This window comes from Kitasatospora sp. NPDC058063 (assembly GCF_042885395.1).
GTDB classification, from domain to species: Bacteria; Actinomycetota; Actinomycetes; order Streptomycetales; family Streptomycetaceae; genus Kitasatospora; species Kitasatospora lactacystinica.
This window is the reverse complement of record NZ_JBHVSD010000001.1, coordinates 1-55250: the sequence shown is the minus strand read 5'-3', so window position 1 is coordinate 55250 and position 55250 is coordinate 1. Positions and strand designations below refer to the sequence as shown.

Here is a 55250-nt window from a genome sequence, read left to right as displayed (position 1 = left end):
ACCTTGAGGTCCGGGCGGCGGGGGAGCAGCTGCTTGACGTAGCCGAGGATGAAGTCGATGTTGAGGCTGCGTTCGTGCGCCTCGTCGATGATCAGGGTGTCGTACTGGTGCAGGTCGCGGTCGGTCTGGATCTCCGCGAGCAGGATGCCGTCCGTCATCAGCTTGACCAGGGTGTCCTGGCCGACCTGGTCGGTGAACCGGACCTTCCAGCCGACCGCCTCGCCGAGCGGGCTGTCCAGCTCCTCCGCGACCCGCTCGGCCACCGTGCGGGCGGCGATCCGGCGCGGCTGGGTGTGGCCGACCAGGCCGCGCACGCCACGGCCGAGCTCCAGGCAGATCTTCGGGATCTGGGTGGTCTTGCCGGAGCCGGTCTCGCCCGCGACGATCACCACCTGGTGGTCCCGGATCGCCGCCAGGATCTCGTCCTTCTTCTGGCTGACCGGGAGCTCGGCGGGATAGCCGATCCTCGGGACGGCGCGCCGGCGCCGCTCGACGACCGCCTCGGCGCGGTCGATCTCGGCGGCGATCTCGGCGGCGACCTTCTGCCGGGCCTCGGGCTTGCGGACCCGACGGGCCCCCTCCAGCCGGCGCCCGATCCGCACCTGGTCGCGCAGGGTCAGCTCGGGCAGACGGGCGGCCAGCCCGCCGATTCCGGGGCCCTCGGCGGGTACGGTGGCGGACTGGACTGCGGGAGAACTCACTGCGGGCATCCCTCTAGGTTCGCAAGGAGGCACGGCGGAGCGCACCTCGGTTTTCGAGCCCCTCCAGTGTCACAGCCGTCGGCGGCGAATCGCGAACGGCGGGCAACGGTCCGAGGCCGTCCCGGGCTCCGGGAGGTTGAGGAGGTGCTCATGGGAGCCCACAAGACCGCCCGGGACGAGGAGTTCCGGACGTTCGTCGGCAGCGCGTGGTCACGGCTGCTCAGGACGGCGTTCCTGCTCGCGGGGGACCGGCACGGCGCCGAGGACCTGGTCCAGCAGGCGCTGGAGCGGGCGTACGCGGCATGGAACCGGGTGCGTGCCGCGGACGACCCGTACGCCTATGTGCGCCGGATCGTGATCAACGAGCACGCCAGACGGTTCCGGCGGCGGCTGGTCGAGTACCCGGTCACCGAATTCCCGGACCGGCCCGCACCGGCCGGCGCCGACCCGGACGACCGGGCCGTGCTGCTCGCCGCACTCGGCACTTTGCCGCCGCGCCAGCGCCAGGCCGTGGTGCTGCGGTACTGGGAGGACCTCAGCGAGACCCAGACCGCGGTGGCCATGGGCTGCTCGGTCGGCACGGTCAAGAGCCAGGCGGCCAGAGGCCTGGCCAAGCTCCGCGGGGCCTCCTCACTCATCGGACTGACCAGCATCGGAGGGGCAAGATGAGCAACGAGTTCCTGCCCGGGAACACGGCGACCGGAGACGAGACGGCGGCCGTGCGGGCCCTGGGCGAACTGGCCGGGAGCGTCGAGACCGGGACGGTCCCGTACGACCGGCTGGTCGCCGGCGGCCGGCGGCGACTGCGGCACCGGCGGCTGCTGACCGCCGGGGTGGCGGCGGTACTGGTCGCCGGCATCGCCGGGGGCACGGCGGTGCTCGGCGAGCGCGGCCGGCAGGCCGTCTCGACCGTGGTGGCGGCCTCGGCCGGGGCCTCGGCCACCGCGGTGAGCACCACGGGCGCGCCCACCGCCCGGGACCCGTTCAACCCCGTCCGGGTCAAGGTCGCCGAAGGCAGCGCGAACGGCCACACCTGGCAGGCCTGGACGGCGCTGTGGCCGGCCGTCCCCGGCAAGGAGGACTTCGCCAAGCAGGCCCGGATGATCCAGGCGGAGCGGCACGCAGCCAACCCGGCGGCGAAGCCGGTCACCCAGAAGGACATCGACGACAACTGGGACACGCGCATCGACAGGGTGAACTACTACTACACCGTGGACGGCAAGCGGCAGGCGGACGACACCCTGCACGCGGTCTCCGCCCCGGGCGGGTTCCCGGGCGTCATCGGCAGCTCGTCGCTCGGCCTCGACGACGGCGCGGGCATCCCGCCGGTGGTGATCGAGGGGGTCCAGGCCGACATCACGAAGGTCGTGGTCGCCTGGAAGAGCGGCGGCACCACCGAGGCGGTGCCGGTCGTGGTCGGGGACTCCCCGTTCCGCTACTACGGCATCCTGGCGAAGCCGGGCACCGACGCGGCGACCGTCACCTACTACACGGCGGACGGCTCGGTGGATCGCGTCAAGGACACCTGGCTCCGGACCTCCTGAGCCGGTGGCCGCGGGTGGCCGCCGGGGTCGGTGGCCGGGGCTGCCGGGGTGATCGGGGCGGTCGGGGCGGTCGGGGCGCCCGTCACGGGTGGAGCGCGGCCTGGTCGGCGTCCGGGAGCCAGTCGCGGGCCGGGTCGTAATCCAGCCACCGGTTGCGGGCCGCCCCGGTGGTGAACGCCCGCAGCAGGTCGTCCAGTCGGGGGTGCGGGTCGGTGTCCGGACCGGTGCGCCAGAGCAGCGACCAGGCGTAGAGCGGGGTCGGCTCCGCCAGCGGGACGGTGCGGACACCCGGGCGCCCGGGCGGCGGGCCGTCGGCGGGGACGAGGGAGAAGCACGCCGGGTCGGCGCGGACCTGGTCCACGAAGTGCTCCAGGCCCAGGTTGGTCGAGCCGACCCGGCGGGCGATCCCGAAGCGCTCGGCGAAGCGGGTCAGGAAGTCCAGCCGGTCCACCGCCGCCGGGTAGCGCAGCACACTGTCCCGCAAGTCGTCCGGGCGCAGGACGTCCCGGCCGGCCAGCGGATGGCCGGTGCTCAGCAGGACGTCCACCGGCTCCAGCCGGACCAGCCGGTGCGTCAACTCGCCCCCGCCGCCCGGCAGCCGGTGCACCCGGCCGAACCCGGCGTCCGACTCCCCGCGCAGCACGGCCGCCGCGACGGACGGCAGGTCCCGGCCGGGCACCGGCTCCACCAGCAGCCCCGGCGCCGCGTCCACCGCCTGCGCGAGCGTACGCATCGGGGCGTACAGGTGCCCCCACACGTCGATCCGCAGCGGCCGCGCCGCGCACCCCGCGGCCGCCACCGCCCGCTCCCCCTGCGTCAGCGCCCGCCGGGCCGGCTCCAGGAACCGCAGCCCCGCCCCGGTCAGCCCCACCCCGCGCGCGTCCCGGTCCAGCAGCCGCACCCCCAGCACCGCCTCCAGCCGCGCCACCCGCTTCGACAGCCCCTGCTGGCTGATCCCCAACCGCCCGGCCGCCCGCCCGAAGTGCAACTCCTCGGCCGCCACGACGAACGCCCGCACCTGCGCCAGATCCAGATCCACCCGGGCACCTTAGGGCCTGCCCGCGAACTCCCGCGGGGCACCCGCCCTGGCCGGGGTCGCGGCGCGGCCGCGGCGCGGCCGGGTGGATCGTCGCCGCCCCGCGGCCCGTCGCTCCTGGCCGGACAACCGGTGGTTGTCGCCGTCGTCCCGCGGTTGTTGGACCGGCCGGGGCGGCGCGCGGTGGGGTGAGGGGGTGACCGACGGAGGAGTGGGGATGAAGGCGCTGGTGGCGACGGGTCGGGCGGCGGAGCCGGTGCGGTTCGCGGAGGTGGAACAGCCGCGGCCGGGGCCGGGGGAGGCGCTGGTGAAGGTGGAGGCGTTCTCGGTGAACCGGGGCGAGACCTTCCAGCTGGAAGCGCCCCGGGCCGGGTGGCGGCCGGGGAAGGACGTGGCCGGGCTGGTGGTGCAGGCCGCCGCCGACGGGTCGGGCCCGGCCGTCTGCCGCCGGGTGGTCGGGCATCCGCCCGCCGCCGGGTGGGCCGAGTACGTGTGCGTCCCGACCTCCTCCCTCGCCGAACTGCCCGACGGCCTGGACACCGTACGGGCCGCCGCGCTGCCGCTGGCCGGCCTCACCGCGCTGAGGCTGCTCCGGGCGGCGGGGCCGCTGGCCGGACGGCGGGTGCTGCTCACCGGGGCCTCCGGGGGCGTCGGGCACTACGTCACCGAGCTGGCCGCCGCGGCCGGGGCCGAGCTGACCGCCGTCACCGCCTCCCCGGAGCGCGGCCGGCGGCTGGTCGAGCTGGGAGCGGCCGAGGTGGTCCACGAGCCGGGCGAGGCGCGCGGTCCGTACGACCTGGTGCTGGAGTCCACCGGCGGCGCCGCGCTGCCGCTCGCGCTGGCCCGGCTGGCCCGGCGCGGCACCCTGATCTGGTTCGGCCAGGCCTCCCGGACGCCCGTCACCCTCGACTTCTTCGACTTCTTCGCGGGCCCGGAGTCGGCGGTCGTCCGGCACTTCCACTACGCGGACTCGGACGTCCCGGACGGCGCCGACCTGGCCACCCTGGTGCGCCTCACCCGGGAGGGGCGGCTGACCCCGGAGCTCGGCCGGGTCGCGCCCTGGGCGGAGACCGCCGCCGTGCTCACCGACCTGCGCGAGCGCCGGATCCGCGGCAAGGCCGTCCTGACCCTCGCCTGACGTCCGCCCGGCACCCGCCCGACGCCTGCTCCGAATACGAACGACGCGAACGACACGAACGACTTCGAAGGGAACCTCCGCCGTGCCCGACCTCTCCTTCCTCGACACCCCCGGCCTGCTGCCCGCCTTCGTCGAGGAGAACCGGCCGCGCGCCCACGGCGCCGGCCTGGACCCGTACGAGTACGCCCGGGTCACCGCCCCGCTGACCTCCCCGCACGACTGGCCGGCCGCCTGCCGGGCGGCCGGCCACCGGCACGCCGGGGCGGCGGAGCGGGCCGCCGCCGAGGGCCGCACGGTCACCGCCGGCGAGCGGTACCGGAGCGCCGCCCGCTGGTACCACTTCGCCGGGCTGCTCCCGCACCCCGACCGGGCGGCCGCGGCCCAGGCCGCCGCGGAGGCCGACGAGGCGATGCGGCGGGCGCTGGCCCTGCTCGACCCGGGGGCGGAGCGGGTCGAGGGCGAGGGCTTCGCGGGCTGGCTGCGCCGCCCGGCGGCCGGCCGGGAGGCCGACGGGAGCGGCGGCCGGGCCCCGGTGGTCCTGGTGGTGCCGGGGATGGACTCGGGCAAGGAGGAATTCCACGCGGTCGCCGACGCCCTGCTCGCCCGGGGTGTCGCGGTGCTCGCCGTCGACGGGCCCGGACAGGGCGTGCTGGCCGCCGGCAGCGCGCCGGAGCCGGAGTACCACCGGGTGGTCGGCCGCGCCCTCGACGCGCTGGCCGGCCGTGCGGGGCTGGACCCGGACCGGACCGCCGTGATCGGCCTCAGCCTGGGCGGCCACTACGCGGCGGTGGCCGCCGCCCGCGAGCCGCGGCTGCGCGCCGCCGCCGTGGTCAGCGGCCCGTACCGGCTGGACTGGGAGGGCCTGGTCCCGTTCGTCACCGCGACCCTGGCGCAGCGCTGCGGCGGGTACCGGGCGGCCCGCGCCTTCGCCGAGCGGATCGACCTGACCGCCCTCGCGCCGGCGATCACCGTCCCGCTGCTGGTGGTCGAGGGCGGCGAGGACCGCATCCCGGGCGTCACCGCCGCCACCGCCCTCGCCGAGCACGCCCCGGACGCCGAACTGCTGCTCGTGCCGCACGGCAACCACCTGCTCGGCACCGCCCTGCCGGACTGGCTCCCCGCCACCGCCGACTGGCTCACCGACCGGCTGACCGGCTGACCGGCTGACCGGCTCACCGCCCGGCTGACCGAGCCGCCGCCCGGCTCACCGCCCGGCTCACCACGGCCGACCGGCCGGGCACCCGGTGACCGAGCGAGGCGGCGGCGAACAGCAGGCCGCCGGCCAGGAAGAACGGCTCGTAGCCGAAGGTCACGAACCGGGCCGGCGCGTCCATCTCGGCAGCCGAGCGGCTGCCGACGGCCAGCGCGATCCAGTCCGGCACGGAGGGCGCGGCGTGCAGTACCAGCAGCGCGGTGGTGCCCCACAGCGCCGTGCCCAGCAGCCGGGCCGGCACCCGTGCGCCCCACCGCCGCAGCGGCGCCAGCGCCACCGCGGCGGCCACCGCGCACAACGGGATCGCGATCACGTCGATCACCAGCAGCGGCGTGCTGCTCCACACCGACCGCCCGTCCGGCAGCCCCAGCCGTCCGTCCGCCAGCCAGTACAGATGCACCAGCGCGAAGGCCACGGCCCACCCCGCCGCCGCGTACCCGGCTCCCCGCACCACCCGGTTCCAGCCCATGTCCCGTGTCGTCTCCATGCCGTCCACGGTCCCGCGCCGCCCCGGCCCGCCGGATCGTCCCCCGGGCGGGTCCCCCTCCCCCTCCGGGGGGAACCGGGTGATTGCCCCGAGGGACCGCCAGCATTGTGCAGCTGGTGCAGCTAAAATGCAGGCATGACAGCCATCACCATTCGCGAGGTCCCGGACCCGATCCTGGACACCCTCAAGCTGAAGGCCGCGCGGGCCGGAAAGAGCCTCCAGGCCTACCTGCTCGACCTCGTCACCCGGGAGGCGGCCACCCCGTCGCTCGCCGAGATGATGACCAGGCTCGACCGGGAGACCCGAACCGAGGTCAGCACGGCCGACATCCTCTCGGCCATCGACGAGGGCCGGGAGCGCCGGTGACATCCACCGTCGTCGTGGACTGCTCGGCCCTGGTCCGAGTGCTCACCGACCACAGCCCGGTCGGCCACGCCGTACGCGCCCGGCTCCGCGAACTGGACGCGCTCGCGGCCCCGGGTCTGCTCGACTACGAGCTCGTCTCGGCCCTGTTCGGAATGGTTCGGGGAGGGAAGCTCACCGGGAAGGAGGCGGAGAAGGCGATCGCCGACTACCGCTCGCTCGCCGTCACCAAGCACGAGACGCTGATCCTCTGGCAGCGGGTTCGGGAGCTCGACCACAACATCAGCGCCTATGACGCCCAGTACGTGGCACTCGCCGAGACCCTCGGTGTGCCGCTGGTCACCAGTGACGCCCGCATCCGGCGCAGCGGCGCGGCCAGGTGCGAGATCGAGGTCTTCGTGTAGTCGACCGGCCCGGCGGCGGAACGACGAAGCCCCCGTAGCGAATTCGCTACGGGGGCTTCCCGGTTGTGGCCAGGGCCGGGGTCGAACCGGCGACCTTCCGCTTTTCAGGCGGACGCTCGTACCAACTGAGCTACCTGGCCGTACTGCACCGTCTCTTGCGAGACGAGCGATCCCGACGGGACTTGAACCCGCGACCTCCACCTTGACAGGGTGGCGAGCTAACCAACTGCTCCACGGGACCTAGAAGTGGCGAACCACTCAGGGTCTTGCGGTCTTGCGCACTGCACTTTACTACGGTACTGCGTGCCCCCAACGGGATTCGAACCCGTGCTACCGCCTTGAAAGGGCGGCGTCCTGGGCCACTAGACGATGAGGGCTTGCGGCCTGTCCCGCTGTTTCCAGCGTTCGGGGACGTCGAGAAGCATATGGGATGCAGGGCGGATCGCCAAAACGGGTTTCGCCCGGGTGGGGGTGCGGGGTGGGTGGGGCCGGTGGCCGGGGGTCAGGACCAGCCGAGTTCGTCGAGTTCGTGGTCGTCGAAACCGAAGTGGTGGGCGACCTCGTGGATGACGGTGGTGCGGACCTCCTCGACCACCTGCTCGCGGGTCTCGCAGTGGCGCAGGGTGGGGCCGCGGTAGATCAGGATGCGGTCGGGCAGGACGCCCGCGTACCACTCGCCGCGCTCGGTGAGCGGGGTGCCCTCGTAGAGCCCGAGGAGCTCCGGGTCGCTCGGGTCGGGCTCGTCCTCGACGAAGACCGCGACGTTGTCCATCATGGCCGCGAGGTGCGGGGGGATCTGGTCGAGGGCGTCGCCGACCAGCGTCTCGAACTCTTCCCGGGTCATCTCCACCGGATCATTGTCCGGTGTCGGATGACGGTGTGCCAGGTGGCGGAGCCCGGTGTTTGATGGGGCTATGACGACCTCGGAGGGCGCCGTGGACGACGCCGCGGGCGGCACCGTGGACGGCGCCCCGGCGCGGGTCCGCCGGCCCGGCCGGCCGCCGGTGCTGCGCGGGCAGGGGCGGGCGGTGGCGGTGGTCGCGGCGGGCGGGGCGATCGGCGCGTGCGCGCGGTACGCGGCCGGGCTCGGCTGGCAGACCGGCCCGACGGCCTTCCCCTGGACGACCTTGCTGGTCAACGTGGTCGGCTGCGCGGTGATCGGGGTGTTCCTGGTGGTGATCACCGAGGGGCGCCAGGCGCATCCGCTGGTGCGGCCGTTCTTCGGCACCGGCGTGCTGGGCGGGTTCACCACCTTCTCGACGTACGCGGTGGACATCCGCCGCCTGCTGGAGGACGGCCGGACCGGGCCCGCCCTCGCGTACCTGGGGCTGACCCTGGTGGGCGCGCTGCTCGCGGTGTGGGCGGCGGCCGGGCTGACCCGGCGTCTGATCCACCGGGTCGTCCGCCGCGGGGCCGGGCGGGGTGCCGCGGAGCGGGCCGGGGGTGTGCGATGAGCCGGCTGAGCGGGCCGGCGCTGCGGCTGACCGTGCTGATCGGGGAGAGCGACCGCTGGCACCACCGACCGCTGTACAGCGAGATCGTGCACCGGGCCCGGGAGGCCGGGCTGGCCGGGGCGAGCGTGTTCCGGGGCATCGAGGGGTTCGGGGCCTCGTCGCTGGTGCACACCACGCGGCTGCTGTCGCTGAGCGAGGACCTGCCGGTGGCGGTGGTGATCGTGGACGAGGAGGAGCGGGTGCGGGCGTTCCTGCCGCAGCTGGACGGGATGGTGGCGGAGGGGCTGGTGCTGCTGGACCGCTGCGAGGTGGTCACCTACGCGGGGCGCGGGGCGGAGCAGGGTTCGGGCCGGGGGCCGGGCCGGGAAGCGGGCCCGGGGGAGGCGACGGAGTGAACTGGCTGCTGGTGGTGGCGGGCGCGGTGGTCGGCGCGCCGCTGCGGTACCTGACCGACCGGGCGGTGCAGTCCCGGCACGACTCGGTGTTCCCGTGGGGGACGTTCACGGTGAACGTGGCCGGCTGCCTGATCCTCGGGCTGGTGACCGGCGCGGTGGCGGCGGGCGCGGCCTCCTCGAAGGTCCAGCTGCTGCTGGGGACGGGGCTCTGCGGGGCGCTGACCACCTATTCGACCTTCTCGTACGAGACCCTGCGGCTGACCGAGACCGGCGCCGGGCGGTACGCGCTGGCCAACGTGGCCGGCAGTGTGCTGGCCGGGCTGGCCGCGGTCTACGGGGGCGCGGAGCTGGCCTCGGCGCTCTGGGGCTGAGCCGCGGACACCGGAGAGGCGCCGAGGGGTGCCGGACGGGCCTTGAGCGGCCCTGGGCGGCCCCGGGGCGGCCCTGGACGGCCCCGGGGCGGGCGGCCGGAGCGCCGGCCCCGCCGGGCGAGCTTGCGCCCTGCCCGTGTCCCGCCGGGCCGGGCGCGCGTTGGGCACCGAAAGCGGCCGCGCGAGTGGGCGGCCCGGGTGGGGCGGTAGAGAGGGACCTCAGTGGCTTCGGTGCGGGCGGCGCGGACGGTGCGGGCGGTACGGGCGGTGCGGGTGCGGCTGGCCGCGGCGCGTCCGGCTCCGGGGCGGGTGGCGGCGGTCCCGCGCTCGCGCGCGGTGCGGGCGGCGGCGCTGCTGACGGTGGCCGGGCTCGGGCTGACCGGGTGCATGTCGGTGGGTCCGGCGGCGGAGGAGAAGCACGGCGTGGCGCCGGTCGGGCAGGCCGGGCCGGCGGTCCGGCCGGGGGCGACGGGCGGGCCCTCGGCCTCGCCGGGCTCGGGGCACCCGGGCGGGGCCTCGGGGCACCCCGAGCGGTCGGGGGGCCTCCAGGGCGACGGCGGGTCGAACGGGGCCTCGTCGACGGCGCCCGGCGAGGCGGCCCCGGGGGCGAACGGCGCGGTGGCCGGGGTGGTCCCGGTGCCGGGGGCGGGCGCTCCCGACGGTGGTCCGGGCGGCGGTTCGGCGGGCGGTACGAACACAAGTCCCGTTCCGCACCCGGGCGGTGGAGCGGGCGGAACCGGCGGTGCGGCGGGCTCCGGCGGTACCGGCGGCACCGGGGAGGGCCGGTCCGGCGGCGGCGCGGCCGGGGGACCCACGACCACCCCGAGCAGCCACCCGTCCGGCACGCCCGCGCCGGAGCACAGCTCGCCCGCCGCGACCGTCCCGCCGGCCCCGGATCCGTCCTCCGGCAGCTCCGGTTCCTCGGCACCGAGCCCGCGCGCGGCCGGGCATTAGCGGATTGAGCAGGGCATTTGCCTCCGATCCCCAGGCTCGTCTATGGTGGTAGATCGTTCGTTTGATCCATTTGACTGGCGCCCTATTCCCATCTGGCGCCCTTGGCGCGTTCCGGCGATCCGTGGCTGACCGCATAGAGGCGGTTGTGAAACAGAACCCCGGACTTTGGCGCGTGCCACTTCCGGAAGGTTTTGCATGTCTCTCGTTGACGACGCCCGCTTCGCCATGCCCGCGAACGAGGCCGCCGCCGATGTCACCGACTCCGACGACACCATCGACACCACCGCGGACGAGGTGATCGCCGAGGCCGAGGAGGCCACCGAGGAGGCGGCCGCCGAGCCCACCATCACCTTCGGCGACCTGGGCCTGCACGACGACGTCGTGCGTGCCCTCGCCAAGCGCGGTGTCACCACCCCGTTCCCGATCCAGGCCGCGACCATCCCGGACGCCCTGGCCGGCAAGGACGTGCTGGGCCGTGGCCGCACCGGCTCCGGCAAGACCCTGAGCTTCGGCCTGCCGCTGCTGACCCGCCTCGCCGACGGCGAGCGCACCAAGCCCAAGCACCCGCGCGGCCTGATCCTCGTCCCGACCCGCGAGCTGGCCATGCAGGTCGCCGACGCCCTGGAGCCGTTCGGCTCGGTGCTCGGCCTCAAGCTCAAGGTCGTCTGCGGCGGCACCTCGATGTCGAACCAGATCTACGCGCTGGAGCGCGGCGTCGACGTCCTGGTCGCCACCCCCGGCCGTCTGCGCGACCTGCTGAACCGTGGCAGCGCCAAGCTGGCCGACGTCCGGACCGTCGTGCTCGACGAGGCCGACCAGATGGCCGACATGGGCTTCCTGCCCGAGGTCACCGAGATCCTCGACCAGGTGCCGAGCGGCGGCCAGCGCCTGCTGTTCTCCGCCACCCTGGAGAACGAGATCGACACCCTGGTCAAGCGCTACCTGAAGAACCCGGTCACCCACGAGGTCGACCCGTCGGCCGGCGCGGTCACCACCATGACCCACCACATCCTCGTGGTGAAGCCCAAGGACAAGGCGCCGATCACCAACGCGATCGCCGCCCGCAAGGGCCGCACGATCATCTTCGTCCGCACCCAGATGGGCGCCGACCGCGTCGCCGAGCAGCTCATCGAGGCCGGCGTGAAGGCCGACGCGCTGCACGGCGGCATGACCCAGGGCGCCCGCACCCGCGTCCTCGGCGACTTCAAGGACGGCTACACCAACGTCGTCGTCGCCACCGACGTCGCCGCCCGCGGCATCCACGTCGACGGCATCGACCTGGTCCTCAACGTGGACCCGGCCGGCGACCACAAGGACTACCTGCACCGCTCCGGCCGTACCGCCCGGGCCGGCCGCTCCGGCGCCGTCGTCACCCTGGTGCTGCCGCACCAGCGCCGCGGCGTCTTCCGTCTGATGGAGGACGCGGGCGTGGACGCCTCGCGCCACATCCTCGACCACGCCTTCGACGCGGAGGTCGCCAAGATCACCGGCGCCCGCTCGCTGACCGAGGTCCAGGCCGAGAGCGCCGCCAACATCGCCGGTGCCGCCGAGCGCGAGCTCGCCGACATGACCCGCCAGCTGGAGCGCGCGCAGCGCCGCACCACCGAGCTGCGCGAGGAGGCCGACCGCCTCGCCGCCCGTGCGGCGCGCGAGCGGGCCGACCTGGGCATCGAGGACGAGGAGCCGGCCGCCGAGGCCGAGGCCGAGGCCGGCGAGGCTTCGGAGACCGTCGTCGAGACCGCCGCCCCGGTGGCCGAGGAGCGCACCCCGGCGTACCGCGAGGCGCGCAACGAGCGTCCGGCGTTCGGTCGTGACCGTGACGACCGCGGCGACCGTGGCGGCCGTTCCGGCGGCTTCAACCGCGACCGTGACGACCGCGGTGGCCGTTCCGGTGGCTTCGGTGACCGTGACAACCGTGGCGGCGGCTTCAACCGCGACCGTGACGACCGTGGCGGCCGCTCCGGTGGCTTCAACCGTGACGACCGCGGTGGCCGTTCCGGTGGCTTCGGTGACCGTGACAACCGTGGCGGCGGCTTCAACCGCGACGACCGTGGCGGCCGTTCCGGTGGCTTCGGTGACCGTGACAACCGTGGTGGCGGCTTCAACCGCGACCGCGACGACCGCGGCGGCCGCTCCGGCGGCTTCGGTGACCGTCCGGCCCGTTCCTTCGGTGACCGTCCGGCCTTCGGCCGTGACCGCGACGAGCGCGGCGGCAGCAGCCGTCCGTTCGCGCGCCGCGACGACCACCGCTCCGGCGGCCGTCCGCAGTCCGACCGCGGTGGCTTCAACCGTGACCGCGGCGGCTTCGGCGCCGGCCGTGACCGCGAGGACCGTCGCCCGGGCGGTTTCGACCGCGACGACCGCAAGCCGCGCTGGAAGAACTGACGCCGCACCGGCGGTAGTCGACCGCCGGCCCGGCTGAACGTACGAAGGGCCCGCTCCGTCCCCCGGAGCGGGCCCTTCGCGTTTCCCCGGCGGCCTCGCGTTCCCCCGTGCCGGACCCCCGGAGTGTTGTTCTGGGAGTGAGAATAACCTGTGGCGTGCGGGCGCCGCGGTCCCGTAGCGTCGCGGCCATGAGCAGCAGACTGCACGATGTGGCGCGAGTGAACGAGGAGATCGCCGAGCGGGGGAGCTACCGGACGGCCGGGGGCGAACTCGTGCAGGTGGGGGAGGAGTTGGGGGCGGCGCGGGCCGGCACGGTGTCCTACGCGCCGGAGGGGCTGGACGCGCTGCTGGCGGCGGGCGACCGCGGGCCGGGGCCGGCGGCCGGACGGATCGAGGTGACGGCCGAGGGCAGCATCCAGGCCGCCCGCCGACTGGTCGGGGCCGGGGCGGGGCCGGTCGGGGTGCTGAACTTCGCCTCCGCGCGCAACCCAGGCGGCGGCTACCTGCGCGGCGCCCGCGCCCAGGAGGAGGACCTGTGCCGCAGCGCGCTGCTGTACAGCTGCCTGCTGGAGGCGCCGGACTACTACGGGGCGCACCGGGCCTCCACCGACCTCCGGTACAGCCACCGGGTGATCGTCTCGCCGGCGGTGCCGGTGATCCGGGACGGGCGCGGAGAGCTGCTGGCGCAGCCGTACCCCGTCACCTTCCTGACCTCACCCGCGCCCAACGCCGGGCAGCTGGAACGGCGTTCGGCCGGTGCGGACGTCCGGGGCGTGCTCGCCGAGCGGGCCGTGCGGGTGCTCGCGGCGGCGGCCCGGCACGAGGTGCGCACGCTGGTGCTCGGGGCCTGGGGCTGCGGGGTGTTCCGCAACGACCCGGCGCAGGTCGCCGAGGCCTTCGAGGGGGCACTGGCCCGGTACGGGGCGGCCTTCGATCAGGTGGTGTTCGCGGTCTGGGACCGCTCGCCGGTCTCGGCGAACCGGGCCGCCTTCGAGGCCCGGTTCACCGCGGGGTGACCGTCCGGGGGCCGGCTACTTCCGGCGGGCGGCGAGCACCGTGGCGGCCGTGGACGCCGCCGCGACCACACCGGTGACGGCGAGGACGGACGGCCAGGCGCCGATCCGCTTCGCCAGCGGGTGCGAGCCGCCGAAGGCCGCCACGTACAGGCCGGTCAGCGCCGCCGCGGTGCCCGCACCCGCGCTGCGGCGCCACTGCGCGGCGGCCCCGGCACCGGCCACCGCCAGCACCGCGCCGCCCAGTTCGCGCCGGCCGCTCCACCGGGCGACGCCGTAACCGCCGACCAGACCGCTCGCCGCGGTCAGCGCGGCGGGCGCGGCGGCCGTGAACACGTTCGGGACCTTCGCCATCGTCGACTCCACTCGTGGGGGCTGTGTCGTTCTCCGACCATAACCCGGTGAACGAACGGGGCCGCCGGGGCCTCCCGCCGGAGCGCCGGCAGCGTCGTCCGCCGGAGTGCCGGCAGCGCCTCATGCCGGAGCGCCGTCGGGCCTCCTACCGGAACGCCTCCGCGGGCGTCTGCCCCGGCACCGTGGCGGCCAGCCGGCGGGCGGCCTCCGCCGGGTCGAGCACCCGCTCCAGCCGCAGGTCGCCCGGGACCTCCTGGATGAACCGCCCGGCCGACCAGCTCCGCTCGTACGGCAGCGGCTCCAGGACCAGGGTGCGCACGCCGTCCACCACCGGGATGTCGCTCGGCGTCCCCTCGTTCCACACCCAGGAGCCGTCCGGCGCGACCAGGTTGAAGGCGCCGGTGGCGACCACCCGGCGGCCGTCCAGGAACGCCGTCCGGGCCAGTGCCACCACCTCCCGGTCCTGCGGGGTGCCGGGCAGGTGGCCGCCGCCGATCAGCACGTCGGCGAGCAGGGTGTGCAGCTGGAAGGTGTCGCTCAGGCCGCTCATCCGCAGCAGGTAGCCGGTGCCGGTGGGGCGGTCGAGCACCAGCAGCGGCTCGTCGTCCAGCATCAGCGCCAGGTGGACCAGGCCCTTGAAGTCGTGCTGCTCGCCCTGGTAGCGGTCGAACAGCTCCAGGATCACCTCGGTCACGCCCGAGGCGCGGGCCTCGGCCCGGACCTCCGGGTGCGTGTACACCGCCCAGGCCGCCTGCTGCCACAGGTGCAGCGTCCACCAGGCGACCACGGCCAGGTGGGCGTGCCACTCGTCCAGGTGCGCCGGGTCGGCGATCCGCTCGTGCGCCTCGGCCGGATCGTCCTCCTCCGCGTCGGGCAGCGGGCCGCCGCCGGTGGAGACCCAGCGCCGCACCAGCAGCTGCGCGCCGGTCAGCGCCCCGCGCAGTCCGGCCAGCACCGGGCCGGAGCAGGCGACCGGGTCGGCGCCGTGCTCCACGCAGGCGCCCACCACCATGGCCAGGTGCGCCCGGGGGAACGGCGGGGCGTCCGGCAGCAGGGCGGCCAGCCGGGGACCGGCCGCCGCTTGCTCCGCCGGGTCGGCCGTGCCGAACAGCCCGCCGACCAGCCCGAGGGCGGGCCCGAACTGCTCGTCGTCCCCGGCCGCGACCACGGCCTCCAGGGCGGCCACGGCTTCGGAGAAGGTGGGCTGTTGACGGTGCGACGGTATCTGCTCGGTGGACATTCGCCGCAGCATAGGGGGCGGAGCCGGTCCGGCGGAAACTCCTCCGCGCCCCGGCCCGCCCGGGCCTTACGCGGGCCCCTGTCGGTGCCCGGTGGCAGACTTCGACCGTGACGGACTCCGAGATCACCGACGGCAGCTACCTGGTCCGCAACGTCGGGAGCGGCCTGCTGCTGCAGGTCGCCGACGCCTCCCGGCGCAGCGGTGCCCGGATCGTCCTCGGCGCGGACGACGGCAGTGACGCCCAGCTCTGGCACCTCGCCGCCGTCCACCCGGGCGGCGCGCTGTTCCACATCGAGAACGCCGGCAGCGGCAAGCGCCTGGACGTCACCGGCGCCTCGACGGACGACGGCGTCCGGATCCAGCAGTGGTCGGCCAACGCCTTCGGTGCCCAGGAGTGGCTGCTGGAGGCCCACGTGGATGCCCCGGGCACCTACACGGTCACCAGCTTCATCAGCGGCAAGCCCCTGACGGCGGGCGACACCCCGGAGGCCGACGTCCACCAGAGCGAGGACGTCGACGCCCCGGCCCAGTGGTGGCGCTTCGAGCGCCGGGAGGGCTGAGGGCCCGTCAGTCCGCGAGGTTGGCGAGGGCGGCGTCGAGTTCGGCGTCCGTCGTGCCGTGGTGGCGGAGGTAGCCGGGGATCGTGCCGTGGTGGTCGTGGATCCAGGCCAGGGAGGAGACCAGGAGCTCGGCGTCGACCGGGCGGGAGAGGCGCTCGGTGCCGGTCTCGTCGAGGTACGGGGTGGGGCCCTTGTCGAGGCCGAGGCCGATGTTGGAGAGCAGGAAGTCGGCGGTGATCTCGGCCTCGGAGGCGCCCAGCAGGGACTGGAGGACGGCGATGGTGAGCCCGGTGCGGTCCTTGCCGACGGCGCAGTGGACGACGGCGGCCAGCGCGTCCGGAGCGGCGAGGCGGCGGACGACGGCGGCGAGCGAAGGGCCGGCCGTCGAGGCCATGAAGGGGTAGAGGGCGGCCTGGTCCTCGGGCCAGGGCCGGTCGGCGTCCTCGGGGTGCGGGGGAAGGGTCGGCAGACCGAGGGTCTCGTGGTCGAGGCCGTGCCGCTGGTCCGGCCAGGTCTCCAGCTCGTACGCGCTGCGCAGGTCGAAGACCGTCCGCAGGCCGAGGGCCTTGAGCCGCCGGGCGCCCTCCTCGGTGAGGGTGTGGAAGGACCCGGAGCGGTACAGCACGCCCCGGCGGAGGGCGCCGATCCCGCCCGCGTCACGGAAGTTGCGCACACCGGGGATGTCGATGAAGGCGTCGGTCATGGCCACCACGGTACGGGCGGGCGCGGGCGGGAGGAAGGAGGAGTGCGAGGTCGGCGGCCCGGCGGGAGGACACCGTCCGAAACCGGCCCCCGCCGGTGGGCGACCGGCCGCTCAGCGCCCGCCCGAGACCTCCAGGAACGCCCCGGTGGTGTACGAGGCCGCCGGGGAGAGCAGGAAGAGGATTGCCTCGGCGACCTCCTCCGGCTGCCCGCCGCGCCCCATCGGCAGGCCGGGCGCGACCCGGTCGACCCGGCCGGGCTCGCCGCCGAGCGCGTGGATGCCGGTGTGGATCAGCCCCGGCCGCACCGTGTTGACCCGGATGCCCTCGGCGGCGACCTCCAGGGCGAGGCCGCGGGTCATCGAGTCCACCGCGCCCTTGGCGGCCGCGTAGTCGACGTACTCGTTCGGCGAGCCGATCCGGGAGGCGGCCGAGCCGACGTTGACGATGGCGCCGCCCCGCCCGCCGTGCCGGGTGGACATCCGGCGGACGGCCTGGGCCGCGCACAGGAACGGGCCGGTGATGTTGGCGGCCCAGATCCGGGTCAGCCGGTCCTCGTCGATCTCCTCCAGCCGGCACTGCTTCTCCAGCGTGCCGGCGTTGTTCACCAGCCCGGTGAGCGGGCCGAGCTCGTCGTCCACGGTGGTGAACAGCCGCTCCACCTCGGCGGTGCGGGTGACGTCGGCGCGGACCGCAAGGGCGGTGCCGCCGCCGGCCCGGATGGCGTCCACCACGGCGGTCGCCGAGGCCTCGTCCGTACGGTAGTTGACGCAGACCCGGTAGCCGCGGCGGGCGGCCAGCAGGGCGGTGGCGGCTCCGATGCCGCGGCCGGCGCCGGTGACGATCAGGACCTCGTCGGTGGGGGTGGTCGACATGGACCGTACGCTACCCGGCGGCCGGGCGGCCCGGACCGGAATTCGCTCGCCCGGCGCGGCCCGCTCGGCGAGGATGCCCGGACGAGGATGCGGTGCCCGCCCGTCCGTCCGAGAGGAGTCCGCCGATGTCCACCACGACCGCCGTTCCCGGCGTCGCCTCCGTTCCCGGTGTCGCCTCCGTTCCCGGCACGGTGCTGCTCTCGGGCATCGTCGGCTCCACCGCGTACGGCTTCGCCCACGCCGGCTCCGACCTCGACCGGCTGGGCCTGTTCGCCACCCCCACCGAGGAGTTGCACGGCCTGCACCGCCCGGCCGAGTCCCACGTCACCACCGCGCCCGACGTCACCCTGCACGAGGCCGCCAAATGGTGCCGGCTGGCGCTGGGTTGCAACCCGACCGCCTCCGAACTGGTCTGGCTGCCGGACGAGCTGTACGAGGTCCGCACCCCGCTCGGCGACGAACTGGTCGGCCTGCGTGCGGCCTTCCTCAGCGCGCCGGCCGTGCGGAAGGCCTACCTCGGCTACGCCGACCAGCAGTTCCGCAAGCTGCTGACCCGCGACACCGCCGACCCGGCCGCCCGCCGCCGGGCCGCCAAGCACGCCCGGCACCTGGTCCGGCTGGTCGAGCAGGCCGTCCGCCTGCACGAGACCGGCCGCAACCTGATCCGGCTGCCCGACCCCGAACGCATCCGCGAACTCGGCGAACGCATCGCCGACCGCCCCGCCCTCGCGGAGGGCCTGCTCGCCGACGCCGCCGACCGGCTGGCCGGCCGCGGTGTCCTGCCGACCGCCCCCGACCAGCGCCCCGTCGAGGCCTGGCTCCGCCGGGTCCGCGCCGTCCACTACACCCCGCCTCAAGTCCCGCTCCACGAGCCCGGCACGCCCGCGCAATCCACTGGCGGAGCCCTGGGCCCCACCGGGTAGGATCGCCGTGGTCCTTCCACCCGGGCATCCGGGCGGGCCGGGACCGCGGGCCACTAGCTCAATTGGCAGAGCTGCGGACTTTTAATCCGTAGGTTCAGGGTTCGAGCCCCTGGTGGCCCACGTGGTCGAGGCGAGTCCGGGCGTCCTCCCTTCGGGGAGGGCGCCCTTCGTCGTGATCGGCGCGGGGCGGGGTGCGGGGCGCGGCGGGTGAGGTGTCATCCGGCCGAGCCGCGGCGGGAGTTCCGCCGTTCGGCGACCCGGCGGAGGTGGCGCTCGGCGGTTCCGGCGGCCGGGGCCCGAAGGGCCGGGCCGGACCATCGGCGAGGTCGTCGCGGGAAAGAGTCCACAAGACAGTTCGTGTCCAGGTGGACCATGAATTCTCGGACATCCGGGCGAACAGCCCCCGAGGGGCGGCAATGTCACCCGGGCTGTCCGGTTCTCCTGAATCCCGCACGCCAGGTGGGTTCGGATCCGAGGAAATTGCTCCACAGATGGGCGTTTGTCCCGCAAGAGGGGGGAACGGGGGTCAATGTCATAGCGAAATGGACGCGGTGTAACCCGTGTCACACCGAAGGGTTGTTGACCGGGGACGGTCAATGAATCAATACTCTCGACAAGCAGCTGCCGTATCACCCGTCCGCACAAAATTTCACCGAATCACCCGGGGTTGAGAGGTTTCGCGAACGCGGAGGCCCCAACGGGTGCGGTCGAGCCAGCGGAAGAGTCCGACCCGCTTTCGGCCCTGGAATTCGCCGGGTTCCGCGCGGCGCCCCGGGGGGCCGCGATCGGCATGGCGTGTCGATGTTGTGTGCACTGGGTTTTTCTTTCGTAATGACCAGGGTCGCGGCCCACTTTCTCGGTTTCCCTGACGGCCGTCACCAGCCTGCGCGAGCATGACCGTGCGGGCTCGTGGGCGGAATCGATCTCCGGTGGAAAGAGGCAGGAAAAGTGATTCTCGACAATGCTCTCGTCCGGTACTACGAAGAGATCCGTTCAGTCCTGCGGGACCTCCTGGGCGGCCCGGAGAAGGCCGACGCCGAAGGTTTCACGCCGGGCGTCGAACTGCCCGAACTCACCGAGGCCATGCGCGAGTACCTCGCGGTCTCCGGCCTCGGCCACGCGGCCATGCCGTCGTACCGGGGCCGGAACCTCGCGCTGCTCGACCTCACGCGCAACCCGGCCACCATGACGACCAAGACCTTCGCCTCGCTGGTCATCGTGGCCAGGGCGGTCCGCTTCGTCCAGGACACCGGCCGGCGGGTCACCATCGTCACGCCGTCCTCCGCCAACAAGGCCATCGCCATGCGCGACGCGGTGCTCCGGGCCGTCCGGACCGGTCTGGTGGACGCCGACCGGCTCAATGTCGTCACGGTGGTCCCCGAGGGGGCGGTGGCCAAGCTGCGCAGCTCCGAGCTGTTCACCGACCCCGGGCTGCGGGCGCGCAACCCGATCGCGGTGTACGGGGGCGAGGAGCCCGGCACCGTGAAGGCCATCGCCCTCGGGCTGGTCGACGAACACCGGAGCGCTCTGGAGAAGGAGTGCGAGACCAACCTCTGGTACACCCTCCAGCTGGAGAACTACCTGGCGGCGGACGTGGTCAGGGCGCTGGCCGAGGCCGACCTGTTCCCCTCGGCGCCCGGCGAGACCCGGCTGCACGTGCACGCGGTCTCCAGCGCCTACGGGCTGCTCGGCCACGCCCACGGCCGCAGCCGGCTCCCCGCGGACGTCCGCTCCCGGACCCTGCCGCCGCACTACTTCCTGGTGCAGCACCTGGGCGCTCCCGACATGGTGCTCAGCCTGTACAACGAGGGCTCCACCGACACCGGGAACCTCCCGGCGTACTCCTACGACACGGGCACGGGACTGTTCACGCAGAGCGCCGACCCGCGGTACCCCGCGCAGACCTTCGATCCGGGCGAGACCCTCGACCCGACCTTCTACACCCGCAACCCGCCCACCTCGCCCCGGATGAACGAACTCATCCGCACCCAGGGCGGCGGCGGCATCGTCGTCTCGCTCGCGGAGTGCCTCGGCCGCTACGGGCAGGTGCGCTCGCTGCTCGGGGAGGCCGGCGTGCGGCTGCCCGCGAACCCCACCGCGCTGCGCGAGTGGTCCCTGGTGATGGCGATGACGGGCCTGCTCAACGCCGTCGACCGGGGGCTGGTGCCCGAGACCGACATCCTCGTGCACGGCTCCGGCAGCTACTCGGCGACGGACTACGGCCACCTCACCGTCCGGGACCTGCACCCGGTGACCACCGCCGAGGACCTGCGGCGCGTGGTGCTGGACGCCACGCCCTCCGCCTGACCGCTCTGGCGGGGCCCCGCCCGTGCCGGGGCCCCGCTCCGCCGCCGCCCCGCTCGCCACCGACGACCCGCCGAGGTGATAGCCCCGTGGCCCCTGCCGTCCCGCCCCCGCGCGCCACGCCGCACCAGCGGCTGCGCATGCACACCGGTTACCACTGGCGCAACAGCGGCAACCGGGTCCTGACCACCGCACGGACCGCCTGGGACACCCGGGACGGGGCCGGCTTCCCGGCCGTCCGCTCGGAGGCCGGGGGACTGTCGGTGAGCTACGCGGGCCTCGCCGAAGGCCTCGCGTACACCCTGGAGTTCACCGAGCTCCGACGCGACGCCGACGTCCACGGCGTCCGGCGCCGGACCGGCCGGCTGACCGGAGCCGCCCTCCGGGACCCCGCCCGGCTGCCCGACGCGGACATCGTCATCGTCGGTACGAGCGCCGAGCGCGCCCGCGCGCTGCCGCGCGAGGCCTCCCTCATCGTGCCGATGCGGGTGCACTTCGTGATCGACTTCGACGCGGACCCCGACACCGTCCGGCAGCGCATCTCCAAGCGCGAGCGCCAGCAGTTCAAGCACGACCTGCGCGACCACGCCTGGACCTGGGGGCTCAGCCGCGACCCGGCCTGGTTCGACCACTTCTACGACCGGCTCTACCGGCCCACCATGTTCCGGCGCCACGGGGACCGGGAGCGCACCGAGACCAAGGACGTCTCCTACGAGTGCCTCTTCCGCGGCGGCCGGATGTTCGTCCTGCGGCAGGACGGCGAACCGATCGGCGGAGCGCTCTGCCACTGGGACCGGGCATCGGGGACGATGACCCTGCGCCTGCTGGGAGTGGTCGACGGCGCGCGGGAGCACTACGACAGCGGCGCCTTCAAGGCGATCTACCACTTCCTCATCGACTGGTGCGCCCGCCACGGCGTGCGCCGCCTCGACTTCCAGGGCACCGAACCCTTCGTCAGCAAGGGCACCTACCAGTGGAAGCGGCGGTTCGGCACCAGCGTGCTGCCGCCGCCCAACCACTTCGGCGCCAAGCGGCTGTGGCTGCAGGTCCGCGCCGACACGCCGGAGGTGCGGGACTACCTGGTCGCCAATCCGGTCCTGGCCGAGAGGACGGACGGGACCCTGGAGGCGGTCTACTTCCGCGACGGGCGGCGCGCCCCCCGGCTCGACTACTCCGCCAAGTCCCCGGGAGTGGCGGGGGTGCGCGAGGTGGACCTCGACGAATTCCTCGCCGGCGCGGCGCGCGGGCCCGCCGGAAGGGCCCGCAGGTGATGGCCCCGTGGTACGGCACCGCACCGCCGCCGCTCGACAACCGGCTCGAACTGCCCGCCGTCCAGCGGGAACTGGCCCGGGTGGAGGACGGCGAGTACGCCCGGGTGGTGCCGGTCGCGTCGTCCCTGCGGCCCGTCATGCTGCCGCGTTCCTCCTACGACGAGCTGTTCACCGCCACCGCCGACCTGCTGGCGCTGCTGCGCCGCACGCTGCTGGAGCGCGCTCCGACGGCGGCCGGCCGGATCGCCGCGCTCGGTGCCGACGAGCGGATGTACCCCCTCGTCATGGACGGCCCGGCCGAGGAGGACTACGCCACCTGCATCGCCCGGCCCGACGTCATGGTGGGCGCCTCCGGCCCCAGGTTCCTGGAGTTCAACATCGGCTCCGGCATCGGCGGGGTGGTGGACACGGCACTGCACACCGCCGCGTGGGTGGCGGCGTTCGGCGGCCCGGAGCGGATGCCCTTCGACGCGGTCGATCCGCTCGCGGTGCGCGACGAACTCTTCGTGCGCGCCGTCCGGGCCCTGGGCGTGAAGCCCGCGGTCGCGATCGTCGGCACGCTCCGCGACTTCGGCGGTCCTCCCAGCCGCTACTTCGAGATCCAGGAGGAGTCGCTGCGCCGCCGCGGCCTGGCGGCCGAGACCTTCGAGCCGGAGGACCTGCTCGACGGACTCGGCCTGCCGGGAGAACCCCGCTACCGGCTCGGGCTGCGCCACTTCACGATCCTCGAATGGCTCGGCCACGGCATCGACCTCGGGCCGGTGCGGACGGCCCTGGACGCCGGCGTGCGGTTGATCGCGAGCCAGACCGCGTACCTGATCGCCAACAAGAAGGTGCTCGGCTGGGTGTCCGAGGGGCGGCCGTGGATGACGGACCGGGACCGGCGGACCGTCGAGCGCTACCTGCCGTGGACCCGCGTGGTCGGGGACCGGCCCGTCGAGCGGCACGGCCGGACCGTGCCGCTCCCGGAACTGCTCCTGGAACGCCAGGAGGAGTTCGTGCTGAAGCCCGCCATCGGGATGAGCGGGCAGCAGGTCCTGGTGGGCCGCTCGTGCCCGCCGCAGGTCTGGCGGGGGGCGGTGACCGCGGCCGCCGCGGCGCAGGACCACATCGTCCAGGAGTGGGTGGAACCCGTGCCGCACCGGATGGAGTTCGCCGGTCCGGACGGATCCGGCAGCCACCAGGCCGAGGTGGTCCCGGTCTTCAGCCCCTTCCTGTTCGACGGGCGGGCCGCCGGCTGCATGGTGCGCTACCTCCCGCCCGACCGGGACGGCGTGGTCAGCATCCACGGCCACGGAGCCCTGTCGAACGTGGCGTTCGCGCTCCGCTGAGCCCCGCGACTCTCCCCAGGAGGACGACATGACGATCTACTCGCGTGCCGACTACGGCCCGGTGTCCGTGTCCTACACGGCCGAACTCGACGGCGGCGGCAACACCTTCGGCCGGGCGTACGAGCCGTTCGTCCGGTCCCGGTTCGGCCGGGTCGGATCGGTCTTCGAGTGGTGCGCCGGCCCCGGGTTCATCGGCTTCTCCCTGCTGGCGGCCGGCCTGTGCGATTCGGTCGACCTGGGCGACGTGAACCCCGCCGCCGGGGACGCGGTCGAGCGGACCATCGCCGAGAACGGTCTGCGCGGCCGCGCCCGCTTCCACCTGTCCGACGGCTTCGACGACGTGCCGGCGGACCTCCGCTGGGACCTGATGGTCGGCAACCCGCCGCACGTCAACCAGGACGCGGCCGCCTCGGACTACCAGCGTTCCCACTCGCCGCTGATCTGGAAGGACACCGACTGGGCCATCCACGGTGCCTTCTACGACGCGGCGGCCGAGCGGCTGCGGCCCGGCGGCTCGGTCCTCATCCAGGAGAACCACCGGTTCTCCGCCCCGGAGGACTTCACGGAGATGGTCGGGAAGGCCGGCCTGGAGATCGTCGGCGCCTTCGGATGCGGCGAGGGCCGCGAGGACTACTACTTCCTCTGGTCCCGGCTGCCCGGGTCCCGGACGTCCTGAGGCCCCCGCTCCGGGCACCCGTTCCACGCCGACCACCGGACACCACAGCGCGAGGAGAGCGCATCATGCCGCGTCCCACGACGAATCCCGTGATCACCTGGATCTACCAGTCCGAGGACCTGGACCCCGCGGGGGTCGAGGCGTTCGAACGGGGCATCACCCGGCGCTACTCGGCGCTCTCCCGGCCCCGCGGCCTCGACTTCCGGGTGATCAGCGCCACCGAACTGGTGCCGTCCTGCGTGGGGGGCAGGCCGGTCCTGCGCCACGGCGACGAGGACCTGCTGGAGCGGCGGCAGTGCTTCATCGTCGAGGACATGGCCACCGACCCGCAGGGCCTCCAGGCGCTGCGGGCCGTCTACCGCACCATCGAGGCGAGCGACTCCGTCCTGCTCAACCGCTCGTACACCGGCCCCGACTACCTGGAGCGCGACAAGCTCGCGCAGCTCCAGCACGCCGCCGGCCTGGGCATCCGGACCGCGGACACCGTCGCCGTGCCGCCCGGCAGGTACGCCCGGCGGGTGCTCGGGGAGGTGCGGCGCGCGCTCGGCGAAGGCCCCTACATCGTCAAGCCCCGTGAACTGACCGGCGGTTACGGCGTGCTGCGGGTCGACTCCGAGCAGCAGCTCGGCGCGGTGATCGACGTCGTCGCCCAGGCCGTCGGCGGGTACCTGGTGCAGCCGCTGATCCCGCACACCGGCGACATGCGCGTCTTCATGGCCGACGGCGAGGTCGTCTCCTCGCTGACCCGCCGCCCCCGCCCCGGCGGCTACCTGGCGAGCGTCAGCCAGGGCGGGTCCGTGGAGGTGAACCTGGACCACGACCGGGTCGCGGACCAGTGCGCCCGTATCGCCCGCGACCTGCGGGCCGAGTGGATCTGCGTGGACTGGCTGATGACGGACTCCGGTCCGGTCCTCAACGAGTGGAGCACCGCGCACGGCGGCTTCACGGTGATGCCCGAGCCGGAACTCGGCAGGGTCGCCGACGCCTTCTTCGGCTGGATAGGCCGACGCTTCGAGGGGAAGCCGCCCGGCCGCTGAGCCCGGGACGGTCCGGTCCGCGGGCCCGTGCCGCACCCGCCCGGCAGAGCGGGCGCGGCCCGGGCCCTCCCCGTCGTCCGGACCGGGGTTCAGGCCCGGGCGGCCGGGTCGAACGCCCGGCGCAGCCGGACCGTCCAGACGATCACGGCCGCGAGCGCGATCGAGGCCACCGCCGTGGCCATCCCGGCCTGGATGCCGACGGAGACGGTGATGCTGCTGGCCACCAGCGCGCCGAGCGGGACGCCCAGGCCCGAGGACAGCATCCGGCGGGTGGTGTTGACGCGGCCCTGGAGCTCGGGCGGCGTCACCTCCTGCGAGTAGGTCATCGTGTTCACCAGGACGACGAGGTACGCCGTTCCCCACACGGCCAGGGCCACCAGCGCGACCAGCCAGTTCGAGGTGAGGACGACGACGAGGCCGAGCAGCGCCCCGACCGGCAGCACGCCGAGGAGCAGCGGGAAGGCCTCGAAGCGCCGCCGCAGCCGGGGCAGCAGCAGGGAGCCGCCGATCCCGCCGGCGCTCCAGGCCATGTAGAGCAGGCCGATCCGTCCGTCGGAGCCGTGGATGCCCAGCGCGCGGTCGGCGAAGACGACCAACTGGCCGACGATGGCGCCGCCGGAGAAGGACTGGAGGGTGCCGACCACGGTCATGATCCGCAGCGTGGGGTGGCCCGCGAGGAACCGCAGTCCCTGGCCTATGGATTCCTTGAAGCCCGGTCGCCGGGTGCCCGGGGTGGCGGTCCGCGGCGCGACGTTGACGACCGCCCTGATGAACAGCGCCGACACGGCGAAGCTCACGGCGTCGAGGGCGAGCGTGCCGGCCGGGCGGAACAGCGCGATGAGGCCGCCCGCCACGGCGTTGCCGACGATGCGGACGACGGTCTCCGCACCGTAGAGGGCGCTGTTGGCCTGGGTCAGGCCCTCCTTCCCGACGATGTCGGGGACGAAGCCGTAGACGCCCGCGTCGAAGAACAGGGCGAGGCCGGCGGACAGGAACGCCACCAGCATGACGTGCCAGGCCGTCAGGGCCCCCAGGGCCCAGGCCAGGGGCACGGTGGCGAGGCAGAGGGCGTTGAGCCAGTCGGTGGCGATCATCAGGGTGCGGCGGTCCACGCGGTCCGCGACGGCGCCCGCGATCAGGCCGAAGGCCAGGTAGGGCAGCGTTCCGGCGGCCGCGACCAGGGAGACCAGCAGCGGCGACCCGCTCTCCTGGAAGACCAGGACGGGGAGCGCCACGGTGGTGATGGCGGACCCGAGGCCGGAAACGGCGCGGGAGAGCCAGAAGTTGCGGAACCCCTCGATGCGGCGGAGGGGGAGCGCCTGCGCGGTTGACATCTCGTGATCGGTTTCCGTTCCTTCGGTGACGGTGACGGTGATGGTGACGGTGGCGGCGAGTGGTGCTGGTGGTGGCGCGGTGCGGTCCGGGTGGCGGGTGATCTACTCCAGCTGGACAGGGAGTTGACGGTTCGACAGTTCGCGTCGGACGTCGGTGGTCCGGTGTGCCGCGGTGGGGCGGGCGGCCGAAAAAACGGTCGACACCCGGACCCGGGCCGGTGGCCGGGTAGGTGTCGACCGGAGCCGAGGGGGGTCTTCGCGGGGCCCGGGAGGGCGGGTCGTGCGGGCCGGGCCGCTCGTTGTCGGCGGATGCGGGGGGTGCCGGCATTCGGGCGGGCCGACGGTGACGTCTCCACAGCGCGGTGTCTCGGGCGGCCGGTTCGGAAATCACGAAACATTCGGCACTGTAACAGCTCGTTGCGCTCATGACACCCGTGTGCGGCCCATCGCGGGATCTCCACGAGGCGCGGGCCGCGGGGGAGTGCGGCGAGCTCCGGAGCGGTCGAAGGGCGGGACGTCGCGCAGTGGCGTGAGTCACGCTGGAATCGGGGGATTTCGGCTGTTCTGTCTTGATGTTGCCCGTTGATTGGTGGCATTGCCTCCGGGCCGGAGGTCGGTGATCGTGTCGGGCCTAAATATGATCGGAAGCCACGATCGTCGGTTAGTGGTGACGGTCGTATGTGCAACCTGGGAACGGTCCGGACCGTCTCTCTGTGTGCGGTGCGCCGGATCGTCAGGGGCGTCGCTTCCGTCGGTGAAAGGTACGCGCATGTCAGGTCGGAGGGGCGAGAGCCCGGCTCGGGGCGAAGGCGTGCCCGCGACGGAGGACGCCGCGGGCTCCGTGCCCTCCCCGCGTGCCGGCGGCCGGGCGGAGGCCCGTCGCGCCGCCCAGGGCAAGGGCGGGCGCGGCGGCGGCGGCGGCGGGAAAGCGGAGGCCGCGTCGGCGAGTGGCGGCCGGGCCGCCGCCCGCAAGAGCGCCAAGCCCAAGAAGAACGTGAAGAAGATCGTCGCCTGGTCGACGGCGGGCGTGCTGGTGGTCATCGCCGGCGTCGGCGGCGCGATCTACCTCAAGCTGAACGCCAACATCAAGTCCTTCGACGCCGACGCGATAGCCCGCAACCGCCCCCCGGAGGCGAAGGCCGACGCGGACGGCAACAAGCCGGTCAACATCCTGCTGATCGGTTCGGACAGCCGCGGCAAGAACAACGCGGACCTCGGCGGCGGCGAGGACGGGGGCGCCCGTTCGGACACCACGATCCTGCTGCACGTCTACGCCGACCACAAGCACGCCGTGGGGATCTCGATACCGCGCAACGCCAAGGTCGAGCTGCCGTCCTGCAAGCTCCCCAACGGCAAGTGGACCAAGGGCGGCAACACCGACCTGTTCAACGCCGCGTTCTCGATGGGCGGCAGCGACGACGGCAACCCGGCCTGCACCCAGAACACGGTGGAGAAGCTCACCGGCATCCGCGTCGACCACACCCTCGTCGTCGACTTCAACGGCTTCGCCTCGATGACCTCGGCCGTCAACGGCGTGGACATCTGCCTGCCGAAGCCGATCTACGAGGGTGACATCAACCCCAAGTTGAAGAAGAAGGGCGACCTCGTCCTTCCGCAGGGCAAGCAGACCGTGGAGGGCCAGAAGGCGCTCGACTACGTCCGGCTGCGGCACGGCATCGGCGACGGCTCGGACATCGGCCGGATGAAGCGCCAGCAGGCGTTCCTCGGTTCGCTCGCCAGCAAGATCAAGAAGGATGGGATGAGCCCCACCACCCTTCTGCCGCTGGCCGACGCCGCGACCAAGTCCCTGGTCGTCGACCCCGGCCTGGACTCCGCCGACAAGCTGCTCTCCTTCGGCCTGTCGCTGAAGAACATCGACATGCACGACCTCAAGTTCGTGACGGTGCCGTGGCGTTACCGCACCCAGGACCAGGACCTCGACCTGGTCCAGGCGGACGCCAGCAAGCTCTGGGAGACCCTCAAGGCCGACCAGACCATCGACGGCCAGAACGCCACCGGCCAGCAGCCGGACGCCCCGGCCGACGGCAGCAGCCCGGCCCCGCAGCAGCCCGCGGCGCCCACCACCCCGGCCGCCCCGGCCGCGGACACCGCCAACTCGGCGATCAGGGTGGCGGTCTACAACGGAACGAGCGTCAACGGCCTGGCCGGCAAGGCGACCGAGCAGCTGAAGGGCGCCAAGTTCGCCGCCAGCACGGCGGGCCAGGCGGCGAGCACCAAGTACAAGACCACCACGATCGAGTACGGATCCGGGCAGAAGGCGAACGCCGAGAAGGTCGCCGCGCTGTTCCCGGGCGCCGGCCTGGAGCCCAGCAGCGCCCGGGGCATCTCGGTGATCGCCGGCCAGGACTTCGCCGCCGCGATGGGCATGGCCACCGGCGCCCCGGCCGGCGGCGGCGCGACGGCCGCCACCCCGGGCGTCCCGGCGCCCCCGCAGCCGCTGCCGACCACCATCACCAACGAGGCCCGTTCCGCGGACGACGACATCTGCGCGAACACCAGCTACGGCAGCGGCGGCTGACCGCACCCACCGGGTACCACGGGGACGACCCCCGGGCCGGCGTCCTCCGGGGCGCGCGGGCCCGGGGGTCGTGCCATGGTGGGCCTGGGGCCGTACGTCCCGGGGCCGAACGCCCCCGGGCGGGGACCCAGCGGTCACCGCGAAAGGCGGACCCATGCCCGAGATCGCCCTCCAGTTCGACATCGCCGCGCCCCGGGCCGTGGTGCTCGCCGCGCTCACCACGCACGACGGGCTGACCTCCTGGTGGACCACCGGCGTGGACCGGGACGGCGACGTCCTGCTGTTCGACTTCCCCGACGTCCCCGAGCCGTTCCGGCTGCGGGTGGAGCGGACCGACCCGGACCGGGTGGTGTGGACCAACGCCGGTTCCTTCCCGCCGCACTGGGCGGGCACCTGGATCAGCTGGGAACTGGCCGAGCTGCCCGCGGCCCCCGAGGCCCCCGCCGCCCCGGACCGGCCCGCCGCGTCCGGGCGCACCCGGCTGCTGTTCCGGCACGGCGGCTGGCAGCCGGGCAGCGAGGAGGGCGTCCCGGCGGTGGCCGGCACCTGGGCCGAACTGCTGGTCCGGCTCAAGGACTACGCGCAGAGCGGCAAGGTGCAGCCCTACTTCGTCACCGCGCACCACCACGACGCCCCGTGAGCACTCCGTGAGCACCCCGTGGGCGCCCGGTGACGGCCCGGCGACCGGTCGCCCGCCAGGGCGCCGTCCGGTGGCGGGATCGCGGCGGCGGGCCGATGGTGGCGGTGTACCGCCGTCGTCCGGGCCGGGCCGAACCCCCACCCGGCCCGGCCCGGACGACGGCCCGACCGTCCCGACCACCACAGCCGGCCACCACCGCCTCCGGGAGGCCCAGCAATGCCCGTAGTCACCGATCCGTACACGCCCGGCACCCCGTGCTGGGTCGACCTGATGGCGAGCGACCAGCAGGCCGCGCTCGACTTCTACCGCGACCTGTTCGGCTGGCAGGGCGAGGTCGGCCCGGCCGAATTCGGCGGCTACGCCGTGTGCCTGCTCAACGGCCGGCCGGTCGCCGGGATCATGGCGCAGATGGCGCCCGAGGGCCAGCCCGTGCCGCCCGTCGCCTGGACCACCTACCTCGCCTCGGACGACGCCGACGCGGCCCGGACCTCCATCACGGAGGCCGGCGGCACCGTCCTGTACGACCCGATGGACGTCGGCACGATCGGGCGGATGCTGGTCGCCGCCGACCCGACCGGCGCGGTGTTCGGGGTCTGGCAGGCGATGGACTTCATCGGCGCGGGCGTGGTCAACGAGCCCGGCGCGCTGGTCTGGAACGAGCTCAACACCGCCGACACCGGGACGGCCGGCAGCTTCTACCAGCCGGCCCTCGGGCTGCGCCCGGCCACCATCCAGGGCATGGACGGCTACTTCTCGCTCAACGTCGGCGAGCGCACGGTGGGCGGCATGCAGGCGATCCCCGGCTACCTGGCGCCCGGCACGCCCTCGCACTGGATGACCTACTTCTCGGTGGACAGCGCCGACTCCACGGTGGACGCCCTGGTCAAGGCCGGCGGCTCGGTGATCCAGCCGGCCTTCGACATGCAGTCCGGCCGGATGGCGGTGGTCCAGGACCCGCAGGGCGCGGTCTTCGCGGTCGTCGAGCCGCCCGAGGCGCAGATGCCCGACTCGCCGTAACCCCGTGCGGTCCCGTCCCGGTCCCACCCCGGCCCGGCCGGGCCGCCGGAAGCCGCCCTTCCCGCGACGCGCCGCCGGGAAATGGGCGGCTTCCCCCCGTTCCCGGGTAAGACTGCACCCATGCTGGGGCTACCGGACGACATCCGTGCTTTCCTCTTCGACCTCGACGGGGTGCTCACCCAGACCGCGAAGGTGCACGCCGCGGCCTGGAAGGACACCTTCGACGCCTTCCTGCGCGCCGAAGCCGCCCGCACCGGCGGGCAGTTCGTCCCCTTCGACGCCGTCACCGACTACGACACCTACGTGGACGGCCGCCCGCGCCTGGACGGCACCCGCGCGTTCCTGCTCGCCCGGGGCATCGAACTGCCCGAGGGCACCCCGGAGGACCCGCCCAACTCCCGTACCGTGCAAGGGATCAGCCGGGCCAAGAACGACACCGTGCTGCGGCTGATCCGGGAGCGGGGCGTCCAGCCGTACCAGGGCTCGGTGGACTACGTGCACCGGCTGCGCGCGGCCGGGCTGCCCAGCGCCGTGGTCTCCTCCAGCGCCAACTGCCGCGACGTGCTGCGGGCGGCCGGGATCGAGGAGCTGTTCGAGGTGATCGTGGACGGCAACGTCGCCAAGGCCGAGGGCCTGCCCGGCAAGCCCGCCCCCGACACCTACCTGTACGCCGCCCGCGCCCTCGGCGTCGAACCCGCCCGCGCCGCGGTCTTCGAGGACGCGCTCGCCGGGGTCGCCTCCGGCCGGGCCGGCGGCTTCGGCGCGGTGGTCGGGGTGGACCGCACCGGCCAGGCCGCCGAACTGCGCCGGGACGGCGCGACCGTGGTCGTCCAGGACCTCTCCGAGCTCCTGGGGGAGGGGGGAGCGTGAGCGAGCGCAGCGAGCGAATCATCGAGAGGCGCGTGTGGGCGAATGCCCCTGCCGAGCGCAGCGAGGTGGGCGCATGAGTCCCGGGGACAACTTCGCGATCGACCCGTGGCAGATCACCGAACAGGGCCTCGACCTGGCCTCGATGGCCCGCGCCGAGTCCGTCTTCGCGCTGTCCAACGGGCACATCGGCCTGCGCGCCAACCTGGACGAGGGCGAGCCGCACGGCCTGCCCGGCACCTACCTCAACGGTGTCTTCGAGCTGCGCCCGCTGCCGTACGGCGAGGGCGGCTACGGCTACCCGGAGTCCAGCCAGAGCGTCATCAACGTGACCAACGGCAAGATCATCCGGCTGCTGGTGGACGACGAGCCCTTCGACCTGCGCTACGGCGAACTCGTCAGCCACAAGCGCTGGTTGGACTTCCGCGAGGGCCTGCTGCACCGCGAGGCCGAGTGGACCTCCCCGGCCGGGCGGACGATCAAGGTGCGCTCCTCCCGGCTGGTCTCGCTCACCCAGCGCGCGATCGCCGCCGTCGAGTACAGCGTCGAGGCGGTGGACGGCCCGGTGCGGATCGTGCTCCAGTCCGAGCTGGTCGCCAACGAGCAGCTGCCCGGCGGTCCCGAGGGCGACCCGCGGGCCGCCGCGGTGATGGAGGCGCCGCTGCAGCCCGAGGCGCACCACGCCAGCGCCACCAAGGCCGTTCTGGTGCACCGCACCCGCTACAGCGGCATCCGGGTCGCGGCCGGGATGGACCACATCATCGAGGGCCCGGAGAAGTCCGACACCGTCGCCGAGTCCGAGGCCGACCACTGCCGGATCAGCGCCACCACCGTGCTCAAGGCCGGCCAGCGGCTGCGGCTGACCAAGTTCATCGCCTACGGGTGGTCCGGGACCCGCTCGCTGCCCGCCGTCCGGGACCAGGTGGAGGCCGCGCTGACCGCCGCCCGCTACACCGGCTGGGACGGGCTGGTCGCCGAACAGGCCGCGTTCCTGGAGGAGTTCTGGGCGACCAGCGACATCGCGATCGAGGGCGACGTCGAGCTCCAGCAGGCCGTCCGGTTCGCCGTCTTCCACGTCCTGCAGGCGGGCGCCCGCAGCGAGGAGCGGGCCATCCCCGCCAAGGGCCTGACCGGGCCCGGCTACGACGGGCACAGCTTCTGGGACACCGAGACCTTCGTCCTGCCGGTGCTCACCTACTGCCTGCCCGCCGCCGTCAACCAGGCCCTGCGCTGGCGGCACACCACCCTGCCGCTGGCCCGCGAGCGGGCCGTCCAACTCGGCCTGTCCGGCGCGGTGTTCCCGTGGCGGACGATCCGCGGCGAGGAGTGCTCCGGGTACTGGCCGGCCGGCACCGCGGCCTTCCACATCGGCGCCGACATCGCCGCCGCCGTCGCCCGCTACGTCCGGGCCACCGGCGACGCCGAGTTCGAGCGCGAGTACGGGCTCGAACTGCTCGTCGAGACCGCCCGGATGTGGCGCTCGCTCGGCCACCACGACGTGTCCGGGAGGTTCCGCATCGAGGGCGTCACCGGCCCCGACGAGTACAGCGCCGTCGCGGACAACAACGTCTTCACCAACCTGATGGCGCAGAGCAACCTGCGGGCCGCCGCCGAGGCCGCCGTCCGCCACCCGCACGAGGCCTCGCTGCTCGGCGTGGACACCGAGGAGACCGCCGCCTGGCGCGACGCGGCCGCCGCGATGTACATCCCGTACGACGAGGACCTCGGCGTCCACCCGCAGGCCGACGGCTTCACCCACCACCAGGTCTGGGACTTCGAGCGGACCCCGCCGGAGAAGTACCCGCTGCTGCTGCACTTCCCGTACTTCGACCTGTACCGCAAGCAGGTGGTCAAGCAGGCCGACCTGGTGCTCGCCATGCAGGTCCGCGGCGACGCCTTCACCGACGAGCAGAAGGCCCGCAACTTCGCCTACTACGAGCGGCTGACCGTCCGGGACTCCTCGCTCTCCGCCTGCACCCAGGCGGTCATCGCCGCCGAGGTGGGCCAGCTCGACCTCGCCTACGACTACACGGCCGAGGCGGCGCTGATGGACCTGCACGACCTCGGCGGCAACACCCGGGACGGCCTGCACATGGCCTCGCTCGCCGGGGCCTGCATCGCCCTGGTGGCCGGCTTCGGCGGGCTGCGCGACCACAGCGAGACGCTCTCGTTCCGGCCGCGGCTGCCGTCCGGGCTGATGCGGCTGAGCTTCTCGCTGCTGGTGCGCGGGCACCTGCTCGGCGTCGAGATCACCCATGAGCGCACGACGTACACGCTGCGCCGCGGCGAGGTCCTCCACCTGCGCCACGACGGCGAGGCGGTGCGGGTCGAGTCCGGCTCCCCGGTCACCCTGGCGACCACCGTCCCGCCCGCGCAGGAGCGGGTCGCCCAGCCCCCGGGCCGCGAACCCGGCCGCCGCCAGCCCCAGGCCGGCCTCGCGGCCGGCAAGCTCGGCCAGCAGGACCACCTGGCGGCCGAGTAGCCCGTACCCCGCTCACTCCTTCGGCCCGCCCCGGCTGCGCCCGCCACCTCCCCGGCGGAGGGTGCAGGTGTCCCGTGGCGACCGAAGGAGCACAGCCGTGGTGAGCGTGGCCGAACAGATGGTGGAAGTGCTCCGGCAGGCCGGGGTGGAGCGGGTCTACGGCGTCGTCGGAGACAGCCTCAACCCCGTCGTGGACGCGATCCGCCGGGCCGACGGCATCAGCTGGGTGCACGTGCGCAACGAGGAGGCCGGCGCCTTCGCGGCCGCCGCCGAGGCCGAACTCTCCGGCCGGCTCGCGGTCTGCGCCGGGTCCTGCGGCCCCGGCAACACCCACCTGATCCAGGGCCTGTACGACGCCCAGCGCAGCGGCCTGCCCGTGCTCGCGCTCGCCTCCCACATCCCGTCCGGGCAGATCGGCACCGGCTTCTTCCAGGAGACCCATCCCGAGCGGGTGTTCACCGACTGCAGCAACTGGTGCGAGATGCTCTCCACCCCCGCCCAGCTGCCCCGCCTGCTGCGGGTCGCCGTCCAGCACGCGCTGGGCTCGCACGGCGTCTCGGTGCTCGCCTTCCCCGGGGACGTCGCCGCGCTCCCGGCCGCCGCACCCACCGGCACCAGCCACTTCCTCACCGAGGAGGCCGTCGCCGCGCCGCCCTGGTCCCAGGTGCAGGAGCTGGCCCGGCTGCTCAACGCGGCCCGCAAGGTGGTCCTGTTCTGCGGCGCCGGGGTGCGTGCGGCGCACACCGAGGTGATGGCGGCCGCGCAGGCCCTGAACGCGCCGATCGGCCACTCCCTGCGCGGCAAGGAGTGGATCCAGTTCGACAACCCGTACGACGTCGGCATGAGCGGACTGCTCGGCTACGGCGCCTGCCACGAGGCGCTGCACTCCGCCGACCTGGTGCTGCTGCTCGGCACCGACTTCCCGTACGACTCCTTCCTGCCGCAGGCGCACACCGTCCAGGTCGACCACGACGCCACCCGGCTCGGCCGTCGCACCCCGCTCGACCTGGCCGTCCACGGCGACGTGGCCGCCACCCTGCGGGCCGTGCTGCCGCTGCTGGACGCCACCCGGGACCGCGCCTTCCTGGACGGGATGCTGCGCAAGCACTGCCGGGCGCTGGAGGACGTGGTCGGCGCGTACACCCGGGACATCGAGAAGCACCTGCCGATCCACCCCGAGTACGTCGCCTCGGTGCTGGACGAGGTGGCCGCCGAGGACGCGGTGTTCACCGTGGACACCGGCATGAACAACGTCTGGGCCGCCCGCTACCTCCAGCCCAACGGCCGCCGCCGGGTGATCGGCTCCTTCCTGCACGGCTCGATGGCCAACGCCCTCCCGCACGCGATCGGCGCCCAGCTCGCCTGTCCGGGGCGGCAGGTGGTCGCGTTGGCGGGCGACGGCGGGATCGGCATGCTGCTCGGCGAGCTGCTCACGGTGGCCAAGCACCGGCTGCCGGTGAAGACGGTGGTCTTCAACAACGGCGCACTGGGCATGATCAAGCTGGAGATGCTGGTCTCCGGCTACCCGGAGTCCGAGATCGACAACGGGGACGTGGACTACGCCGGGATCGCCCGGGCGATGGGCATCCAGGCCAAGCGGGTCACCGAGCCGGCCCGGGTCCGGGAGGCGCTGGCGGAGGCGCTGGAGCGGCCGGGCCCGGCCCTGGTGGACGTGGTCACCGACCCCAACGCGCTGTCCATCCCGCCGCACATCACCGCCGCCCAGCTGAAGGGCTTCGCCCTGGCGGCGGGCCGGACGGTGCTCTCGGGCGGCGTCGGGCGCATGATCGACCTGGCCCGGAGCAATCTGCGGAACATCCCGCGGCCGTGAGCGCCGGGACGCGGGCCCCTCGGGGCTCTTGCCTCTGAGGCAAATTTCTTGCCTCTGCGGCACGCCGGGTGTCCACTGGACACATGACCAGCAGCTCCACCGGTGCCGCCACGACCGGCGAACAGCTCGACGACCAGGAGGTCGCCGGACTCGCCGCCCGCCTCCGTGAGCACCGGCTCAGCAGTCGCCTCACGCTGGAGGTGGCCGCCGGACGGGTCGGACTCTCCCCAGCCTATCTGTCCCGGCTGGAGACCGGCCGACGGCAGCCCTCGCTGCCCGTCCTGCTCGGCCTCGCCCGCGCGTACGGGACCTCGGTCTCCGGCCTGCTCGGCGAGACCCTCGCCGAGCCGGACCCGATCGTCCGCGGCGGCGCCATCGAGCCCGGCCGGGCCGGCGGCTGGGGCTACCGGCGGGCCGGCGCCCCCGGCCGCGCCATGCAGGCCCTGCGGGTGCACGTCCCGCCGGGCGTGCAGGACTCGGTGGTCCGGGTCCACCCGGGCGAGGAGTGGCTGTACGTCCTGAAGGGCGCGCTCCGGGTCACCCTCGGCGACCGCGTCCACCAGCTCGGGGTGGGCGACTCCGCCCACTACGACTCGCTCACGCCGCACTGCATCGCCGCGGAGTCGGACAGCGGCGTCGAACTGCTCTTCGTCCACACCCTGCTGCAGAGCCCCGGCGGCGAACTCTGCCTCGGCGGCGGCCCCGCCGCCGTTCACTGACCAGCCGTCAGAACACCCCGGAGGAGATCACCATGGCCGATCCCACCACCACCGCCACCCCGGCCGGTGCCGCTGACACCGCCGCGGGTCCGAAGACCATGGACGCCGGCAAGTGGGCCAACAAGCGCGTCTACCACCGCCTGGTGATCTACACCGCCGGCATCCACATCTTCGCCGGCTTCATCATCCTCCTGTTCGAACTGGGCAGCCGCAACAAGTAGTTCGAACCCCTGACCGTCCGCCCGCCCCCCACCCCCGAGGGAGGCGGGCGGACCCCCTCCCCGAACCGGCCCCGCGACCGACCTCGCTCAGGCCCCGCGCAGCAGCTCGCACAGGGCCCGGACGGCCCCGGCGAAGGCGTGCTCCGGCGGGGTGGCGTAGCCGATGACCAGGGCGGGCGGGGCTTCGGCGGTGGCCGGGGTGACACGGTGCCGGGTGAGGCCGCCGAGGGAGAGACCGGCCTGCTGGGCACGGGCGACGAGTTCGGCCTCCGGGGTGGAGCCGGGCGGCAGCTGGAGCACGGCGTGCAGGCCGGCCGCGATGCCGGTGACCCGGACGTGCGGGGCGTGTTCGGCGAGCGCCGAGACCAGGTGGTCGCGCCGCCGCCGGTAGTGCAGGCGGCAGCGCCGCACATGGCGGTCGTAGGTGCCGGAGGTGATCAGTTCCGCCAGCGTCAGCTGGTCCAGCACCGGGGACATCGTGTCGGCCAGCGACTTGAGCCGGGCGACCGGCTCGACCAGCGCGTCCGGCAGGGCCAGCCAGGCCAGCCGCAGGCCCGGTGCGAGGCTCTTGGCGGCCGTTCCGGCGTACACCACCCGCTCCGGGTCCAGCGCCTGCATGGCGCCGAGCGGCTGCCGGTCGTAGCGGAACTCGCCGTCGTAGTCGTCCTCGACGACGTACCGGTCGTGTTCCCGCGCCCACCGCACCGCCTCCGCCCGCCGGTCGGCGGAGAGCGCCGCGCCGGTGGGGTACTGGTGGGCCGGGGTGAGCAGGACGGCGCCCGCCCGGCTGTCGAGCCGGTCGACCAGGGCGCCGTCCGCGTCCAGCGGCACCGGGGCGGTGGCCAGCCCGGCGGCCCGGGCGACCGCGTGCTGCGGCGGCAGCCCGTACTCCTCGACGGCCAGAGCGCGGGCGCCGCGTTCCCGCAGGGCGGCGCAGAGCAGGCCGAGGCCCTGGGTGACGCCGGTGCAGACGAGCAGGTGGTCGGGGTCGGTGCGGACGCCGCGGACCCGGGCCAGGTAGTGGGTGAGCGCCTGCCGCAGTTCGATCCGGCCGAGTGGGCTGCCGTAGTCGAGGGCCTCGTGCGGTGCGGTGGCGAGGGCGCGGCGGGCGGCGGCGAGCCAGGCGGTGCGGGGGAAGAGCGAGAGGTCGGGCCGTCCGGACATCAGGTCGTACCGGGCGGTCGGGCGCCTCGGCGACGGTCGGGGGGCCGGCCGCCGGCCCTGGGGCGGTTCCGGCGCGGCCCGTCGGGCGACGGTGGTTCCGGAGCCCTGCCGGGAGCTGAGCCAGCCTTCCGCGGTGAGCTGGCCGTACGCCTCGACCACGGTGTTGCGGGCGATCCCGAGGTCCTCGCCGAGCGCCCGGGAGGACGGCAGCCGGGTGCCGGGGGCGAGCCGCCCGTCCTGGACGGCCTCGCGCAGCGCGTCCTCCAGGGCGGCCCGCAGCCCGGCGCCGGCGGCCCGCCGCTCGGTGAGGTCCAGGTGCAGGTCGCCGCCGAAGGTGGTCCAGGAGGTGGTCCGGGAGGTGCTCACAGCCCCCATTCTCGCGTGGCGGGGCGGCGGGGTGCCGGGGGTCGCCAGGTGGTGCCGGCGGGCTCCTCGACGGTGGTGGGGGCGGTGCGGGTGGTCACGGTGTCCTCCCGGTCGGTTAGCGTCCGTCACTGGACCGACGGACCCCGACGCGAGGATGTGACAGGGTGAGCGAGGAAATCCCCCCGGCCGCACCGGCCGCACCGGCCGCACCGGCCGCACCGGCCGCACCGGCCGAGCCTGCCGAACCCGCCGAACTGGCCGAACTGGCCCGGCGTTTCGAGGCGGAGCGCCCCCAACTGCGGGCGGTGGCCTACCGGATGCTCGGGTCGATCGCCGAGGCCGAGGACGCCGTCCAGGAGGCCTGGCTGAAGCTGGGCCGCAGTGACGCGGGCGGGGTGCGCAACCTCGGGGCCTGGCTCACCACGGTCGTCGGCCGGGTCTGCCTGGACCAGTTGCGCTCCCGCGCCTCCCGCCGGGAGGATCCGATGCCCGAGCAGGAGGACCGGGTGCGGCTGCCGGACCCGGTGGTCGGCGGGCTGTCGGCGCTGGACCCGGTGCACGAGGTCCTGGTCGCGGACTCGGTCGGGATCGCGCTGATGGTGGTGCTGGAGACGCTCTCCCCGGCCGAGCGGGTGGCCTTCGTGCTGCACGACATGTTCGAGGTGCCCTTCGACGGGATCGCCGAGGTGCTGGGCCGCACCTCCGCCTCCACCCGGCAGCTGGCCAGCCGCGCCCGCCGCCGGGTCCGGGGCGCCACCCCGGCCGCGGACTCCGACAACGCCCGCAAGCGCACGGTGGTGGAGGCCTTCCTGAGCGCCGCCCGGGGCGGTGACTTCGACGCCCTGCTGACCGTCCTCGACCCGGACGTGATGGCCCGGTCGGACGGCGGCACGCTGGTGCCGAGCGCGCTGCGCCGCGGTGCGGCGGACGTCGCCTCGCAGGCGATCACGTTCGCCCGTTTCGCCGCCGAGGGCCGGATCGTCCTGGTCAACGGCTCGCCCGGGGTGGTGTCCTTCGCCGAGGGCCGTCCGCTGTCGGTCATGTCGTTCACCGTCCACGGGGGCCGCATCACCGCGCTGGACATCCTCACCGATCCCGTCCGCCTGGCCGCCCTGGGCCTCACGGCGTGACCGGTCGGGCCGCCCGGCGGGCTGCCGGGCGGCCCGGTCCCGGGATCAGGCCAGCCCGCCCGCGGCCCGGAGGTTCTGTCCGGTGAGCCAGCGCCCTTCGGGCCCGGCCAGGAAGGCCACGACGTCGGCGATGTCCTCGGGCCGGCCGAGGCGGCGCAGCGGGGTGAGGCCGGCCACGCGGTCGAGGGCCTCGGGCGGGTTGGTGCCGCGCAGCAGGTCGGTGTCGGTGGCGCCGGGCGAGACGGTGTTGACGGTGATCCCGCGCGGACCCAGTTCGACGGCGGCCACGGCGGTGAGCTGCTCGACGGCGCCCTTGCTGGCGGCGTACGCGGCGATGCCGGGGACGGGCCGGACGGTGTTCACCGTCGAGATGTTGACGATCCGTCCGCCGTCGCGCATCCGGCGGGCGGCGTACCGGACGGTGGTGAAGGCGGTGCGGGTGTTGACCGTGAACAGGGTGTCGAGGTCCGCGTCGGCCAGCTCGGCCAGCGGGGTCGGGGTGAAGGAGCCGGCGGCGTTGTTCACCAGGACGTCCAGTCCGCCGAGCCGCTCCTCGGCCTCGGCCATCAGCCGCTCGGCGGCACCGGCCTCGCCGAGGTCGGCCCGCAGCGCCCAGGCACGGCCGCCCTCGGCCTCCACGGCACGGACGACCTCGGCGGCGGCCCGCTCGTCGTGGGCGTAGCCGAGGACGACCTGCGCGCCGTCGCGGGCCAGCCGCCGGACGACGGCCCGCCCGATGCCCCGCGAGCCGCCCGTGACGACCGCCGCCTTCCCCGTGAGCGGGGCCGGCCCGCCCTGTTCCTCAACCACGTTTCCTCCACGTCCTGTTCGCCGTCGTTTCCCGGGCCACTGTCGCACGCGCGCTGCGGTGCCGCCCATGGCGAACTTCGTGCCGGTGGCGGGCGTCCGGCCCGGGGCGCGGGTCCTGGCAGGGGCGGTCCGGACGGCTCAGAGCGACAGGTAGACCGCGCTGCCGACGCCGGCCAGGAAGCAGTAGAGCGCGAACGGCGTCAGGCTGCGGGTCTCGAAGTACCTGGTGAGGAAGCGCACCGAGACGTAGCCGGCCACGAAGGCGGCGAGGCTGCCGGCGAGGACCGGGCCGAGCACGCCGGAGTTCTCCGGCTTGAACAGCTCCGGCACCTTCAGCACCGAGGCGGCCAGGATGACCGGGGTGGCGAGCAGGAAGGAGAACCGGGCCGCGTCCTCGTGGTGCAGTCCGCGCAGGATGCCGGCGCTCATGGTGACGCCGGAGCGGCTGATGCCGGGGAACAGCGCGAGGATCTGCGCGGCGCCGATCCAGGCGCCCTGCCCGTAGCCGAGCCGGGTCAGCCGGTGGTCGGAGGCGATCGCCGGGTCCGCGCCCGGCTCGTCGTCGGCGGCGGTGATGCGTCCGGCCCGGCGGCGGCCGGTGCCGCCGCGCTTGAGCCGCTCGGCGCCGAGCAGCACGAGGCCGTTGAGGGCGAGGAAGACCGCGGCCGGGACGGGCTTGCCGAGCGCGTTGCGCAGGGCCTTCTCCAGCACCAGGCCGGCCACGCCGACCGGGATGGTGGAGAGGACGAGCAGCCAGGCGAGCCGCTCGTTGCGGGTCTCCACCCGGCGGTGCCGGATCGAGCCGAACAGCCCGTCGACCACCCGGACCCAGTCCTTGCGGAAGTAGACCACCAGCGCGAGCGCGGTGGCCAGGTGCAGGGCGACCAGGGCGGCGAGGTACGAGGAGCCCTCGGCGGTCATGTCGAGGTCGTGCTGGATCCTTCCGCCGACCAGGGCGGGCAGCAGGATGCTGTGGCCGAGACTGGAGACCGGGAAGAGTTCCGTCACGCCCTGGAGCAGGCCGACGCCTATCGCTTCCGGGTAGGTCAGGGTCGACATCGCGCACCTTCGCTCGGGGGTCGGTGGCCGCCCGGATCCGGGGCCGTCGCGAAGCTACTACGGGCATGTAGACGTTCGCCAACCCCGCCGTCGGAAGTTCACCGACCGTACGGCTGCGCGACACCGGGGCCGAAATGACCGATCAGCGCCGCCGCCACGGAGGCCAGGACGGTGGCGGACGGGACGGTCCGGTGCGCGGCGTCGCCGAACAGCACGAGGGCGGTCACCGCGGCCGGTGTGCCCGCCAGCGGCAGGGCGACGGTCAGCGCGGCGAGCAGGCGGGGGCGGGGGCGGGGCGCGGGGTCCGGGTGGGTCACGGCGGTCTCCTTCGGGCTCGACCCGCGCCACGATGCCGCCTCCCGCAGCGTCAGGTGCAAGTCCTTTTCCGCCGCCGCCGACGTGGGGCCGGCTGCCGTCGGCCCTTCCTCAGGTTGCCGCCACCCGCCGCCACCCCGGCCCGTCCGCGGCCACCGGCGCGGCCGCGAAGTCGTAGCGCAGCAGGTCCGGTCCGAGCGCGAGCAGCGAGATCGAGGAGGAGCCCCAGATCCGTCCGTCGCCGAAGTCCCGCCGCTGGACCAGCGCGGCGTCCGCGTCCGGGGCCAGCCCGTCCCCGGCGACGATCGGCAGCCACCCGCCCCAGGCCGCCTCGGCCGGTCCGTCGGCGGTCGGTCCGGGCCGGGGCACGGCGGTGAAGCGGGACCGGAAGTGGGCGGCCCGCGCGGCCATCAGGGCGCGGATCCGCTCGGAGGCGGTCCGGCCGGCCGCCAGGCCCTCCAGCCCGTCGTTGAGCACCACGCTCAGGCCGGACGGCAGTTCGCGCTCCTCCAGCCGCCCGCCGCCCCAGCTGAACACCCGGGCGCCGTCGGCCCGGGCCAGGACGAGGTGGAACGGGTCGTACGGGGTGAGGTCGAGGTGGCCGATCCCGCCCTCCCGGAGGGCGGTGAGCGGCAGCCGGCCGCGGGTGCGCCGGGCGTCGGCGGGGGCGAGCGGGCCGAAGCCGTTCAGCAGGCAGGCGGCGGTGCGCCGGCCGGGGTCGACGGCCAGCCAGGTGCCGCCGGCCGCGAGGTCCAGTCCGCCGAGCAGTTCCGGACGGTCCGGCCAGTGGTGGTCGGGCGGCAGCCAGGCGCGGCCCAGGTACTCGTCCCGGACGGACAGCAGCAGCACCGGGACGGCCGCTCCGGGCTCGATGCTGACGAACGCCGTGCACACGACCGTGCCCCCTGACCTCGACCTTCGGCGACCTCCTGCCGACGATCCCCTGCCAGCGATCCTCGCACGGTCGTTCGTACGCCGGAAGTAGCCGGAAGTAGCCGGAAGTGGCCGGGGACGTGCCCGGGAAGTGGCCCAAGGAACGGGTGGCCGAACGCACCAGGACGCCAGGCCACCGCGCTCCTAGGCTGGCGGCCATGACGACGAACGAGACGACGGCCGTGACGACCGGCACGCACGGGGCCCCGGTGCCCGCCCCCGAGCAGCGCCTGCTGATGCACAAGCTCGCCCCCGCCTACTACCAGGCGATGATCGCGGTGGACCGGGCCTCCCGGGAGGGCCTCGACCCGGTGATCGCCGAGCTGGTCAAGGTGCACGCGTCGATGATCAACGGCTGCGCCTTCTGCATCGACATGCACTCCACCGACGCCCGCAAGCACGGCGAGCAGGACCACCGCCTGGTCTCCCTGCCGGCCTGGCGCGAGACCCCGTGGTTCACCGCCCGCGAGCGCGCCGCCCTGGCCCTCACCGAGTCGGTCACCCTGCTGACCCGGGGCCACGTGCCGGACGCCGTGTACGCGGAGGCCGCCGAGCAGTTCGACGAGACCGAGCTGGCCCAGCTGATCGCGCTGATCGCCACCATCAACGCCTGGAACCGGATCGGCGTGTCCACCCGCATGAGCCCGGCCGCCAGGTGAGCGCCGCGGATCCCGCCGTCGGGCGGGAGAGGGCCCGGCTGCTGCGCGAGCTGCACCGCCCGGGCGAGCCGCTGGTGCTGGCGAACGCCTGGGACGTGCCGAGCGCCCGGCTGGTGGCCGCCGCCGGGGCGCGGGCGGTGGCGACGGCCAGCGCGAGCGTGTCCTGGTCGCTGGGCAGCGCGGACGGCGGCGGCGCCGACCCCGAGCAGGTGCTGGCCCGGACCGCCCAGGTGGTCCGCGCGGTCGATCTGCCGGTCACCGCGGACCTGGAGGGCGGCTACGCGGACACCGCCGCCGGCGTCGGCGGGACGGTCGCCGCGCTGATCGCCACCGGCGCCGTCGGGGTGAACCTGGAGGACGAGGGCCGTCCCCCGGAGGAGGCCGCCGAGCGGATCGCGGCCGCCAGGGCCGCGGCGGACGCGGCCGGCGTGCCGGTCTTCGTCAACGCCCGCACCGATGTCTTCCTGCACGGGATCGGCGCCCCGGAGGGCCGGTTGGACGACGCGGTGCACCGGCTGCGGGCGTACGTCGCGGCGGGCGCGGACGGGGTGTTCGTCCCCGGGGTGGCCGACCCGGAGACCATCGCCGCCCTGGTCGCGGCCGTCCCGGCGCCGCTGAACGTGCTGGCCGGTCCCGGCTCCCCGGCGGTCGCCGAACTCGCGAAGCTCGGCGTGGCCCGGATCAGCCTGGGCCCGGGCCTGGCCGAGGTGGCGTACGCGGCGGTCCACCGGGCCGCCCGGGAGGTGTACGGGAGCGGCACGTTCGGCGCGTTCGCCGAAGGGCTGAGCTACCCGGAGCTCAACCGGCTGTCCGCGGGCTGAGCCCCGCGGCCCGGGTGCCGCGCGCCGGATGCCGCGCGTCGGGTGTCGCGCGTCGAGTGCCGTGGGCGGCCGACCGTTCGGGGGTCGGCCGGCCGCCCACGGGCCGGTCGCCGGGCGGGTGCGCCACCGGGCCGTCCGGTCACCCGGCCACCCGGCCACCGACCGCCCGGTCACCTGATCGGCGGTCGATCAGTTGAGGACGTGCCCGCTGAGCCCCGGGTGGTCCAGCTGGTTGGTCCCGATCGCCTCGATCTCGTTGGCCGGCTTGCCGACCAGCGGGAGCGTGCCCACGGTCCTCAGGGCGAGGTCGGCGGGAGAGACTTCGAGCCCGTCGGTGAGCCCGCCCGTGACGTCCGGGGAGGAGGCGGTCTGGGTGGTGGCGGAGGCCGCCGGGACGGCGAGGGCGAGGCCCGCCATGGTGAGGGCGGCCAGGGTGGCGAGTTTCTTCATGCCCTGGCGAACGACCCGGACCGCCCTCAGGTAACCGGCCGGCTCAGACCGTCACCCACAGGGTGCGCACGCTGTTGCTGACGAACGAGGCGATCGGCTCGTTCGTCAGCCCCTGCGCCGGGGCCAGCCCGGGGAAGCGGGCGAACAGGTGCCGCAGCGCCGTCTCGGCCTCCAGCCGGGCGAGCCCGGAGCCGAGGCAGAAGTGCGGGCCGTGGCCGAGCGACAGGTGCTTGGCGGGCTGCCGGGTGAGGTCGAAGCGGTCCGCGTCCGGGTAGTGCCCGGAGTCCCGCCCGGCCGCCGCGTACGAGGCCAGCAGCGCCTCGCCGCGCCGGATCACCACGTCGCCGACCGCGATGTCCTCGGCCGCGTAGCGCAGCGGGAACTGCCCGACCGGGGAGTCGAAGCGCAGGGTCTCCTCGACCACCGCCGACCACGGCTGTTCCCCGTCCAGGACGAGCCGCAGCTGGTCCGGGTGCGCGAGCAGGGCGCGGACGGCGTTGGTGATCAGGTTGAGCGTGGTCTCGTGCCCGGCGACCAGCATCAGCAGCAGGGTGCCGACCAGCTCGGCCTCGCTGAGCCGCTGCCGGTCGAGGGGGTGGCCGGCCTCGCGGACCGCGATCAGGTCGCTGGTCAGGTCGTTGCCGGGCTCGGCCCGCTTGGCCGCCACCACCGAGGCCAGCAGCGCGTTCAGGCCCCGCTGCGCGGCCAGGGCCGCCGCCGGGGTGGCCGAGCTGGAGACCATGGTGTCGGAGAGCTCGTGCAGTTCGTCCTGCTGCTCCAGCGCGAGGCCGAGCAGTTCGCCGATCACCTGCATCGGCAGCGGGTAGGCGAAGTGCCGCCGCAGGTCGAACGCGCCCTCCAGCTTCGCGACCTCGTCGAGCAGCGCGATCGTCCGGGCCTCGACGGCGGGGGCCAGGTCGGCGATCCGGCGCGGGGTGAAGGCCTGCGAGACCAGCCCGCGCAGCCGCCGGTGGTCCTCGCCGTCGGCGGTGACCATGCCGGGGACGGCGATGAAGTTGAGCAGCGGCCAGCCCTCCGGCAGCCGTCCCTCCCGGAAGGTGTTCCAGAGCCGGGCGTCCTTGCCGACCCGGGGGTCGGCCAGCAGCGACTGGAGGGTGTCGTGGTGGGTTACCGCCCAGACCACCACCCCGCCAGGGAGCTCCACCAGGACCGCGGGGCCGGCCGCGCGGAGTCGGGCGTTCTCGCCGTGCTGGTCGCGGCCGAAGGGGTCGAGTCTGATGGGCTCAGCGCGGGTTCCGGCGTCGGTGGTGGTGTCCATGCGGGCCTCTCGGGGGCTGGCGGGCGGGGCGGGGTGAAGGCGCTGTAGAGCACCGGGAGGGCGGTCAGGGCCCGGGACCACGGGGACGGGCGCCAGGTCAGCTCTCCGGCCGGTACGGCCAGTTGGAGATCGGGGAGGCGGTGCAGCAGGGTCTCGACGGCGGTCTCGACGATGATCCTGGCCGGGTGCTGGGCCGGGCAGACGTGCCGGCCCGCGCCCCACGCCAGGTGCGCCCGGTTGCCGCCGAGCGAGCCCTGGGCGGCGGCGGACACGCCCTGCGCGGCCGGGTCGGCGTTGGCCGCGGCCAGGCCGAGGACGAGCATGTCGCCGGCGCTGATGTACTGGCCGCCGAGCACGGTGTCGCCGGTGGCCCAGCGGCCGGGGAAGTTCTGCGTCGGCGGGTCGCGCCAGAGCACCTCCTCCAGCGCGTCGGAGACGGTCAGCCGTCCGCCGGTGAGGGTGGCCCGGAAGCGCCGGTCGGTGAGCAGCAGCCGCAGGGTGTTCCCGGTCCAGCAGATGGTGGTCTCGTTCCCGGCGACCATCATCACCACCAGGTGGTGCACCGCCTCCTCGTCGGTCAGCGCGGCCGGGTGGGCCAGCAGCCAGGAGGTGAGGTCGGCGCTGGGCGTGGCCCGGCGGCGCCGCACCAGGTCGACCAGGACCGCCTGGAACTCCTGGTTGGCGCGCACCGATTCGGCGCCGCTGTCGGCGATGTGGTGGATCAGCCGGATGAGGTGCGGGCCGGCGTCGGCGGGCAGGCCGAGCAACTGGGTGAAGACCAGCAGTGGCAGCCGGCGCGCGTACTGGGCGACCAGGTCGGCGGTGCCGTCCGGGCCCCAGCCGTCGATCAGCCCGTTGGCGGCGGCCTCGGTGGTGCCGCGCAGCTGGCGGTGGTCGATCTGGGCGAGGGTGTCCGAGACGGCGCAGCGCAGCCGCTGGTGCTCGGCGCCGTCCAGGTTGAGCAGGGTGGGCCGCCAGGAGGTCATCGGCAGCAGCCGGGAGTCGGCCGCCAGCCGGCCCTCGGCGGGCACCCGCCAGCGGCGCGAGTCCTTGGAGAACAGCGCCTCGTTGCGGGTGAGTTCGAGCAGCTCGGCGTAGCCGAGGACGAGCCAGGCCTCGACCCCGGGCTCCAGCTCGATGGGGGCGACCGGCCCGTAGCGCTCGCGCAGCCGGGCGTACAGGCCGTGCGGGTCCTCGGCGACGGCCGGGCCGTACAGCGGGGTCAGCGGGACGCCCACGGGCAGTCCGCCGGGCAGGCCGGTGCCGTGGGCGACCGGGCACCCGGCGGCGCCGGGGGGTTCGGGGGTGGTCATCCCTGGAGCTCCAGGATCGAGCTGCGGTGCAGGTGGTCGACGAAGTCGATCAGCAGGTCGTAGGACTGCCGGCGGTCGCGTGCGTCGCAGTGCAGGATCGGCACCTCCGGCAGCAGGTCCAGCGCCGAGCGCAGTTCCTCCTCCGGGTAACCCGGGGTGTCCGGGAAGGTGTTGACCGCGACCGCGAACGGGATGCGCTGCTCCTCCAGCCGGCCGAGCACGTCGAAGCTCTCGTCCGGGCGGCGCAGGTCGACCATGGCGATGGCGCCGAGCGCGCCGCGCGACAGGTCGTCCCAGAGCGGCCAGAACCGCTGCTGCCCGGGCGTGCCGAACAGGTACAGCGCGAGCCGCGAGTTGAGCGTGATCCGGCCGAAGTCCAGCGCCACCGTGGTGGTGGTCTTGCCGGGGCGCCCGGTGAGGTCGTCGATGCCCGCGCTGGCGGCGGTCATGGTCTCCTCGGTGCGCAGCGGGGTGATCTCGCTCAGCGAGCCGACCAGGGTGGTCTTGCCCACCCCGAACGGACCGGTGACCAGGATCTTGACCGCGCCCTGCACCGAGGAGGGCAGGTACTGCGGTCCGTCGGCGGCACCGGCCGCGTCGGTTGCGTCCGGGGCGTCGGGGACGGCTTCAGCGGAGTTGGCGGAGGCCAACGAGCACCTCCTCCAGGAGGGTTGCGGGCAGGCGTTCGGCCTGCGGGACGGGCGGGAGCACCTGCACGGCGCCGAGGTCCCAGAGGTCTCCGACCAGCACCTTGACGACGCCGAGCGGCAGCCCCAGGTGGGCCGCCACCTCGGCGATGGACAGCAGGCTGTGGCAGAGGTCGAGGATGCGCCGGTGCTCGCGGTTCAGCAGCGGGTGCTCGGGCAGGTCCGGCGGGTCGGGTAACGCGCTGACCAGGCTCTCCAGGGCCAGCTCGGCCCGGGTGGAGCGGCTGCGCCCACCGGTGATGACGTACGGCCGGACCGGGCCGCTCACCGGTGGCCCCCCGCCGCGTGGTCGACGCGCGGCGGGCTGGTGAGGTGGGTGCCGATCCGCTCGACCAGGACCTGCATCTGGTAGGCGACCAGGCCGGCGTCGACCGCCTCGCTGGTCACCACGGCCAGGTGCGCGCCGGCCCCGGCGGCGACGACGAAGAGGTAGCCGCCGCCGTACTCGATGATGATCTGGCGGGTGGCGCTGCCCGGCCCGCCGAAGCCCGTCGCGACGCCGCGGGCCAGCGACTGCAGTCCGGAGCAGGCGGCGGCGAGCCGTTCGGCGTCGTCGCGGGCGATGCCGGCGCTGCGGCCGATCTCCAGGCCGTCGTTGGAGACGACGACGGCGTGCTGGACCTGCGGGACGGCGATGATGTCGGCGAGCAGCCAGCCGAGATCAGGGGTGGTGGTCATGGAACTCTCCGGAGCGCTGGGGAAGTCGGGGGGAAGCGGGAAGGGAAGGGTCGGACTGGGCCTGGGCCCGGGCGGCGGTACGGCCGCTGGCGGTCCCGGCCTGGAACATCGCCATGAACGCCTGCGCGTCCCGGGCCGAGCGGTAGGGCGGCGCGGGCTGCGGTGGGGGAGCGGCGTGCTGGGCGGGGCGGCCCGTGCGGCCGCGCCGGTGGCTCCGGCGGGGCAGCGGGGGCGGGGTGTCGCCGGTGGCGGCGTGCCGGCCGGACGGCGGGGTCTCCAGCAGGGGGTGACCGACGGGGGAGGCCGGTCGGGGGCCGGGGTTGAACGCCCGGTCGTCCGGACCGAGGCCGGGGACGGTGGGCGGCAGCGGCTCGGTGAGCAGCGCGTTGGGCAGCAGCAGGACCACGCGCACGCCGCCGTACGGCGAGGGCGCGGAGCTGAGCGTGACCCGGAAGCCGTACTGCTCGGCGAGCCGGCCGACCGCGGCCAGGCCCAGTTGCGGGACCTCGCCCAGCCGGGAGACCTCCAGGGTGCTGCCGCCGGCCAGCGCGGCCGCGGCCTTGACCACGGCCTGCTCCGGCATGCCGACGCCGCCGTCGTCGATCTCGATGACGGCGCCGTTGTGCACCGGCATCAGGGTGACGAACACCTGGGTGCTGGGCGGGGAGTAGCGGGTGGCGTTGTCCAGCAGTTCGGCGATCGCGTGGATGAGCGCCTCGGCGGCGGCGCCGACCACCGCGGTCTCGGTCCGGCTGCGCACCACCACGCGCTGGAACGGCAGGATGCGCGACTGGGCGCCGCGGACGACGTCCTCCAGGGGGACCGGTTCCGGCCAGTGCCGTCCGGCCCGCGCGCCGCACAGCACGGCCAGGGTCTGGGCCAGCCGGGCCTGTTGGGCGGCGGCGTGGTCGGCCTTGAGCAGGCCCTCCAGCAGGGCCGGGTCGTCGTGGGTGCGCTCCATCTCGTCCAGCAGCGCCTGCTGGTCGTGGGCCATCACCAGGATCCGGCGGGCGACGCTGAGGAAGGCCCGCTGGGTGGAGGCGGTGTGCTCCTGCTCCTGCTGGACGGCGGCGAGGTCCTCGCCGCGGCGGGAGAGTTCGGCGGCCAGTTGCTCCTGGAGGGCGGCGAGTTCGCCGTGCAGCCGGTCGGCGCGGCGGCGCTGGGTGACGGACACGGCGCGGTACCGCGCGGCGGCCACGAGGGCGAGGACGGCGAGTACGCCGGTTGCCGTTACGGACCACTGAGTCATCGTCACGCCGCGAATTCTAGGGTGATGATCCTACGAAGGTGTGAACGGATCTCGCCAAGTGACCGGATCTCGTCAATATCGAGTCAATTCGGCGCCAATCGGCACTCGTTCGACCCCGATCCCTGCGCCTGACGAGCCAGGGGAGCAGCCCGGCCGGCACCGGTGGGAACGCCGGAATCGAGCCCGACGGCCGGATCGCGTTCCGCGATGTGTGGGGCCCGTGTGCACGGTGTTACGGAAGGGGCGTCGTCCGGTGCAGGAGCAGCAGAGCCACGTCGTCCGGCCGGGACCGCCGCTCGGTCACGTTCAGGGTGAGCAGATCGGCCAGCCGCTCCAGCGCCGGTGCCGGGCCGATCCGCCCCGGACCCGTCTGCCGCGCCCACAGTTCGAGCCCGCCGAGCATCCGCTGCACCGACTCGTCGTAGTCCTCCTCGCGGTCCTCGACCAGCCCGTCGGTGTACGCCAGCAGCGTCTCCCCGACCGCCAGCCGCTCCACCGCCAGCGGGTACGGCTGCTCCGGGTCCACCCCCAGCGGCGGCCCGCCCGGCAGCTCCAGCTCGACGGCCGCGGCGTCGGCGGTGATCCGCACCGGCGCCGGGTGCCCGGCCCGGGCGGCGGTCAGCGCGCCGTCGGCCGGATCCAGGGTCAGGTAGAGGCAGGTCGCGAACAGCTCGGTGTCCAGCTCGGCCAGCAGCCGGCTGGTGCGGGTCAGGGTGGCGGCCGGGTCGTGCCCGTCCGTCGCGTACGCCCGCAGCCCGCTGCGCAGTTGGCCCATCACCGCGGTGGCCTCGGCGTTGTGGCCCTGGACGTCGCCGATCACCAGCCCGATCCGGCCCTCCGGCAGACGCAGCAGGTCGTACCAGTCGCCACCGATCTGCATGCCCTCGGTGCTCGGCAGGTAGCGGGCGGCAGTGGCGATCCCGGACAGCCGGGGCAGGGTGCGCGGGAGCATCGCCCGCTGCAGCTCGGAGGCCCGGTGGTGGTGGGTGTCGTACAGCCGGGCCCGCTCCAGGGACTGCGCCAGGATGCCGGCGAAGGCCGAGTACAGGGTCCGGTCCTCGCGGCTGAACACCCGCTCGGCGGCGAAGGTGATCAGGCAGGAGCCCACCTGCTGCCCGGAGGCGACCAGCGGCAGCACCGCCCAGGCGGCCGGGGCGAGCGGATCGCGCCGGGAACGGGCCGCCGAGGGTTCGCTGAACAGCGGGGCGGAGCGGGCCAGCGACCGCTGCATCACGCCCTCGGACAGGTCCGCCAGCCGGGTGAGTTCGGTGCGGCGCGGGCCCCCGTACACGGTGTGCGAGACGGGCAGCAGCCGGCCCGCGTCCACCAGGTCCAGGACGATGCCGGCGGCGCCGAGCGCCGGACGGGCGACGTCGGTGACGGCCGTGGTGACGTCCCGGACGGTCACCGCCCGGGACAGCGCCCGGGTGAGCGTCAGCAGCAGTGCCGTCCGGGCGGCGGCCGGGGAGTTCCGCTCCTCGGCCGGCGGCTGCTCCCGGTACCCGGCCTCGGCCAGCAGCCCGGCGATCCGCACCGGCCGCCCGTGCACGTCCAGCATCACCTCGCCGGACTCCTCGACCCGGGCGGGCCGGCCGCCGGGCCGCAGCACCCGGTAGCCGATCCGGTAGCGGCCGCCGGTGGCCAGCGCCTCGGCGAGCGCGGCCTGCACGTCCGGCAGGTCCTCCGGGTGGACCAGCCGGTCCAGCTCGGGGGCGGCGCCGTCCGGGGCGGCCGGGCGGCCGGTCACCCGGAACGCCTCGGCGTCCCAGTAGCTCTCGCCGGTGACCAGGTCGCGCTCGAAGGCGCCGTGCCCGGCGGCCCGCACCGCCAGCGACAGCAGCGGGTGGGCCGGCCCGGCCGGGTGGCCGTCCGCCGCCCGCGGACCCTCGGGCAACCGGACGCCGTAGGGTGCGCGGGTGCCGTGCGGCAGATGGGCGTCGGCGTGGTCCAGCAGGTGCGAGAGCCGGTGGGCGCAGGCCTCGGCGACGGTCTCCAGGACGTCCAGGTCGCGGCGCGGGACGGTGCCCCGGTGGGCCAGCGCGAGGGCGAGCACCCCGATCGGCCGCTCGTCCACGACCATCGGCAGGGCGATCACGGCGACCATCCCGGTGCCCAGACCGGCGTTCGCGTTCGGGTAGTCGACGCTGGTGTGCTCGGGGCTGAGCAGGTACGGGCGGCGCAGCCGCAGGGCCATCGCGGCGGGCAGCTCCCCGGCCGGATCGACCACGCCGTAGCGCTCGTGCGCCCAGTCCGGCAGCCCGTGCGAGGCGGTCAGCCGGAGCATCCCGGCGGAGTCCAGCAGGTACAGCGCGGACCCCTCACCGGTGATCCAGCTCGGGCCCTCGGCCAGTACGGTGCCGAGCAGCTCGGCGGCGCTGGTGCAGCCGAGCAGCAGGCGCACGCAGCGCATCGCACTGCGCGCGGTCGGACTGTCGGCGGGCTCCAGGGGCACTGACCCTTAATACCCCATTTCCCCAAGCGGTGAATGGTTCCTCAAGAGGTGAACGGGGACCGGGCCGTCGCACCGGCACCGGCACCGGCACCGTCATCGGCACCGGAGAGGTGGCCGTCCGTGCCGGCGGCTGTCCGGGCGCGGCCCGGCGCGGGAAGCCGGTCCGGCCGGGCTGTCCGCGCGCGGGCGGTGCCGCCCTCCGGTCCGTGCGGGCCGGCCTCCTACGCGGGCCAGGCGCGGAGGCCGGTGGTGAGGGTGGTGATGAGGCGGTCGTGGGTGGTGGCGAGGTCCTCGGCCAGCCGGAAGCCGCCGGCGGTGGTGAGGGAGGCGAAGCCGTGGGCGAGGGAGCGGACGGTGCGGGCGGCGTGGATCGCCTCGGAACCGTCGAGGCCGTACTCCCGCAGGACGGCGATGATCACACCGACGAGCCGGGCGCCCGCGCGGGCCAGGTCGTCGTCGGGCTGAGGGGCCTGGGGGAGGGCGTTGTAGCGGTGCGGGTGCGCGGTGGCGTACGCGTGGTAGGCGCGCAGCACGGCGGCGACGGCGTCGTCCCCGCTGCGCCCGACGGCCGCCTCGGCCAGCCGGTCGGCCAGGTCCCCGGTGACCCGTACGGCGATCAGTAGCCGCAGTTCGGCGAGGCCGCCGCTGACGTGCTTGTACAGCGAGGGAGTGGCGACCCCCGCCCGGGCGGCGACGGAGGCCAGCGTGAGGGCCTCGGAGCCCTGCTCGTCGATGAGGGCGAGGGCGTGGTCGACGACCTGGTCGGGGGTCAGTCCTACGCGGGGCATGGGTTCGGGCTCTCCGTACGGATGACGTCGGGTGGATCGGGCGGGTTCGGGCAGGAGCGGGCGGTGGGGACGGGCGGGGCTCAGCCGAGCTCGGCGAGGAACGGCAGCAGGGCGTCGGCGGTGGCCGTCGGGTTGTCGGCCATCGGGTAGTGCCCGGACCCCTCGATCATCACCTTGCGCGCGCCGAGCGCGGCGGCCTGCCGGTCGGCGACGAGCTCCGGCTTCGGGAAGTCGGGGTCCTTGCTGCCCATGACCACCAGCGCCGGGCACCGCACCGCGGCCGTCCAGCCGACCGGCGCCGAGTCGCCGTGGACGTACCCGCGGGTGGCGGTCTTCCGCCCCGGGGTGCGCAGCGCGGCGACCAGTCCGTCCACGTACGCGTCGAAGTCGGCGGGCTTGGCACCCGGGAAGGCCATCCGGCGCAGGTAGAAGCCCCAGGAGGCCGGCCAGTGGACGAGGGCGGCGCCCATCAGGCCCATGGCGCCGCGCATCAGGGCGCCCGGCGGCGGGTTCTCGACGAAGGCGTTGAGCAGGACGATCCCGGCGACCCGCTCGGGCGCGTCCCCGGCGGCCCTGACGACGGTCGCCCCGGTGTAGGAGTTCCCGGCGAGGACGGCGCGCTCGATGCCGAGGTGGTCGAGCAGGGCGAGGACGTCGCCGGCGATGGCGGCCGGGCCGTAGTCGTCCCACTCGACGGAGGACTCGCCGAAGCCCCGCAGGTCCACGGTGACGACGCGGTGGCCGGCGGCGACGAGCAGCGGGCGCAGGTGCCGGTAGGCGGCCCGGCTGTCGAGCATGCCCGGGAGCAGGACGACGGGGGTGCCGTCGCCCTGCCGGGTGTCGTCGAAGGCGATCCGGCCGCCGGGAACGGTCAGGTACTGGGTGCTCGGGGTGATGGTGCCGTTCATGGGGGTCCTCCTCGGGCCGCCGGTGCGGGGCATCGGCGTGCAGGCCGATAGCCATAAAGCTAAGGCTAATAGCCTTAGCCGTCAAGCGAACGGCCGGGTGAGGGATGGAACGGAAGGAGCGGAAGCGGCGGAAGCGGCGGAAGGGGTGGAAGGGGCGGAAGAGACGATCAGACTCCCTCCACCTTGAACGGGTCGTGCTCGCTGAGCAGCTTCTCCAGCCTGGCCTGGTCCACCCGGGTGACCATCTCGTTGGACTCCTGCCGGTCCCGGATCACCTTCGCCAGCGTGAATGCCGAGGTGACGGTGTAGAGGAGGCCGATTCCGAGGAAGGCCCTGGTCCATCCGCCGACCGGCAGGTAGGCGATCCCGACGGCGAGGGCGACGCCCGACAGGGCGAAGGAGAGGACGGCCTGGATGTGGTACGCGGCCGTGGTGCGGGTCTGCATCGATGTGCTCATGGCGCCAGGATGTGGCCGCCCGGACGGGGCGCACATGAGTAGGAGTACTCAGATGAGGCCGTGCGCGAGGGAGGTGTTCGCCGGTGTCGTTCGTTGACGTCCGATCACTTTGCCCTAGGCTGCTCCGAACGGATGGCTTGGAATCAGAGCCTCCTAGGATTAACGTTTGATAACGCAGCGCGGTTGTCAACGCCGTACCCAGACGGCACCGTGCGCCGTCGCCTAATCCCGCCGACCCGCCTCCGGGCAGGTCAGGGAGCCGGGGAACCACGTTCCTTGGGGTGAATCGGCGGGGCTCCGGCCCAGCCGTAGGAGACCTTCCTGCTCCGAACCCGTCAGCTAACCCGGTAGGCGCGAAGGAAGGAAAGGAGCGCGCCTCCGTGGCGTCGACGCACACCCCGGCACACCCGGCCGGCTTCGCAGCCGGTACCCAGCTCCTCGACCACCCCGGCACGGACGGCCCCGAGGCCTTCGGCCCGGAGGACTTCCCCGCGGAGGTCGAGACCAACCGCCACCGGATGCCGCGTCAGACCCGCGGAGCCTCCCCACTGCTCGGCGTCACCGCCGTCGCCGCCACCCTGGGCGCCACCGGCTTCGCCTCGGCGACCCCGGCCGCCGCCCCCGCCGTCGAGGCCCCGGACGAGACCCCGGTCGCCCTCTCCGCCGACCCCGGACTCGCGCTCGCCGCCCGCATCCAGCACCAGGCCGACAGCCAGCGCACCGCCGCCGAGGAGACCGCCCGGCTCCAGGCCGCGCAGGAGGCGGAGGCCAAGGCCGTCGCCAAGGAGGCCGAGGCCAAGCGCGCCGCCGAGGAGGCCGAGCGGGTCAAGGCCGCCGCCCTCACCCTCCCGGTGAAGGACTACCGGCTCTCCGCCCACTACGGTCAGAGCGCCCGCTACTGGGCCAACCTGCACACCGGCCTGGACTTCGCCGCCGACACCGGCACCCCGGTCTACGCGCTCGGCCAGGGCACCATCACCTCGGCCGGCTGGGCCGGCTCGTACGGCTACCGGATCGTCGAGACCCTGCCCGACGGCACCGAGATCTGGTACTGCCACCTCTCCTCGATCACCAAGGGCTCCGGCAAGGTCGCCCCCGGCCAGCAGATCGGCAAGGTCGGCGCGACCGGCAACGTCACCGGGCCGCACCTGCACATGGAGGTCCGCCCCGGCGGCGGCGCCCCGGTCGACCCGGAGCCCTGGCTCCAGCAGCGCGGCCTCAACCCCTGACCCGCGCGAGAAACCCGGCGCACCCGCGAGAGGCCCGCGCACCCGCGCGAGGAACCCGACGCGCACGCGAGAAGGCCCCGGCCCGGAGCAGCGGCTCCGGGC

General features: G+C 74.5%; 55 protein-coding genes, 4 tRNA genes, 1 pseudogene and 1 riboswitch (1 of these 61 running past the window's edge). Of the genes and pseudogenes, 32 read left to right on the top strand and 28 right to left on the bottom strand.

Annotated features, from left to right (window positions below; all coding sequences use genetic code 11):
- Positions 1-710: the 5' portion of an ATP-dependent RNA helicase HrpA gene (gene hrpA, locus ACFVUY_RS00300; RefSeq protein ID WP_387726313.1), read on the bottom strand. Its footprint begins 3271 nt before the window's first position; 710 of the gene's 3981 nt are visible here — the first part of the coding sequence; it begins with the start codon at positions 708-710; its stop codon lies off the left edge, out of view.
- A gap of 141 nt (positions 711-851) precedes the next feature.
- Between hrpA and ACFVUY_RS00295 the strand changes: the two genes are divergently transcribed.
- The gene (locus ACFVUY_RS00295; protein WP_359897967.1) at positions 852-1370 is read left to right on the top strand and encodes a SigE family RNA polymerase sigma factor; all 519 of its coding nucleotides are present in this window, start codon (positions 852-854) and stop codon (positions 1368-1370) included.
- Entirely contained in the window at positions 1367-2245 is an 879-nt protein-coding gene (locus ACFVUY_RS00290; RefSeq protein WP_387726311.1) for a hypothetical protein, read from the top strand. The genes ACFVUY_RS00295 and ACFVUY_RS00290 overlap by 4 nt, the downstream gene beginning before the upstream one ends.
- An 82-nt stretch (positions 2246-2327) precedes the next feature.
- Here the strand turns inward: ACFVUY_RS00290 and ACFVUY_RS00285 are convergent, their stop codons facing one another.
- Entirely contained in the window at positions 2328-3284 is a 957-nt protein-coding gene (locus ACFVUY_RS00285; RefSeq protein WP_387726308.1) for a LysR family transcriptional regulator, read from the bottom strand.
- A 214-nt stretch (positions 3285-3498) separates the two neighbouring features.
- On the opposite strand from ACFVUY_RS00285, the gene ACFVUY_RS00280 reads away from it, so the two are divergent.
- Complete coding sequence (locus ACFVUY_RS00280) at positions 3499-4419, top strand: zinc-binding dehydrogenase (protein WP_359897964.1); 921 nt, start codon at positions 3499-3501, stop codon at positions 4417-4419.
- Positions 4420-4501: 82 nt separating this feature from the next.
- Positions 4502-5578, top strand: coding sequence for an alpha/beta hydrolase family protein (locus ACFVUY_RS00275; RefSeq protein WP_387726306.1), 1077 nt, complete (start codon positions 4502-4504; stop codon positions 5576-5578).
- Between the two features lie 13 nt (positions 5579-5591).
- On the opposite strand, the gene ACFVUY_RS00270 is transcribed toward ACFVUY_RS00275, so the two are convergent.
- The gene (locus ACFVUY_RS00270; protein ID WP_387726303.1) at positions 5592-6119 is read right to left on the bottom strand and encodes a DUF3995 domain-containing protein; all 528 of its coding nucleotides are present in this window, start codon (positions 6117-6119) and stop codon (positions 5592-5594) included.
- Between the two features lie 135 nt (positions 6120-6254).
- On the opposite strand from ACFVUY_RS00270, the gene ACFVUY_RS00265 reads away from it, so the two are divergent.
- Positions 6255-6485, top strand: coding sequence for an antitoxin (locus ACFVUY_RS00265; RefSeq protein ID WP_359897961.1), 231 nt, complete (start codon positions 6255-6257; stop codon positions 6483-6485).
- The gene (locus ACFVUY_RS00260; protein WP_387726300.1) at positions 6482-6886 is read left to right on the top strand and encodes a type II toxin-antitoxin system VapC family toxin; all 405 of its coding nucleotides are present in this window, start codon (positions 6482-6484) and stop codon (positions 6884-6886) included. Before ACFVUY_RS00265 ends, ACFVUY_RS00260 begins: the two co-directional genes overlap by 4 nt.
- A 66-nt stretch (positions 6887-6952) precedes the next feature.
- On the opposite strand, the gene ACFVUY_RS00255 is transcribed toward ACFVUY_RS00260, so the two are convergent.
- From ACFVUY_RS00255 to ACFVUY_RS00240, 4 genes are all read right to left on the bottom strand, one after another.
- Positions 6953-7026, bottom strand: a tRNA-Phe gene (locus ACFVUY_RS00255).
- A gap of 27 nt (positions 7027-7053) precedes the next feature.
- A tRNA-Asp gene (locus ACFVUY_RS00250) sits at positions 7054-7127 on the bottom strand.
- A gap of 63 nt (positions 7128-7190) precedes the next feature.
- A tRNA-Glu gene (locus tag ACFVUY_RS00245) sits at positions 7191-7263 on the bottom strand.
- A gap of 125 nt (positions 7264-7388) precedes the next feature.
- Positions 7389-7730 (bottom strand): metallopeptidase family protein, encoded by a 342-nt coding sequence (locus tag ACFVUY_RS00240; RefSeq protein ID WP_359897958.1) that lies wholly within the window; start codon positions 7728-7730, stop codon positions 7389-7391.
- 70 nt (positions 7731-7800) lie between these two features.
- Here ACFVUY_RS00240 and crcB (ACFVUY_RS00235) point away from each other — a divergent pair, with 70 nt between their 5' ends.
- The 6 genes from crcB (ACFVUY_RS00235) (at position 7801) to ACFVUY_RS00210 (ending at position 13461) form a co-directional block, all read left to right on the top strand.
- A complete protein-coding gene (gene crcB / locus ACFVUY_RS00235) occupies positions 7801-8340 on the top strand; it encodes a fluoride efflux transporter CrcB (protein WP_387726297.1) in 540 nt (179 codons plus the stop codon).
- A complete protein-coding gene (locus ACFVUY_RS00230) occupies positions 8337-8735 on the top strand; it encodes a DUF190 domain-containing protein (protein WP_387726294.1) in 399 nt (132 codons plus the stop codon). The genes crcB (ACFVUY_RS00235) and ACFVUY_RS00230 overlap by 4 nt, the downstream gene beginning before the upstream one ends.
- Positions 8732-9106: a fluoride efflux transporter CrcB gene (gene crcB / locus ACFVUY_RS00225; RefSeq protein ID WP_387693927.1), complete on the top strand. Its 375-nt coding sequence runs from the start codon at positions 8732-8734 to the stop codon at positions 9104-9106. The genes ACFVUY_RS00230 and crcB (ACFVUY_RS00225) overlap by 4 nt, the downstream gene beginning before the upstream one ends.
- Positions 9107-9328: 222 nt before the next feature.
- Complete coding sequence (locus tag ACFVUY_RS00220) at positions 9329-10060, top strand: hypothetical protein (RefSeq protein ID WP_387726291.1); 732 nt, start codon at positions 9329-9331, stop codon at positions 10058-10060.
- 195 nt (positions 10061-10255) lie between these two features.
- The gene (locus ACFVUY_RS00215) at positions 10256-12445 is read left to right on the top strand and encodes a DEAD/DEAH box helicase (RefSeq protein ID WP_387726288.1); all 2190 of its coding nucleotides are present in this window, start codon (positions 10256-10258) and stop codon (positions 12443-12445) included.
- Positions 12446-12633: 188 nt separating this feature from the next.
- On the top strand, positions 12634-13461 hold the full coding sequence (locus tag ACFVUY_RS00210; protein WP_387726285.1) for a TIGR02452 family protein: 828 nt from the start codon (positions 12634-12636) through the stop codon (positions 13459-13461).
- Positions 13462-13476: 15 nt separating this feature from the next.
- Here ACFVUY_RS00210 and ACFVUY_RS00205 read toward each other — a convergent pair whose 3' ends face one another.
- Both ACFVUY_RS00205 and ACFVUY_RS00200 read right to left on the bottom strand, forming a co-directional pair.
- A complete protein-coding gene (locus ACFVUY_RS00205) occupies positions 13477-13812 on the bottom strand; it encodes a hypothetical protein (RefSeq protein WP_387726282.1) in 336 nt (111 codons plus the stop codon).
- Positions 13813-13957: 145 nt separating this feature from the next.
- A complete protein-coding gene (locus ACFVUY_RS00200) occupies positions 13958-15052 on the bottom strand; it encodes a hypothetical protein (RefSeq protein WP_387726279.1) in 1095 nt (364 codons plus the stop codon).
- A 101-nt stretch (positions 15053-15153) separates the two neighbouring features.
- Between ACFVUY_RS00200 and ACFVUY_RS00195 the strand changes: the two are divergent.
- Positions 15154-15612: pseudogene (locus tag ACFVUY_RS00195) on the top strand (RICIN domain-containing protein); the annotation flags it as partial.
- Positions 15613-15619: 7 nt separating this feature from the next.
- Here ACFVUY_RS00195 and ACFVUY_RS00190 read toward each other — a convergent pair.
- On the bottom strand, positions 15620-16315 hold the full coding sequence (locus tag ACFVUY_RS00190; RefSeq protein WP_387726276.1) for a tyrosine-protein phosphatase: 696 nt from the start codon (positions 16313-16315) through the stop codon (positions 15620-15622).
- Positions 16316-16426: 111 nt separating this feature from the next.
- Positions 16427-17188 carry an SDR family oxidoreductase gene (locus ACFVUY_RS00185; protein WP_387726274.1) on the bottom strand — a complete coding sequence of 254 codons (762 nt, stop codon included), beginning with the start codon at positions 17186-17188 and terminating at the stop codon, positions 16427-16429.
- A gap of 125 nt (positions 17189-17313) precedes the next feature.
- On the opposite strand from ACFVUY_RS00185, the gene ACFVUY_RS00180 reads away from it, so the two are divergent.
- From ACFVUY_RS00180 to ACFVUY_RS00150, 7 genes are all read left to right on the top strand, one after another.
- Positions 17314-18111 (top strand): DNA polymerase beta superfamily protein, encoded by a 798-nt coding sequence (locus tag ACFVUY_RS00180; protein ID WP_380547004.1) that lies wholly within the window; start codon positions 17314-17316, stop codon positions 18109-18111.
- Positions 18112-18158: 47 nt separating this feature from the next.
- Positions 18159-18231 (top strand) — tRNA-Lys (locus tag ACFVUY_RS00175).
- Between the two features lie 828 nt (positions 18232-19059).
- Positions 19060-20418, top strand: a complete 1359-nt coding sequence (locus tag ACFVUY_RS00170) for a DUF6002 family protein (protein ID WP_387726271.1) — start codon at positions 19060-19062, stop codon at positions 20416-20418.
- 86 nt (positions 20419-20504) lie between these two features.
- Positions 20505-21686 carry a hypothetical protein gene (locus tag ACFVUY_RS00165; protein ID WP_387726268.1) on the top strand — a complete coding sequence of 394 codons (1182 nt, stop codon included), beginning with the start codon at positions 20505-20507 and terminating at the stop codon, positions 21684-21686.
- Entirely contained in the window at positions 21683-23017 is a 1335-nt protein-coding gene (locus ACFVUY_RS00160) for a hypothetical protein (RefSeq protein WP_387726265.1), read from the top strand. Before ACFVUY_RS00165 ends, ACFVUY_RS00160 begins: the two co-directional genes overlap by 4 nt.
- A 28-nt stretch (positions 23018-23045) precedes the next feature.
- Entirely contained in the window at positions 23046-23693 is a 648-nt protein-coding gene (locus ACFVUY_RS00155; protein WP_387726262.1) for a methyltransferase, read from the top strand.
- 65 nt (positions 23694-23758) lie between these two features.
- Positions 23759-24730, top strand: a complete 972-nt coding sequence (locus ACFVUY_RS00150; RefSeq protein WP_387693938.1) for a RimK family alpha-L-glutamate ligase — start codon at positions 23759-23761, stop codon at positions 24728-24730.
- Positions 24731-24819: 89 nt separating this feature from the next.
- On the opposite strand, the gene ACFVUY_RS00145 is transcribed toward ACFVUY_RS00150, so the two are convergent.
- The gene (locus ACFVUY_RS00145) at positions 24820-26064 is read right to left on the bottom strand and encodes an MFS transporter (RefSeq protein ID WP_387726259.1); all 1245 of its coding nucleotides are present in this window, start codon (positions 26062-26064) and stop codon (positions 24820-24822) included.
- Positions 26065-26905: 841 nt separating this feature from the next.
- On the opposite strand from ACFVUY_RS00145, the gene ACFVUY_RS00140 reads away from it, so the two are divergent.
- From ACFVUY_RS00140 to ACFVUY_RS00105, 8 genes are all read left to right on the top strand, one after another.
- Positions 26906-28603 carry an LCP family protein gene (locus ACFVUY_RS00140; protein WP_387726256.1) on the top strand — a complete coding sequence of 566 codons (1698 nt, stop codon included), beginning with the start codon at positions 26906-26908 and terminating at the stop codon, positions 28601-28603.
- A gap of 154 nt (positions 28604-28757) precedes the next feature.
- Complete coding sequence (locus ACFVUY_RS00135) at positions 28758-29243, top strand: SRPBCC domain-containing protein (protein ID WP_387726253.1); 486 nt, start codon at positions 28758-28760, stop codon at positions 29241-29243.
- A gap of 216 nt (positions 29244-29459) precedes the next feature.
- Positions 29460-30260, top strand: coding sequence for a VOC family protein (locus ACFVUY_RS00130; protein WP_387693942.1), 801 nt, complete (start codon positions 29460-29462; stop codon positions 30258-30260).
- A gap of 120 nt (positions 30261-30380) precedes the next feature.
- Complete coding sequence (locus tag ACFVUY_RS00125; protein ID WP_387726250.1) at positions 30381-31130, top strand: HAD family hydrolase; 750 nt, start codon at positions 30381-30383, stop codon at positions 31128-31130.
- Positions 31131-31203: 73 nt separating this feature from the next.
- A complete protein-coding gene (locus tag ACFVUY_RS00120; RefSeq protein ID WP_387726247.1) occupies positions 31204-33609 on the top strand; it encodes a glycoside hydrolase family 65 protein in 2406 nt (801 codons plus the stop codon).
- A 118-nt stretch (positions 33610-33727) separates the two neighbouring features.
- The gene (locus ACFVUY_RS00115) at positions 33728-35440 is read left to right on the top strand and encodes a pyruvate dehydrogenase (protein ID WP_387727063.1); all 1713 of its coding nucleotides are present in this window, start codon (positions 33728-33730) and stop codon (positions 35438-35440) included.
- Positions 35441-35523: 83 nt separating this feature from the next.
- Positions 35524-36159 (top strand): XRE family transcriptional regulator, encoded by a 636-nt coding sequence (locus ACFVUY_RS00110; RefSeq protein ID WP_359897928.1) that lies wholly within the window; start codon positions 35524-35526, stop codon positions 36157-36159.
- 32 nt (positions 36160-36191) lie between these two features.
- Entirely contained in the window at positions 36192-36380 is a 189-nt protein-coding gene (locus ACFVUY_RS00105; RefSeq protein WP_359897927.1) for a DUF6126 family protein, read from the top strand.
- A gap of 87 nt (positions 36381-36467) precedes the next feature.
- Here the strand turns inward: ACFVUY_RS00105 and ACFVUY_RS00100 are convergent, their stop codons facing one another.
- Complete coding sequence (locus ACFVUY_RS00100; protein WP_387726244.1) at positions 36468-37910, bottom strand: PLP-dependent aminotransferase family protein; 1443 nt, start codon at positions 37908-37910, stop codon at positions 36468-36470.
- A gap of 254 nt (positions 37911-38164) precedes the next feature.
- On the opposite strand from ACFVUY_RS00100, the gene ACFVUY_RS00095 reads away from it, so the two are divergent.
- Positions 38165-39040 carry a sigma-70 family RNA polymerase sigma factor gene (locus tag ACFVUY_RS00095; RefSeq protein WP_387727061.1) on the top strand — a complete coding sequence of 292 codons (876 nt, stop codon included), beginning with the start codon at positions 38165-38167 and terminating at the stop codon, positions 39038-39040.
- Between the two features lie 45 nt (positions 39041-39085).
- On the opposite strand, the gene ACFVUY_RS00090 is transcribed toward ACFVUY_RS00095, so the two are convergent.
- The 4 genes from ACFVUY_RS00090 to ACFVUY_RS00075 form a co-directional block, all read right to left on the bottom strand.
- Complete coding sequence (locus ACFVUY_RS00090) at positions 39086-39850, bottom strand: glucose 1-dehydrogenase (RefSeq protein ID WP_387726241.1); 765 nt, start codon at positions 39848-39850, stop codon at positions 39086-39088.
- A 138-nt stretch (positions 39851-39988) separates the two neighbouring features.
- Positions 39989-40909 carry an undecaprenyl-diphosphate phosphatase gene (locus ACFVUY_RS00085; RefSeq protein ID WP_387726238.1) on the bottom strand — a complete coding sequence of 307 codons (921 nt, stop codon included), beginning with the start codon at positions 40907-40909 and terminating at the stop codon, positions 39989-39991.
- Positions 40910-41007: 98 nt separating this feature from the next.
- Entirely contained in the window at positions 41008-41226 is a 219-nt protein-coding gene (locus tag ACFVUY_RS00080; protein ID WP_380547324.1) for a hypothetical protein, read from the bottom strand.
- A gap of 109 nt (positions 41227-41335) precedes the next feature.
- On the bottom strand, positions 41336-42118 hold the full coding sequence (locus ACFVUY_RS00075) for an NRDE family protein (RefSeq protein WP_387726235.1): 783 nt from the start codon (positions 42116-42118) through the stop codon (positions 41336-41338).
- Between the two features lie 197 nt (positions 42119-42315).
- Here ACFVUY_RS00075 and ACFVUY_RS00070 point away from each other — a divergent pair, with 197 nt between their 5' ends.
- Together ACFVUY_RS00070 and ACFVUY_RS00065 are read left to right on the top strand one after the other, a co-directional pair.
- The gene (locus ACFVUY_RS00070) at positions 42316-42816 is read left to right on the top strand and encodes a carboxymuconolactone decarboxylase family protein (RefSeq protein WP_387693950.1); all 501 of its coding nucleotides are present in this window, start codon (positions 42316-42318) and stop codon (positions 42814-42816) included.
- Positions 42813-43637: an isocitrate lyase/phosphoenolpyruvate mutase family protein gene (locus tag ACFVUY_RS00065; RefSeq protein WP_387726232.1), complete on the top strand. Its 825-nt coding sequence runs from the start codon at positions 42813-42815 to the stop codon at positions 43635-43637. The genes ACFVUY_RS00070 and ACFVUY_RS00065 overlap by 4 nt, the downstream gene beginning before the upstream one ends.
- 189 nt (positions 43638-43826) lie before the next feature.
- Here ACFVUY_RS00065 and ACFVUY_RS00060 read toward each other — a convergent pair whose 3' ends face one another.
- From ACFVUY_RS00060 to ACFVUY_RS00010, 11 genes are all read right to left on the bottom strand, one after another.
- The gene (locus ACFVUY_RS00060; RefSeq protein ID WP_387693952.1) at positions 43827-44087 is read right to left on the bottom strand and encodes a hypothetical protein; all 261 of its coding nucleotides are present in this window, start codon (positions 44085-44087) and stop codon (positions 43827-43829) included.
- Between the two features lie 43 nt (positions 44088-44130).
- Positions 44131-45231, bottom strand: coding sequence for a cytochrome P450 (locus ACFVUY_RS00055; RefSeq protein ID WP_387726229.1), 1101 nt, complete (start codon positions 45229-45231; stop codon positions 44131-44133).
- Positions 45216-46679 (bottom strand): cytochrome P450, encoded by a 1464-nt coding sequence (locus ACFVUY_RS00050; RefSeq protein WP_387726226.1) that lies wholly within the window; start codon positions 46677-46679, stop codon positions 45216-45218. Before ACFVUY_RS00050 ends, ACFVUY_RS00055 begins: the two co-directional genes overlap by 16 nt.
- On the bottom strand, positions 46676-47329 hold the full coding sequence (locus tag ACFVUY_RS00045) for an ATP/GTP-binding protein (protein WP_380354874.1): 654 nt from the start codon (positions 47327-47329) through the stop codon (positions 46676-46678). The genes ACFVUY_RS00050 and ACFVUY_RS00045 overlap by 4 nt, the downstream gene beginning before the upstream one ends.
- The gene (locus ACFVUY_RS00040) at positions 47307-47654 is read right to left on the bottom strand and encodes a DUF742 domain-containing protein (protein ID WP_359897915.1); all 348 of its coding nucleotides are present in this window, start codon (positions 47652-47654) and stop codon (positions 47307-47309) included. Before ACFVUY_RS00040 ends, ACFVUY_RS00045 begins: the two co-directional genes overlap by 23 nt.
- A complete protein-coding gene (locus ACFVUY_RS00035) occupies positions 47651-48064 on the bottom strand; it encodes a roadblock/LC7 domain-containing protein (protein ID WP_359897914.1) in 414 nt (137 codons plus the stop codon). The genes ACFVUY_RS00040 and ACFVUY_RS00035 overlap by 4 nt, the downstream gene beginning before the upstream one ends.
- Positions 48048-49313, bottom strand: coding sequence for an ATP-binding protein (locus tag ACFVUY_RS00030; protein WP_359898088.1), 1266 nt, complete (start codon positions 49311-49313; stop codon positions 48048-48050). Before ACFVUY_RS00030 ends, ACFVUY_RS00035 begins: the two co-directional genes overlap by 17 nt.
- 232 nt (positions 49314-49545) lie before the next feature.
- Positions 49546-51765, bottom strand: coding sequence for a SpoIIE family protein phosphatase (locus ACFVUY_RS00025; protein ID WP_387726223.1), 2220 nt, complete (start codon positions 51763-51765; stop codon positions 49546-49548).
- A gap of 221 nt (positions 51766-51986) precedes the next feature.
- A complete protein-coding gene (locus ACFVUY_RS00020; RefSeq protein ID WP_387693955.1) occupies positions 51987-52553 on the bottom strand; it encodes a TetR/AcrR family transcriptional regulator in 567 nt (188 codons plus the stop codon).
- An 80-nt stretch (positions 52554-52633) separates the two neighbouring features.
- Positions 52634-53461: an alpha/beta fold hydrolase gene (locus ACFVUY_RS00015; protein ID WP_387693956.1), complete on the bottom strand. Its 828-nt coding sequence runs from the start codon at positions 53459-53461 to the stop codon at positions 52634-52636.
- Between the two features lie 167 nt (positions 53462-53628).
- On the bottom strand, positions 53629-53919 hold the full coding sequence (locus ACFVUY_RS00010) for a YiaA/YiaB family inner membrane protein (RefSeq protein WP_359897908.1): 291 nt from the start codon (positions 53917-53919) through the stop codon (positions 53629-53631).
- Between the two features lie 209 nt (positions 53920-54128).
- Positions 54129-54287: riboswitch (cyclic di-AMP (ydaO/yuaA leader) on the top strand.
- Between the two features lie 12 nt (positions 54288-54299).
- Between ACFVUY_RS00010 and ACFVUY_RS00005 the strand changes: the two genes are divergently transcribed.
- Positions 54300-55148: a M23 family metallopeptidase gene (locus ACFVUY_RS00005; RefSeq protein ID WP_359897907.1), complete on the top strand. Its 849-nt coding sequence runs from the start codon at positions 54300-54302 to the stop codon at positions 55146-55148.
- Positions 55149-55250: the final 102 nt, after the last annotated feature.

What these genes read in the sequence shown, in the direction of transcription:
- ACFVUY_RS00290 (WP_387726311.1), top strand. Translation starts at nt 1,367, where the DNA reads ATGAGCAACGAGTTCCTGCCCGGGAACACGGCGACCGGAGACGAGACG.
- ACFVUY_RS00060 (WP_387693952.1), bottom strand. Translation starts at nt 44,087, where the DNA reads ATGAAGAAACTCGCCACCCTGGCCGCCCTCACCATGGCGGGCCTCGCC.
- ACFVUY_RS00240 (WP_359897958.1), bottom strand. Translation starts at nt 7,730, where the DNA reads ATGACCCGGGAAGAGTTCGAGACGCTGGTCGGCGACGCCCTCGACCAG.
- ACFVUY_RS00120 (WP_387726247.1), top strand. Translation starts at nt 31,204, where the DNA reads ATGAGTCCCGGGGACAACTTCGCGATCGACCCGTGGCAGATCACCGAA.
- ACFVUY_RS00020 (WP_387693955.1), bottom strand. Translation starts at nt 52,553, where the DNA reads ATGCCCCGCGTAGGACTGACCCCCGACCAGGTCGTCGACCACGCCCTC.
- ACFVUY_RS00015 (WP_387693956.1), bottom strand. Translation starts at nt 53,461, where the DNA reads ATGAACGGCACCATCACCCCGAGCACCCAGTACCTGACCGTTCCCGGC.
- ACFVUY_RS00230 (WP_387726294.1), top strand. Translation starts at nt 8,337, where the DNA reads ATGAGCCGGCTGAGCGGGCCGGCGCTGCGGCTGACCGTGCTGATCGGG.
- ACFVUY_RS00270 (WP_387726303.1), bottom strand. Translation starts at nt 6,119, where the DNA reads ATGGAGACGACACGGGACATGGGCTGGAACCGGGTGGTGCGGGGAGCC.
- ACFVUY_RS00210 (WP_387726285.1), top strand. Translation starts at nt 12,634, where the DNA reads ATGAGCAGCAGACTGCACGATGTGGCGCGAGTGAACGAGGAGATCGCC.
- ACFVUY_RS00280 (WP_359897964.1), top strand. Translation starts at nt 3,499, where the DNA reads ATGAAGGCGCTGGTGGCGACGGGTCGGGCGGCGGAGCCGGTGCGGTTC.
- ACFVUY_RS00110 (WP_359897928.1), top strand. Translation starts at nt 35,524, where the DNA reads ATGACCAGCAGCTCCACCGGTGCCGCCACGACCGGCGAACAGCTCGAC.
- ACFVUY_RS00155 (WP_387726262.1), top strand. Translation starts at nt 23,046, where the DNA reads ATGACGATCTACTCGCGTGCCGACTACGGCCCGGTGTCCGTGTCCTAC.
- ACFVUY_RS00115 (WP_387727063.1), top strand. Translation starts at nt 33,728, where the DNA reads ATGGTGGAAGTGCTCCGGCAGGCCGGGGTGGAGCGGGTCTACGGCGTC.
- ACFVUY_RS00070 (WP_387693950.1), top strand. Translation starts at nt 42,316, where the DNA reads ATGACGACGAACGAGACGACGGCCGTGACGACCGGCACGCACGGGGCC.
- ACFVUY_RS00050 (WP_387726226.1), bottom strand. Translation starts at nt 46,679, where the DNA reads ATGACCACCCCCGAACCCCCCGGCGCCGCCGGGTGCCCGGTCGCCCAC.
- ACFVUY_RS00085 (WP_387726238.1), bottom strand. Translation starts at nt 40,909, where the DNA reads ATGTCGACCCTGACCTACCCGGAAGCGATAGGCGTCGGCCTGCTCCAG.
- ACFVUY_RS00295 (WP_359897967.1), top strand. Translation starts at nt 852, where the DNA reads ATGGGAGCCCACAAGACCGCCCGGGACGAGGAGTTCCGGACGTTCGTC.
- ACFVUY_RS00130 (WP_387693942.1), top strand. Translation starts at nt 29,460, where the DNA reads ATGCCCGTAGTCACCGATCCGTACACGCCCGGCACCCCGTGCTGGGTC.
- ACFVUY_RS00145 (WP_387726259.1), bottom strand. Translation starts at nt 26,064, where the DNA reads ATGTCAACCGCGCAGGCGCTCCCCCTCCGCCGCATCGAGGGGTTCCGC.
- ACFVUY_RS00265 (WP_359897961.1), top strand. Translation starts at nt 6,255, where the DNA reads ATGACAGCCATCACCATTCGCGAGGTCCCGGACCCGATCCTGGACACC.
- ACFVUY_RS00150 (WP_387693938.1), top strand. Translation starts at nt 23,759, where the DNA reads ATGCCGCGTCCCACGACGAATCCCGTGATCACCTGGATCTACCAGTCC.
- crcB (WP_387726297.1), top strand. Translation starts at nt 7,801, where the DNA reads ATGACGACCTCGGAGGGCGCCGTGGACGACGCCGCGGGCGGCACCGTG.
- ACFVUY_RS00190 (WP_387726276.1), bottom strand. Translation starts at nt 16,315, where the DNA reads ATGACCGACGCCTTCATCGACATCCCCGGTGTGCGCAACTTCCGTGAC.
- ACFVUY_RS00125 (WP_387726250.1), top strand. Translation starts at nt 30,381, where the DNA reads ATGCTGGGGCTACCGGACGACATCCGTGCTTTCCTCTTCGACCTCGAC.
- ACFVUY_RS00205 (WP_387726282.1), bottom strand. Translation starts at nt 13,812, where the DNA reads ATGGCGAAGGTCCCGAACGTGTTCACGGCCGCCGCGCCCGCCGCGCTG.
- ACFVUY_RS00030 (WP_359898088.1), bottom strand. Translation starts at nt 49,313, where the DNA reads ATGACTCAGTGGTCCGTAACGGCAACCGGCGTACTCGCCGTCCTCGCC.
- ACFVUY_RS00200 (WP_387726279.1), bottom strand. Translation starts at nt 15,052, where the DNA reads ATGTCCACCGAGCAGATACCGTCGCACCGTCAACAGCCCACCTTCTCC.
- ACFVUY_RS00180 (WP_380547004.1), top strand. Translation starts at nt 17,314, where the DNA reads ATGTCCACCACGACCGCCGTTCCCGGCGTCGCCTCCGTTCCCGGTGTC.
- ACFVUY_RS00215 (WP_387726288.1), top strand. Translation starts at nt 10,256, where the DNA reads ATGTCTCTCGTTGACGACGCCCGCTTCGCCATGCCCGCGAACGAGGCC.
- ACFVUY_RS00135 (WP_387726253.1), top strand. Translation starts at nt 28,758, where the DNA reads ATGCCCGAGATCGCCCTCCAGTTCGACATCGCCGCGCCCCGGGCCGTG.
- ACFVUY_RS00010 (WP_359897908.1), bottom strand. Translation starts at nt 53,919, where the DNA reads ATGAGCACATCGATGCAGACCCGCACCACGGCCGCGTACCACATCCAG.
- ACFVUY_RS00185 (WP_387726274.1), bottom strand. Translation starts at nt 17,188, where the DNA reads ATGTCGACCACCCCCACCGACGAGGTCCTGATCGTCACCGGCGCCGGC.
- ACFVUY_RS00105 (WP_359897927.1), top strand. Translation starts at nt 36,192, where the DNA reads ATGGCCGATCCCACCACCACCGCCACCCCGGCCGGTGCCGCTGACACC.
- ACFVUY_RS00035 (WP_359897914.1), bottom strand. Translation starts at nt 48,064, where the DNA reads ATGACCACCACCCCTGATCTCGGCTGGCTGCTCGCCGACATCATCGCC.